This is a genomic window from Pseudomonas sp. CFBP13508 (assembly GCF_005233515.1).
Taxonomy (GTDB): domain Bacteria; phylum Pseudomonadota; class Gammaproteobacteria; order Pseudomonadales; family Pseudomonadaceae; genus Aquipseudomonas; species Aquipseudomonas mercuritolerans.
The window spans coordinates 52835-108922 of the sequence record NZ_QFZZ01000001.1 but is presented as its reverse complement, the minus strand read 5'-3'; the positions used below and the strand labels follow the sequence as shown (position 1 = coordinate 108922).

54 protein-coding genes and 1 pseudogene (1 of these 55 running past the window's edge) are annotated in these 56088 nt (G+C 59.8%); 24 read left to right on the top strand and 31 right to left on the bottom strand.

What is annotated here, in order from left to right:
* From dctM to PspCFBP13508_RS00560, 4 genes are all read left to right on the top strand, one after another.
* Window positions 1-1269: the 3' portion of a C4-dicarboxylate TRAP transporter large permease protein DctM gene (gene dctM / locus PspCFBP13508_RS00575; RefSeq protein ID WP_041480541.1), read on the top strand. 15 nt of this gene lie to the left of the window's left edge; only the last 1269 of its 1284 coding nucleotides appear in the window; its start codon lies beyond the left edge, outside the window; its stop codon occupies window positions 1267-1269.
* An 83-nt stretch (window positions 1270-1352) separates the two neighbouring features.
* Window positions 1353-2303, top strand: a complete 951-nt coding sequence (locus PspCFBP13508_RS00570) for a TAXI family TRAP transporter solute-binding subunit (RefSeq protein ID WP_110645770.1) — start codon at window positions 1353-1355, stop codon at window positions 2301-2303.
* Window positions 2304-2374: 71 nt separating this feature from the next.
* Window positions 2375-4402: a TRAP transporter permease gene (locus PspCFBP13508_RS00565; protein ID WP_137213321.1), complete on the top strand. Its 2028-nt coding sequence runs from the start codon at window positions 2375-2377 to the stop codon at window positions 4400-4402.
* Window positions 4399-4824, top strand: a complete 426-nt coding sequence (locus PspCFBP13508_RS00560) for a DUF1850 domain-containing protein (protein ID WP_137213319.1) — start codon at window positions 4399-4401, stop codon at window positions 4822-4824. Before PspCFBP13508_RS00565 ends, PspCFBP13508_RS00560 begins: the two co-directional genes overlap by 4 nt.
* On the opposite strand, the gene PspCFBP13508_RS00555 is transcribed toward PspCFBP13508_RS00560, so the two are convergent.
* The 4 genes from PspCFBP13508_RS00555 to PspCFBP13508_RS00540 all read right to left on the bottom strand — a co-directional run bounded on the left by PspCFBP13508_RS00555 (window position 4825) and on the right by PspCFBP13508_RS00540 (window position 8771).
* A complete protein-coding gene (locus PspCFBP13508_RS00555; protein WP_275550084.1) occupies window positions 4825-5625 on the bottom strand; it encodes an NAD(P)-binding domain-containing protein in 801 nt (266 codons plus the stop codon). It abuts the gene before it with no gap.
* Window positions 5622-6053, bottom strand: a complete 432-nt coding sequence (locus tag PspCFBP13508_RS00550; RefSeq protein WP_016774314.1) for a MarR family transcriptional regulator — start codon at window positions 6051-6053, stop codon at window positions 5622-5624. Before PspCFBP13508_RS00550 ends, PspCFBP13508_RS00555 begins: the two co-directional genes overlap by 4 nt.
* Window positions 6054-6193: 140 nt before the next feature.
* A complete protein-coding gene (gene dctA / locus PspCFBP13508_RS00545) occupies window positions 6194-7501 on the bottom strand; it encodes a C4-dicarboxylate transporter DctA (protein WP_016774313.1) in 1308 nt (435 codons plus the stop codon).
* A 100-nt stretch (window positions 7502-7601) separates the two neighbouring features.
* Entirely contained in the window at window positions 7602-8771 is a 1170-nt protein-coding gene (locus PspCFBP13508_RS00540; RefSeq protein ID WP_024012582.1) for a mandelate racemase/muconate lactonizing enzyme family protein, read from the bottom strand.
* 98 nt (window positions 8772-8869) lie between these two features.
* Between PspCFBP13508_RS00540 and PspCFBP13508_RS00535 the strand changes: the two genes are divergently transcribed.
* Window positions 8870-9745 carry a LysR family transcriptional regulator gene (locus PspCFBP13508_RS00535; protein ID WP_024012581.1) on the top strand — a complete coding sequence of 292 codons (876 nt, stop codon included), beginning with the start codon at window positions 8870-8872 and terminating at the stop codon, window positions 9743-9745.
* A 62-nt stretch (window positions 9746-9807) separates the two neighbouring features.
* Here the strand turns inward: PspCFBP13508_RS00535 and PspCFBP13508_RS00530 are convergent, their stop codons facing one another.
* Window positions 9808-10698, bottom strand: coding sequence for an MBL fold metallo-hydrolase (locus tag PspCFBP13508_RS00530; protein WP_137213318.1), 891 nt, complete (start codon window positions 10696-10698; stop codon window positions 9808-9810).
* Between the two features lie 126 nt (window positions 10699-10824).
* Between PspCFBP13508_RS00530 and PspCFBP13508_RS00525 the strand changes: the two genes are divergently transcribed.
* A complete protein-coding gene (locus PspCFBP13508_RS00525; protein WP_137213316.1) occupies window positions 10825-11808 on the top strand; it encodes a helix-turn-helix domain-containing protein in 984 nt (327 codons plus the stop codon).
* A gap of 441 nt (window positions 11809-12249) precedes the next feature.
* On the opposite strand, the gene PspCFBP13508_RS00520 is transcribed toward PspCFBP13508_RS00525, so the two are convergent.
* The gene (locus PspCFBP13508_RS00520) at window positions 12250-13218 is read right to left on the bottom strand and encodes an oxidoreductase (RefSeq protein ID WP_137213314.1); all 969 of its coding nucleotides are present in this window, start codon (window positions 13216-13218) and stop codon (window positions 12250-12252) included.
* A gap of 87 nt (window positions 13219-13305) precedes the next feature.
* On the opposite strand from PspCFBP13508_RS00520, the gene PspCFBP13508_RS00515 reads away from it, so the two are divergent.
* Both PspCFBP13508_RS00515 and PspCFBP13508_RS00510 read left to right on the top strand, forming a co-directional pair.
* Complete coding sequence (locus tag PspCFBP13508_RS00515; protein ID WP_241669476.1) at window positions 13306-14226, top strand: AraC family transcriptional regulator; 921 nt, start codon at window positions 13306-13308, stop codon at window positions 14224-14226.
* A 51-nt stretch (window positions 14227-14277) separates the two neighbouring features.
* Window positions 14278-14730 carry a thiol-disulfide oxidoreductase DCC family protein gene (locus PspCFBP13508_RS00510; protein WP_137213312.1) on the top strand — a complete coding sequence of 151 codons (453 nt, stop codon included), beginning with the start codon at window positions 14278-14280 and terminating at the stop codon, window positions 14728-14730.
* Here the strand turns inward: PspCFBP13508_RS00510 and PspCFBP13508_RS00505 are convergent.
* Window positions 14713-15210: a DUF2269 domain-containing protein gene (locus tag PspCFBP13508_RS00505; RefSeq protein ID WP_137213310.1), complete on the bottom strand. Its 498-nt coding sequence runs from the start codon at window positions 15208-15210 to the stop codon at window positions 14713-14715. The two genes, PspCFBP13508_RS00510 and PspCFBP13508_RS00505, sit on opposite strands and share 18 nt — an antisense overlap.
* A gap of 1 nt (window position 15211) precedes the next feature.
* Entirely contained in the window at window positions 15212-16339 is a 1128-nt protein-coding gene (locus PspCFBP13508_RS00500) for a saccharopine dehydrogenase NADP-binding domain-containing protein (protein WP_137213308.1), read from the bottom strand.
* Window positions 16340-16510: 171 nt separating this feature from the next.
* On the opposite strand from PspCFBP13508_RS00500, the gene PspCFBP13508_RS00495 reads away from it, so the two are divergent.
* Together PspCFBP13508_RS00495 and PspCFBP13508_RS00490 are read left to right on the top strand one after the other, a co-directional pair.
* Window positions 16511-16726 carry a PLD nuclease N-terminal domain-containing protein gene (locus PspCFBP13508_RS00495; RefSeq protein ID WP_016774306.1) on the top strand — a complete coding sequence of 72 codons (216 nt, stop codon included), beginning with the start codon at window positions 16511-16513 and terminating at the stop codon, window positions 16724-16726.
* A 255-nt stretch (window positions 16727-16981) separates the two neighbouring features.
* On the top strand, window positions 16982-17458 hold the full coding sequence (locus tag PspCFBP13508_RS00490) for a hemerythrin domain-containing protein (protein ID WP_024012575.1): 477 nt from the start codon (window positions 16982-16984) through the stop codon (window positions 17456-17458).
* 363 nt (window positions 17459-17821) lie between these two features.
* Here PspCFBP13508_RS00490 and PspCFBP13508_RS00485 read toward each other — a convergent pair whose 3' ends face one another.
* The 3 genes from PspCFBP13508_RS00485 to PspCFBP13508_RS00475 all read right to left on the bottom strand — a co-directional run bounded on the left by PspCFBP13508_RS00485 (window position 17822) and on the right by PspCFBP13508_RS00475 (window position 20373).
* Entirely contained in the window at window positions 17822-18748 is a 927-nt protein-coding gene (locus tag PspCFBP13508_RS00485) for a LysR family transcriptional regulator (RefSeq protein ID WP_137213306.1), read from the bottom strand.
* Window positions 18745-19719, bottom strand: a complete 975-nt coding sequence (locus PspCFBP13508_RS00480) for a quinone oxidoreductase (protein ID WP_130911233.1) — start codon at window positions 19717-19719, stop codon at window positions 18745-18747. Before PspCFBP13508_RS00480 ends, PspCFBP13508_RS00485 begins: the two co-directional genes overlap by 4 nt.
* Window positions 19720-19872: 153 nt before the next feature.
* Window positions 19873-20373, bottom strand: coding sequence for an anti-virulence regulator CigR family protein (locus tag PspCFBP13508_RS00475; protein ID WP_137213304.1), 501 nt, complete (start codon window positions 20371-20373; stop codon window positions 19873-19875).
* Between the two features lie 128 nt (window positions 20374-20501).
* Between PspCFBP13508_RS00475 and PspCFBP13508_RS00470 the strand changes: the two genes are divergently transcribed.
* Window positions 20502-20660: a DUF2986 domain-containing protein gene (locus PspCFBP13508_RS00470; RefSeq protein ID WP_110645778.1), complete on the top strand. Its 159-nt coding sequence runs from the start codon at window positions 20502-20504 to the stop codon at window positions 20658-20660.
* Between the two features lies 1 nt (window position 20661).
* On the opposite strand, the gene PspCFBP13508_RS00465 is transcribed toward PspCFBP13508_RS00470, so the two are convergent.
* Entirely contained in the window at window positions 20662-21780 is a 1119-nt protein-coding gene (locus PspCFBP13508_RS00465; RefSeq protein ID WP_241669495.1) for an MFS transporter, read from the bottom strand.
* A 223-nt stretch (window positions 21781-22003) separates the two neighbouring features.
* On the opposite strand from PspCFBP13508_RS00465, the gene PspCFBP13508_RS00460 reads away from it, so the two are divergent.
* Together PspCFBP13508_RS00460 and PspCFBP13508_RS00445 are read left to right on the top strand one after the other, a co-directional pair.
* Window positions 22004-22897 carry a LysR family transcriptional regulator gene (locus PspCFBP13508_RS00460; protein WP_137213300.1) on the top strand — a complete coding sequence of 298 codons (894 nt, stop codon included), beginning with the start codon at window positions 22004-22006 and terminating at the stop codon, window positions 22895-22897.
* Between the two features lie 775 nt (window positions 22898-23672).
* Window positions 23673-24779 (top strand): M20/M25/M40 family metallo-hydrolase, encoded by a 1107-nt coding sequence (locus PspCFBP13508_RS00445; RefSeq protein ID WP_137213298.1) that lies wholly within the window; start codon window positions 23673-23675, stop codon window positions 24777-24779.
* Between the two features lie 55 nt (window positions 24780-24834).
* Here the strand turns inward: PspCFBP13508_RS00445 and PspCFBP13508_RS00440 are convergent, their stop codons facing one another.
* Genes PspCFBP13508_RS00440 through PspCFBP13508_RS00430 form a run of 3 tightly spaced genes read right to left on the bottom strand, consistent with a single transcriptional unit; the run spans window position 24835 to window position 26722 of the window.
* Window positions 24835-25647, bottom strand: a complete 813-nt coding sequence (locus PspCFBP13508_RS00440; RefSeq protein WP_130910852.1) for a DUF3618 domain-containing protein — start codon at window positions 25645-25647, stop codon at window positions 24835-24837.
* The gene (locus PspCFBP13508_RS00435) at window positions 25644-26072 is read right to left on the bottom strand and encodes a phage holin family protein (RefSeq protein WP_024012566.1); all 429 of its coding nucleotides are present in this window, start codon (window positions 26070-26072) and stop codon (window positions 25644-25646) included. The genes PspCFBP13508_RS00440 and PspCFBP13508_RS00435 overlap by 4 nt, the downstream gene beginning before the upstream one ends.
* Window positions 26072-26722 (bottom strand): hypothetical protein, encoded by a 651-nt coding sequence (locus PspCFBP13508_RS00430; protein ID WP_137213297.1) that lies wholly within the window; start codon window positions 26720-26722, stop codon window positions 26072-26074. The genes PspCFBP13508_RS00435 and PspCFBP13508_RS00430 overlap by 1 nt, the downstream gene beginning before the upstream one ends.
* 299 nt (window positions 26723-27021) lie before the next feature.
* Here PspCFBP13508_RS00430 and PspCFBP13508_RS00425 point away from each other — a divergent pair, with 299 nt between their 5' ends.
* A complete protein-coding gene (locus tag PspCFBP13508_RS00425; RefSeq protein ID WP_056784851.1) occupies window positions 27022-28878 on the top strand; it encodes an ABC transporter ATP-binding protein in 1857 nt (618 codons plus the stop codon).
* A 39-nt stretch (window positions 28879-28917) separates the two neighbouring features.
* Here the strand turns inward: PspCFBP13508_RS00425 and PspCFBP13508_RS00420 are convergent, their stop codons facing one another.
* From PspCFBP13508_RS00420 to PspCFBP13508_RS00380, 9 genes are all read right to left on the bottom strand, one after another.
* Window positions 28918-30063, bottom strand: a complete 1146-nt coding sequence (locus PspCFBP13508_RS00420; RefSeq protein WP_137213296.1) for a sensor histidine kinase — start codon at window positions 30061-30063, stop codon at window positions 28918-28920.
* Between the two features lie 179 nt (window positions 30064-30242).
* A complete protein-coding gene (locus PspCFBP13508_RS00415) occupies window positions 30243-30584 on the bottom strand; it encodes an antibiotic biosynthesis monooxygenase (RefSeq protein ID WP_130910849.1) in 342 nt (113 codons plus the stop codon).
* A 28-nt stretch (window positions 30585-30612) separates the two neighbouring features.
* Window positions 30613-31587, bottom strand: a complete 975-nt coding sequence (locus PspCFBP13508_RS00410) for a zinc-dependent alcohol dehydrogenase family protein (RefSeq protein ID WP_130910848.1) — start codon at window positions 31585-31587, stop codon at window positions 30613-30615.
* 63 nt (window positions 31588-31650) lie between these two features.
* The gene (locus PspCFBP13508_RS00405) at window positions 31651-31953 is read right to left on the bottom strand and encodes a metalloregulator ArsR/SmtB family transcription factor (protein ID WP_024012559.1); all 303 of its coding nucleotides are present in this window, start codon (window positions 31951-31953) and stop codon (window positions 31651-31653) included.
* 57 nt (window positions 31954-32010) lie between these two features.
* A complete protein-coding gene (locus tag PspCFBP13508_RS00400; protein WP_137213294.1) occupies window positions 32011-33594 on the bottom strand; it encodes an EAL domain-containing protein in 1584 nt (527 codons plus the stop codon).
* A 156-nt stretch (window positions 33595-33750) separates the two neighbouring features.
* Window positions 33751-35391, bottom strand: coding sequence for a sensor domain-containing diguanylate cyclase (locus tag PspCFBP13508_RS00395; protein WP_137213292.1), 1641 nt, complete (start codon window positions 35389-35391; stop codon window positions 33751-33753).
* A 123-nt stretch (window positions 35392-35514) separates the two neighbouring features.
* On the bottom strand, window positions 35515-35907 hold the full coding sequence (locus tag PspCFBP13508_RS00390) for a nuclear transport factor 2 family protein (RefSeq protein ID WP_110599097.1): 393 nt from the start codon (window positions 35905-35907) through the stop codon (window positions 35515-35517).
* 49 nt (window positions 35908-35956) lie between these two features.
* The gene (locus PspCFBP13508_RS00385) at window positions 35957-36553 is read right to left on the bottom strand and encodes an NADPH-dependent F420 reductase (protein ID WP_206662985.1); all 597 of its coding nucleotides are present in this window, start codon (window positions 36551-36553) and stop codon (window positions 35957-35959) included.
* 7 nt (window positions 36554-36560) lie between these two features.
* A complete protein-coding gene (locus PspCFBP13508_RS00380; protein ID WP_137213290.1) occupies window positions 36561-37313 on the bottom strand; it encodes a 3-oxoacyl-ACP reductase family protein in 753 nt (250 codons plus the stop codon).
* Window positions 37314-37425: 112 nt separating this feature from the next.
* Here PspCFBP13508_RS00380 and PspCFBP13508_RS00375 point away from each other — a divergent pair, with 112 nt between their 5' ends.
* Together PspCFBP13508_RS00375 and PspCFBP13508_RS00370 are read left to right on the top strand one after the other, a co-directional pair.
* Window positions 37426-38352 (top strand): LysR family transcriptional regulator, encoded by a 927-nt coding sequence (locus PspCFBP13508_RS00375; protein ID WP_137213288.1) that lies wholly within the window; start codon window positions 37426-37428, stop codon window positions 38350-38352.
* Between the two features lie 167 nt (window positions 38353-38519).
* Window positions 38520-39479, top strand: coding sequence for a DMT family transporter (locus PspCFBP13508_RS00370; RefSeq protein WP_137213287.1), 960 nt, complete (start codon window positions 38520-38522; stop codon window positions 39477-39479).
* Window positions 39480-40033: 554 nt separating this feature from the next.
* Here the strand turns inward: PspCFBP13508_RS00370 and PspCFBP13508_RS00365 are convergent.
* The 4 genes from PspCFBP13508_RS00365 to PspCFBP13508_RS00350 all read right to left on the bottom strand — a co-directional run bounded on the left by PspCFBP13508_RS00365 (window position 40034) and on the right by PspCFBP13508_RS00350 (window position 42914).
* The gene (locus PspCFBP13508_RS00365) at window positions 40034-40393 is read right to left on the bottom strand and encodes a hypothetical protein (protein ID WP_130910838.1); all 360 of its coding nucleotides are present in this window, start codon (window positions 40391-40393) and stop codon (window positions 40034-40036) included.
* A 493-nt stretch (window positions 40394-40886) separates the two neighbouring features.
* Window positions 40887-41321: an NUDIX domain-containing protein gene (locus tag PspCFBP13508_RS00360; RefSeq protein WP_137213285.1), complete on the bottom strand. Its 435-nt coding sequence runs from the start codon at window positions 41319-41321 to the stop codon at window positions 40887-40889.
* A 41-nt stretch (window positions 41322-41362) separates the two neighbouring features.
* Window positions 41363-41923: a nucleotidyltransferase family protein gene (locus tag PspCFBP13508_RS00355; protein WP_137213283.1), complete on the bottom strand. Its 561-nt coding sequence runs from the start codon at window positions 41921-41923 to the stop codon at window positions 41363-41365.
* Between the two features lie 124 nt (window positions 41924-42047).
* Window positions 42048-42914, bottom strand: coding sequence for a LysR family transcriptional regulator (locus PspCFBP13508_RS00350; protein ID WP_130910835.1), 867 nt, complete (start codon window positions 42912-42914; stop codon window positions 42048-42050).
* 143 nt (window positions 42915-43057) lie between these two features.
* Here PspCFBP13508_RS00350 and PspCFBP13508_RS00345 point away from each other — a divergent pair, with 143 nt between their 5' ends.
* Both PspCFBP13508_RS00345 and PspCFBP13508_RS00340 read left to right on the top strand, forming a co-directional pair.
* The gene (locus PspCFBP13508_RS00345; RefSeq protein WP_130910834.1) at window positions 43058-44032 is read left to right on the top strand and encodes a hypothetical protein; all 975 of its coding nucleotides are present in this window, start codon (window positions 43058-43060) and stop codon (window positions 44030-44032) included.
* A gap of 143 nt (window positions 44033-44175) precedes the next feature.
* Window positions 44176-44943, top strand: coding sequence for a TSUP family transporter (locus PspCFBP13508_RS00340; RefSeq protein WP_130910833.1), 768 nt, complete (start codon window positions 44176-44178; stop codon window positions 44941-44943).
* 12 nt (window positions 44944-44955) lie between these two features.
* Here PspCFBP13508_RS00340 and PspCFBP13508_RS00335 read toward each other — a convergent pair whose 3' ends face one another.
* A complete protein-coding gene (locus PspCFBP13508_RS00335) occupies window positions 44956-45900 on the bottom strand; it encodes a GlxA family transcriptional regulator (protein WP_122699069.1) in 945 nt (314 codons plus the stop codon).
* A 116-nt stretch (window positions 45901-46016) separates the two neighbouring features.
* Here PspCFBP13508_RS00335 and PspCFBP13508_RS00330 point away from each other — a divergent pair, with 116 nt between their 5' ends.
* Window positions 46017-46781 (top strand): SDR family NAD(P)-dependent oxidoreductase, encoded by a 765-nt coding sequence (locus tag PspCFBP13508_RS00330; RefSeq protein ID WP_137213281.1) that lies wholly within the window; start codon window positions 46017-46019, stop codon window positions 46779-46781.
* Window positions 46782-46838: 57 nt separating this feature from the next.
* Here PspCFBP13508_RS00330 and PspCFBP13508_RS00325 read toward each other — a convergent pair whose 3' ends face one another.
* Complete coding sequence (locus PspCFBP13508_RS00325) at window positions 46839-52301, bottom strand: ATP-binding sensor histidine kinase (RefSeq protein ID WP_137213280.1); 5463 nt, start codon at window positions 52299-52301, stop codon at window positions 46839-46841.
* A 55-nt stretch (window positions 52302-52356) separates the two neighbouring features.
* On the bottom strand, window positions 52357-53028 hold the full coding sequence (locus tag PspCFBP13508_RS00320) for a response regulator transcription factor (protein WP_016774275.1): 672 nt from the start codon (window positions 53026-53028) through the stop codon (window positions 52357-52359).
* A 203-nt stretch (window positions 53029-53231) separates the two neighbouring features.
* On the opposite strand from PspCFBP13508_RS00320, the gene PspCFBP13508_RS00315 reads away from it, so the two are divergent.
* From PspCFBP13508_RS00315 to PspCFBP13508_RS00295, 5 genes and pseudogenes are all read left to right on the top strand, one after another.
* Window positions 53232-54236, top strand: a complete 1005-nt coding sequence (locus PspCFBP13508_RS00315) for a DJ-1/PfpI family protein (protein WP_137213278.1) — start codon at window positions 53232-53234, stop codon at window positions 54234-54236.
* A 97-nt stretch (window positions 54237-54333) separates the two neighbouring features.
* Window positions 54334-54714 (top strand): response regulator, encoded by a 381-nt coding sequence (locus PspCFBP13508_RS00310; RefSeq protein WP_137213276.1) that lies wholly within the window; start codon window positions 54334-54336, stop codon window positions 54712-54714.
* Between the two features lie 346 nt (window positions 54715-55060).
* Window positions 55061-55270 carry a hypothetical protein gene (locus PspCFBP13508_RS00305; RefSeq protein WP_130910827.1) on the top strand — a complete coding sequence of 70 codons (210 nt, stop codon included), beginning with the start codon at window positions 55061-55063 and terminating at the stop codon, window positions 55268-55270.
* Between the two features lie 191 nt (window positions 55271-55461).
* Window positions 55462-55689: pseudogene (locus PspCFBP13508_RS00300) on the top strand (pyocin); the annotation flags it as partial.
* Between the two features lie 10 nt (window positions 55690-55699).
* Entirely contained in the window at window positions 55700-56053 is a 354-nt protein-coding gene (locus PspCFBP13508_RS00295; RefSeq protein WP_016774273.1) for a DUF6572 domain-containing protein, read from the top strand.
* The last annotated feature ends 35 nt before the right edge of the window (window positions 56054-56088 follow it).

Sequence of the window (56088 nt, the reverse complement as noted above, 5' to 3'; positions counted from 1 at the left end):
CTGTTCGTGGCCCTGTTCGCCTTGATGTTCATCGGCGTGCCGATCGCCATCTCACTGGGCCTGGCCGGCTCCCTGACGATCATTTTCTTCAGTCCCGACTCGGTGCGCTCGCTGGCGATCAAACTGTTCGAGACCTCGGAACACTACACGCTGCTGGCCATTCCGTTTTTCCTGCTGGCCGGGGCCTTCATGACCACCGGCGGCGTCGCCCGCCGGCTGATCGACTTCGCCAACGCCTGTGTCGGGCATATTCGCGGCGGCCTGGCCATCGCGGCGGTGCTGGCCTGCATGCTGTTCGCCGCCCTCTCCGGTTCAAGTCCCGCCACGGTCGCTGCGGTGGGCTCGATTGCGATTGCCGGGATGGTCCGTTCCGGCTACCCGCAAGCGTTCGGCGCAGGGATCATCTGCAACGCCGGTACGCTGGGCATCCTTATCCCGCCGTCGATCGTGATGGTGGTTTACGCCGCTGCTACAGAGACTTCCGTGGGCAAGCTGTTCATGGCCGGCGTGGTGCCTGGCCTGCTGCTGGGCACGGCATTGATGGTGGCGATCTACATCGTTGCGGTGAAGAAAAATCTCCCCGCCTTGCCGCGTGCGACGCTTCGCGAGTTTCTGAGTACGGCACGCCAGGCAATATGGGGCCTGTTGCTGATGGTGATCATCCTCGGCGGCATCTATTCGGGCATGTTCACCCCGACCGAAGCTGCCGCAGTGGCAGCCGTCTATTCGGCCTTTATCGCTCTGTTCGTCTACAAGGATCTGACCTTTCGCGAGACACCGAAGGTTCTGCTCGACTCGGCCAAGCTGAGCATCATGCTGATGTTCATCATTGCCAACGCCATGCTGTTCGCCCACGTGCTGACCACCGAACAGTTACCCCAACAAATCACTGCCTGGGTGATCGACGCCGGCCTGACGCCGGTGACGTTCCTGCTGGTGGTCAACATTGTCCTGTTGATTGCCGGCGCGTTCATGGAACCGTCGGCGATCATCCTGATCCTGGCGCCCATCCTTTTTCCTATCGCGATGAAACTGGGCATCGATCCGATTCACCTCGGCATCATCATGGTGGTCAACCTTGAGATCGGCCTGATCACGCCACCGGTGGGCCTGAACCTGTTCGTGACCTCGGCGGTGACCGGCATGTCCTTGCCCGCCACAGTCAAAGCCGCGATGCCCTGGTTGTCGATTCTGCTGTTGTTCCTGATCCTGATTACTTACGTGCCGTGGATCTCACTGGTGCTGCCGAACTGGCTGGGGATGAACTGACGTCGTGACGATCACGTCCAGCCGGGATCGACCCAAGTGCAATCACTCTGCTTAAAACCATAACAAGACGGAGAAGTGCCCCCATGCGAGTCAAAACACGCTTTGCCCTGCTGGCCGCCGCCACGCTGACCCTTAGCAGTGCTGCGCAGGCCGCGCCCGTGTTCATCAATATCCTCACCGGCGGAACCAGCGGGGTTTACTACCCGATCGGCGTCGGCCTGTCGCAAATCTACAGCGACGGTATTGCCGGTTCGAAGACATCGGTGCAGGCCACCAAAGCGTCGGTGGAAAACCTCAATTTGCTACAGGCCGGTCGCGGCGAGTTGGCCCTGGCTTTGGGCGACTCAGTGGCCGACGCCAAAAACGGCGTGGAAGACGCCGGCTTCAAAACACCACTGACCAAGTTGCGCGCCTTGGGCGGCGCCTATCCCAATTACATCCAAATCGTCGCCAGCAAAGAGTCGGGGATCAAAAGCCTCGCCGATCTCAAGGGCAAGACCATCTCGGTAGGCGCCCCAAAATCCGGCACCGAATTGAATGCGCGGGCGATATTCAAAGCGGCCGGCCTGACCTACGAGGACATGGGCAAGGTGCAATATCTGCCGTTTGCCGAATCGGTGGAATTGATCAAGAACCGGCAACTGGACGCCACCCTGCAATCGTCAGGACTGGGCATGGCCGCCATTCGTGACCTGTCGTCGGTGATGCCGCTGAACTACGTGGCTATCCCGAGCGAAGTGGTGGCAAAAATCGGCAATCCGGCCTATCAGAGCGCAATGATCCCGGCCAACACCTACGACGGACAGGCCGAAGCCGTGCCCACCGTGGCAATCACCAATATTCTGGTGACCCGCGCCGACCTGCCGGATGACGTCGTCTATGACATGACCCGCCTGCTGTTCGACAACCTGGGGCGCTTGGGTAACTCCCATTCGGCGGCCAAGGACATCAAGCTGGAAGCGGCTGCGAAAAACCTGCCGATCGCGCTGCACCCCGGCGCCGAGCGCTACTACAAGGAAAAAGGCGCTTTATAAGCGCTTGTGCGCAGTGGCGTGACGGCCACTGCAGCGTCGATTCCTTTGTGTGGTCATGAGGAAGGCAGCCAATGAGTGACGAGCATCACGGTATTTCCGCGAACCCACGGGACTGGCCGAAAACCCTGTTTTACGTAGCGTTGCTGTTCTCGATTTTCCAGATCGTCACCGCAGCCTTCTCTCCTCTCTCCAGCCAGGTGCTGCGTGCGGTGCACGTCGGTTTCCTGCTGTGGGTGGTGTTTCTCAGTTATCCGGCACACGGCACAGACCGTCCGTGGCAACCGCTGGCCTGGCTGCTGAGCCTGGCCGCCATCGCTACCGCGCTGTATCAATGGGTGTTCGAGGCCGATCTGATCCAGCGCTCCGGTGACCTCACCTCGGCCGACCTGATGATCGGCATCGTATTGATTGCCCTGGTCTTCGAAGCCGCGCGACGGGTCATGGGCATTGCGCTGCCGGTGATTTGCGGGCTGTTCCTGGCGTACGGTCTGTTCGGGCAATACCTGCCCGGCGAACTGGCCCATCGCGGCTACGGTTTCGACCAGATCATCAACCAGCTGTCGTTCGGCACCGAAGGGCTGTACGGCACGCCGACGTATGTGTCGGCGACCTACATTTTCCTGTTCATCCTGTTTGGCGCATTCCTTGAGCAGGCCGGCATGATCAAGCTGTTTACCGACTTCGCCATGGGCTTGTTCGGGCACAAGCTGGGAGGCCCGGCAAAAGTGGCCGTGGCCTCGTCGGCATTGATGGGGACGATCACCGGCTCCGGGATCGCCAACGTCGTGACGACCGGGCAATTCACCATTCCGCTGATGAAGCGCTTTGGCTATCGCGCCGCATTCGCCGGCGGCGTGGAAGCCACCTCCAGCATGGGCAGCCAGATCATGCCTCCGGTGATGGGCGCAGTCGCCTTCATCATGGCTGAAACCATCAATGTGCCCTTCGTCGAGATCGCCAAGGCGGCGCTGATTCCCGCCCTGCTGTATTTCGGTTCGGTGTTCTGGATGGTCCATCTGGAAGCCAAGCGCTCCAACCTCAAGGGCCTGCCCAAAGACCAATGCCCCAGCGCATGGGGCGCAGTGAAAACCAGTTGGTACTTGCTGATTCCTCTGCTCGTCCTGGTTTACCTGCTGTTTTCCGGGCGCACACCGCTGTTCTCGGGCATGGTCGGCCTGGCCTTGACTGCCATCGTGATCCTCGGCTCGGCGATCATTTTCCGGGTGCACAGCTTTGGCCTGCGTTGTGCGTTCTGGATTGCCCTGGGCGTGCTCTGCACAGGTTTTTTCCAGCTTGGCATCGCGGTGATTTTTGCGGTCATTGCCGTCCTGGTGCTGGTCTGCGCTTTCATCAAGGGCGGTCGCGAAACGCTGCTGATCTGCCTGCACGCGCTGGTCGAAGGCGCCCGCCACGCGGTACCGGTGGGCATCGCCTGCGCACTGGTCGGCGTCATTATCGGCATCGTTTCGCTCACCGGCGTCGCTTCGACGTTCGCTGGCTACATTCTCGCCATTGGCCGCGACAACCTGCTGCTGTCGCTAATCCTGACGATGATTACCTGCCTGGTGCTGGGGATGGGCATTCCGACCATTCCCAACTACATCATCACCAGCTCGATCGCCGCGCCTGCCCTGCTGGAGCTAGGCGTGCCACTGATCGTGTCGCACATGTTCGTGTTCTACTTCGGCATCCTCGCCGACCTGACCCCGCCGGTCGCCCTCGCCTGTTTTGCCGCCGCCCCGATCGCCAAGGAAAGCGGCTTCAAGATCAGCCTGTGGGCCGTGCGCATTGCGCTGGCCGGTTTCGTCATCCCGTTCATGGCGGTCTACAACCCGGCGCTGATGCTGCAGGGCGACAACTTGTGGGCGACTGCCTACATGCTGATCAAGACTCTCTTGGCGGTTGGTCTCTGGGGCATGGCGTCTACCGGTTTTCTGCAACAGAAAATGCTGCTTTGGGAACGTTTGCTGAGTCTTGGTGCGGGCGCTCTGCTGATCGTGGCACTGCCGGTGACCGATGAAATCGGCTTCGGATTAGCGCTGCTGGTGATCTCGCAACACGTCTGGCGCTCGCGGCGCGCCGCAGCGGCCAATGCATGATCGGCTTGTGCCTGGGTCTGGCCGGCAGCATTTGGGCACAGTTGCCGGTAGCGAGCTTCACCCTGGCATGGAACCACAGCATCGAAAAGATCCGTTGGGAGGAAGACTACCGCGTCACGGCCCAAGGCCTGGTTCTTGAGCAGGCCAGGGTTCGCGGCAACGGCGCGGGCATGGAGATACCCAATGATGCCCGGCTGGAGAACGGCAGTTGGCATTACCGACGCCACTTGCCGCCGCTGCAACCACTGCAATTGGGCCGAACCCCGCAGGCCGGCGATTACCAGTTATGCATGGATGGCGAGTGCGAATTGGTCAGCCGATGGGTTGGGCCGGCCACTGTCAGCGAGCCGTTTTTGCAGTTGTGGGGGTGTGAGATGACCACGCTATCGCCATCGTATGAACGCCAAGCCGCTCATTTCTAATCAAGCGGTCATTTCCCGATTGATCGCAACCATCTGCTCGCGGGTGAACTCAGTGCCGGGCGCCATGAATCGGGCCATCAAGGCATCGCGGTTCAGCGGCGCGCGGGCCTTGTCCGCAGCTTCGAGCGCTTGCTTCAGTTCCGGCAAGGTCAGTTCGGTGCAGTAAGCCGGGGTCCCGGGTTGTTGACGCCATGACTCCTGAAGGCTGCCCGCAGCGAGCGCGGTGAATCCGGTTTCTTCGACCAGATCCTGTGCGATCGCCTCGGCACGCACATCATCGCCGGCGACTGGCAAGGCGATGCGAGTTGCGGATTCGGCAGGTTGACCTTGATCGGCCAGCGTAGCGGCGAGTACGGCATTCCACGCTTTGATCAGCGGGCGGCCGATCTGCTCGCTGACCCAGACGCTTTCAGGTTTGCCCTCGTCCACTTCCTTGATCGCCCCGTCACGCTGCGGATAGTAATTGGAGGTATCGATGACCACGACTTGCTCGGGAACCTGGCTCAGCGTCTGCTTCAAATCAGGGTATCGGGCGAAGGGAATCGACAGGATGATCACATCGACATCGGACACAGCCTGCTCTTTGGTGACAGCCTTGGCACCGACTTCTTTAGCGAGTGCCTGAATGCTTTGCGGGTCTTTCGAGTTGGCCAGTTTGATCTTATGACCGCACGCAGCCAGCTTGCGCGCCAGTGTTGCGCCGATGTGGCCGGCGCCGATAATTCCGATGTTCATTTCAAAACCCTCTCTGTTACGTGTGTTATCGCCCGGTTGAGCGCGCTTTTGGACTGGTGGGCTCAGTCAGCCGCCGGATGGGCAAGCGCATCCAGCGTCAGACGAAGCGCCTCAATCCCCTGCTCATCAAGCTGGCAGGCCGTCTTGATCTTGCCGGTGATGGCTCTGATGTCGTCTTCCATGGCCCGGCTTTCGGGCGTCAGGTCGATCAGCACGCGGCGCTCGTCTGCCGGATCGCGCTTGCGCGTGACCAATCCGGCGCCTTCCAGACGTTTGAGTAGCGGCGTGATGGTTCCCGCGTCCATGGCCAGGTAAGTGCCGAGTTCGCCCACAGACAATGGCGCGCCATCCAGAAGCTGCAGGATCACCAGATACTGCGGAAAGGTTAAGCCCAGTGGTTCCAGATACGGCTTGTGCAAACGCACGACACGGTTGGCAGCGGCGTAGAGTGCAAACGACAGCTGCGTTCCCACGTGATTTCGGTTCGAGCTCATTTCATAGTTCGCTATTGTATAGTGCGCTATATATTTCATGAGTACGAAGGAGTGTCAACCCAGGCAGCCCGTGCGGTGTCGATCAGCACCTCTGTTGGCGATCCGGATCGCCAACAGAGGTGCTAATCGCCACGCTTGGTTTACTTGTGCGCCAGCAGCGCCTTGCGTGCAGCCTTGGCGTGTTTCATGGCGGCGATTTCCCGCTCGCACGCTTCGACATCGAAGGAGTTGTCCCACTTGGCAATGGCAATGGTGCCGATGCCGTTGCCGATCAGGTTGGTCACCGCTCGCGCCTCGTTGAGGAAGCGGTCGATGCCCAACAGCAACACCAGGCCCACCAGAGGTATGGAGTGAATGGTGGTGAGCGTGGCCGCCAAGGTCACGAATCCTGCCCCCGCCACACCGGCCGAGCCCTTGGAGGTCAGCAGGAACACGCCAAGCAGGATCATCTGATCCATGAAGGTCAGCGGCGTGTTGGTCGCCTGGGCGATGAAGATCGCCGCCATGGTCAGGTAAATGCAGGTGCCGTCTGCGTTGAACGTGTAGCCCGTCGGCAGGACCATGCCGACCACGGATTTCTTGCAGCCGAGCTTTTCCAGTTTGACCATCATTCGCGGCAGCACCGCTTCGGTCGAACAGGTGCCCAGGGTGATCAGGATTTCATCTTTGAAATAACGCAGAAACTGCATCAGCGGCATGCCCGACCATCGCGCCACCGCGCCCAATACGACGACGATGAAGATCAGCGTGGTGATGTACAGCGCGACCAGCAACTGCCCCAGCGACAGCAGAGTGCCGATGCCGTATTTACCGATAGTGAACGCCATGCCAGCCCCCGCGCCCAACGGCGCCAGACGCATGACCATCGCGACGATTTTGAACAGACCTTGCAGGAACAGATCGATGGTGTTGATCAGCGGTTTGCTGGTTTCGCCCATTTGCACCAGGGCGACGCCCATCAGCACCGACAACAGAATCACTTGCAGCATGACGCCATTGGAGAAAGCGCCGAGGAAGGTATGCGGAATGATATTGAGGAAGAACTCGACCAGACCGCCCTGCTCGCTCGCCGCCTGGCTGTATTTGTTGACAGCGCTGCCATCGAGGGTTCCGGCGTTGATATTCATGCCGGCGCCGGGCTTGACCACGTTGACTACGATCAGGCCGACCACCAGTGCGATGGTGGAAAGAATCTCGAAGTAGATCAGCGCTTTCACACCGATGCGGCCGACCTCCTTGATACTGCCCATCTTGGCGATACCGACCACTACCGTGCCGAAAATAATCGGCGCCAACAGCATCTTGATCAGCTTGATGAAACCGTCGGCAAACGGCTGCAGCTTGGCGCCGATGTCCGGCACGAAGTAACCGATGGCAGCGCCGATGACGATGCCGATCAGCACTTGCACATAGAGCTGGCTGTACCAGCGTGATTTTGAAGTTTCCACGGAAGCACCTCATTTTATTGTTGTGGTGGGCATGTGGCTGGCGTCGCGGATGACGCCTCAAGCTGCGGCCTCGGCAAACGAGGCCGCAGATGAAACAGAATCAGCCCTCGCCCAGTTCGCGCATGACGGCATACAGCGCAGATTTGGCCTCGAAGCCGACGCCCGGGATATCCGGCAGCCCGACGTAGCCGTTCTCCACGCGGATGCCATCGGCAAAGCCGCCGAATGGCTGGAACACGTCCGGGTACGATTCGTTGCCGCCCAGGTGCAGACCGGCGGCGATGTTCAGCGACATCTGGTGACCACCATGCGGTACCACGCGACGCGAAGACCAACCCAGCTCTTCCATCACTTTCAGGGTGCGCATGTACTCGACGAGCCCGTAGGACAACGCGCAGTCGAATTGCAGGTAGTCACGGTCCGGGCGCATGCCGCCGTGGCGCAACAGGTTGCGGGCGTCCTGGTGAGAGAACAGGTTTTCGCCGGTGGCCATCGGCAGTTCGTAGTGATTGGCCAGCTCGGCCTGGAGCGCATAATCCAGCGGGTCGCCGACTTCTTCGTACCAGAACAGGTTGTACTTCTTGATCGCTTCGGCGTAGGCGATACCGGTCTGCAGATCGAAGCGGCCGTTGGCGTCGACCGCCAGGCGCTGGCCGTCGCCCACCACTTCGAGCACCGCTTCGATGCGGCGGATATCTTCGTCCAGCGGCACCGCGCCAATCTTCATCTTGACCACGTCGTAGCCACGGTCCAGGTAGCTCTGCATTTCGGCCTTGAGCTTGCTCTGGTCCTTGCCCGGGTAGTAATAGCCACCCGCCGCATACACCCAGACTTTGTCATCGGCGACGCCGTTGCGATAACGGTCGGCAAGCAGGCGATACAGCGGCTTGCCTTCGATCTTCGCTACCGCGTCCCACACCGCCATATCAATGGTGCCGACCGCTACTGAACGCTCGCCATGCCCGCCCGGTTTTTCGTTGGTCATCAGGGTTTTCCAGATGGCGAACGGATCGAGGTTATTGTTCTCGTGATCGATCAGGGTTTCCGGGTCGGCTTCAGTGATCCGCGCCAGAAAACGATCGCGCATCAACGCGCCCTGGCCGTAGCGACCGTTGGAGTTGAAGCCGTAACCGATGACCGGTTTGCCGTCGCGAATCACGTCGGTAATGACCGCGACGACCGAGCAGGTCATCTTCGAAAAATCGATGTAGGCATTGGCGATCGGGGAAGCAATGGAGACGGTTTTTTCACGGATATCGACGATACGCATGACGGGTTCCTCTTGTTGTGGTGACCCAACCTTATGCTTTGCGACGACACCCGCCCAATGCTATTAATGCCGCGCCCTATGCACAGGAGGCATTGCCCTTGGAACTGGTTTGGCTTGAGGATTTTTCAGCACTGGCCGAGTACGGCAGCTTTGTCCGGGCCGCCGAAGCGCGCCATGTGACGCAGCCGGCGTTCAGTCGCCGAGTGCGCTCGCTGGAGAACTGGATGGGTGTGGAATTGTTCGTGCGCACCCCGCAAGGTGCGACGTTGACCGAGGCCGGCAGGCAGATTTTGCCCAGCGCCCAGGAAGCGGCCAGACGCCTTTACCGCATGCGCTCCGAGGCCCAGGAAGTGGCTGGCATGGCGGCGAAAACCTTGCAGTTTGCTGCCACTCATTCGCTGTCATTCACCTTCTTCCCACGCTGGTTGCGCAGCGCCGAAAGTGGCGCGCCGATCGATGCGGTTCGCCTGCATTCCGACAGCATGGCCGTGTGCGAACAGATGCTGATTCATGGCCAGGTGCAGTTCCTGCTATGCCATCGCCACCCCGACGTTCCGCCATTACTGGCGCCTGATCAGTTCATTGGCAAGAAGGTCGGCGAGGACGTACTTGTGCCGCTGGCGAGTGCTTCAGCCCAGTTCGGCACGTCGCCTGAAACCCTGCCCTATCTGGCCTACACCCACGAATCCGGCCTGGGCCGGATCGTCGCCCACAGGTTGCATGGCAAGGCTGATTATCTGCACCTGAAACCGCTGTTCAGCAGCCACTTGGCCGCAGTGCTGATGTCGATGGCGCTGGAAAGCAAAGGCGTCGCCTGGCTGCCGAAAAGCCTGACGGAACAGGAAATGGCTGACGGGCGTCTGGTCAGGGCACTGGATGAAAGTTGGGATATTCCACTGGAAATCCACCTGACTCGCCCGACGGCACCGATCAGCCCTTCGGCCGAGGAATTCTGGGCGAAGCTGGGGGAGTGATATGCCAGTCAGCCTCTTGAGCCTGGGCGCGTCGGCGACACGCCCAGGCAGGCCTGAATCAATCAGAACTGCAACGCAGCACCGTCAGCCGGGATATCCACGCGGCTGTCGATGCCGTGCTTTTGCACATAGCTGCGCAGCTCGTCACGGGTCAGCGACATGTGGTTGATCGCGTCCATGTGCACGGCGACGATTTTTGCGTCTTTCGCTACCTGCGTCGCTCGCAGTACATCTTCCTCGCCCATGATGATCGAGCCTTCGTAACCGCTCATTTTCGCTTTGCCGGCGTTAAGCACAATCACCTCAGGCTGGAATTTCTCGATGGCCTGATCGACTTCCGGGCGCCAGATGGTATCGCCGGCGAGATAGAGTGTTTTGTAGCCGGGCGCCTGGAACACCACGCCCATGGCTTCGCCCAGCGGTTTGGCGAGGGCCGGCACGGCATACATTTCGTCAGTGCCGTGCTGGCCGCCGGTTTTGCTGATCTTCACGCCGCCGAACTCAGCCTCGTTCGTCAGCACGCGCACGTTCTTGAAGCCTTGCGAGCGGATCAGTTGCGCATCTTCTTCATGCTGGGCGAACAGAGGGATGTCTTTGGGCAGCGCTTTCTGTGCCGCGTCATCCCAGTGGTCCAGGTGCGTATGCGTGACGATAACGGCATCGACGCCCGCAATCACCTGCTCCGGGGACTCAGTCAGGTCGACCAGCGGGTTACGCAGGTTGCTGCGGTAGGTATTTTCGAACCCTGGGTACGCGCCCTTTTTCGCCAGCATCGGATCGATCAGAAAGGTCGTGTCGCCGTAGGTGATCTTCACCGTGGCATTACGCACTTGCTGCAGATTCAGCTTGTGTGCAGCTTCAGGGTTTGCCCGCGTTTCTGTCTCTGCGAAGGCCGGTGCGGTAGCAGCGGCGCAAGCAATGCTCAGGGCAAACGGTAGAGTCTTGAGTGTCATCGGAATCATCCTGTTATTTATGAATGGGTCCATTTTTGCTGAAGCCTGGCGCAGCCAACAGTGGCCTGAAAGACATATATCGATATAATCGGGCCAACCCGATAGTGTGCAACCGAGATTTGTTTTATGTCCCCCATTCGCGTTGCTGTTCTGGCGTTCGACGGCGTCAGCCTGTTCCACCTGTCGGTGCCGGGCATCGTCCTGGCGACGGCGAATCCAGCGTCGATTGAGCCTCGTTACCAGATCAATTACTGCGCGGAAGTACCCGGCATGGTCGCCAGTGACCAAGGCATCGGCCTGGCGGTCGCTCATGGCCTGGAATTGATGGCGGCGTCCGACGTCATCATCATTCCGGCATGGGGTGATCAATCGATCACTGCTTCGGCAGCGCTTGTACAGGCGCTGCAGAATGCCCACGCCGAAGGCAAATTGATCGTCGGTTTATGCCTGGGCGCGTTTGTGCTGGGCGATGCCGGGTTGCTTGATGGCAAGGAAGCCACGACGCACTGGGCGGCGCGCGACGAGTTTGCCCAACGCTTTCCCAAGGTTCGCTTTCGCCCCGAGGTGTTGTATGTCACCGACGACAATCTGATGACCTCAGCGGGCACCGTAGCGGCCATCGACTGTTGTCTGCATCTGGTGCGCCAGCGGTTCGGGGCTGACGTGGCCAATCACACGGCGAAAATGCTGGTCACGCCACCGCACCGGCAAGGCGGCCAGGCGCAATACGTCGAGCACCCGGTGCCACAGCTCTCAAGCGAAACGCATCTGGCTGAAGTTCTGGATTGGGCGCGCATGCATCTGGGTGAAAATCTGTCGCTGGACCTGTTGGCGGAGAAAGCCCGAATGAGTCGCCGCACTTTTACCCGGCGCTTCAAAGAAACCACCGGAACGACGGTATTCAAATGGCTTAACGCCGAGCGTGTGATCAAAGCGCAGGCGTTACTGGAGACCACGGATTTACCGGTTGAGTGCATCGCCGGAGAGGCCGGGTTTGGTACGCCGCTGTCGTTGCGGCAGCAGTTTGCAGCGCACTTGGGAACTTCGCCGTCGGACTATCGGAAGATGTTTTGTCTTGGGGTGAAGCGCGAAGGCGGTGCACGGGCGTGACGAGCAATTTTTGGGGTCGACTTGATTCCGGCGGCGCGGCAGCCCCTCATCGGAACGCCGCCCGCCCAGCCCTCTCCCGAGGGAGAGGGAGCCGATTCGGGTGCTGTTCTAGAACTGAGTTCGACTCGGTATTTCAGGTCGACGTTTCTCTGCTAAACCACTCGGTCGGTCCCCTCTCCCTCCGAGGAGAAGGTGAGAGCCGATTTGGGTGCTGTTCAAAACCTGAGTTCGACCCGGTATTTCAGGTCGACGTTTCTCTGCTAAACCACTCGGTCGGTCCCCTCTCCCTCCGAGGAGAAGGTGAGAGCCGATTTGGGTGCTGTTCAAGAACTGAGTTCGGCTCGGTATTTCAGGTCGGCGAATTTCTACTAAACACCTCGGTCAGTCCCCTCTCCCTCCGGGAGAGGGTTAGGGTGAGGGGCTTTTGGCCTTTGACTCGATTCATGCCACCGTGAGCCCTGTCCATAGCTCCGAAACCGCCCAGAGTCGCTCAGCCAGCTCAGCATCCGCCGCCCATTTCGCAACACCCTTGCGGCCTGCTTCCGGTTCATTGATCAGCGCAACGTTACAGTCTTCGCAATACACACCCCCCAGATCCGCCAGCACCGCACTGGTCGCGCACCACAACCCCGTCGCCGCGCCCTGCTCCAGCGTTTTCAGCCCGTTGTGGGCATCCAGCCGTGGCTGGCCCTGTTCGTCCAGCGCATCGAATGCAGCGAGTTCCGCCGCGCTCAAGTGCCGCGCCAGATCCGTGAGAATCTGCCCCGGATGCAACGAGAACGCGCGAACGCCATGGCGCCGTCCACGCTGATCGAGTGCGATGGCAAACAAGGCATTCGCCGTTTTCGATTGGCCATACGCAACCCATTTGTCATACGGCCGCTGTAAAAAATCGATGTCGTCAAAATCCACCCCGGCAATCTGATGCCCGCGCGAGGACACCGACAGCACCCGCGCCTGTCCCGCCCTGACCAGCGCAGGCCAGAGCCCGCAGGTCAGGCGGTAATGTCCAAGATGATTGGTCGCGAACTGGCTTTCATGTCCATCGGCATCGCGCAGCAACGGCGCGGCCATGATTCCGGCGCAGTTGATCAGCAAGGACACTGGCTGCCCCGCGCTGACCACGCTTTGGCTGAACGCCGCCACCGATTCAGCCTGCATGAGGTCCATGGGCAGCACGCGGACGCCGTCAACACCGGCCAATGCCACCTCTGCCCGCTCCGTATCTCTGGCCGGCACAATGACCTGCGCCCCTGCCGCAGCGAGGCTTTTCGCCGTCAGCAGACCCAACCCGGAATAGCCGCCGGTGACCACAGCGAGTTGCCCGCGCAGATCGATGCCCGCCATGACTTCAGCCGCTGTGCTGGCGGCGTTGAACGGTGATTGCACAGGTTGTTGGAGCGTAGCCATGGGCGTAATCCTGAGTGAGCTATCGAAGGCCTTTATTCTTGGCTAAGCTCTCGGGACGAACCAGTCTGATAAATCCAGGTTTCTGTCGTGATCATCCAAAATCCTGCTGGCGATCCACTCTCTGCCGTGTTGGCGCTCTCCGAGTTGCAAGCTGCCTGCTCGGTTCGCTTGCAGGCGGGCGGTGTCTGGGCGCTACGCTTTCAACCCATCGAACTGAAATTCAACGTTGTGCGACGAGGCGAATGCTGGCTGCGCATGCAAGGCATGCCGGCGCGCCTGTTGCAGGCCGGTGACTGTTTTGTGGTATCGCGCACGCCGTTCATTCTGGCCAGCGGCCCCGACATCGAGGCGGTGAATGCAGCGGATGTTTTCGCCCATGACGAAGCCTCGGCGACCTTTGGCGTCGGCGAGGAAGTCGAGTTGCTGGGCGGCAGCGTGTCGCTGTCGGGACCTGGCGCAACTGAACTGCTCGACGTGCTGCCGACCTCACTGATCATTCGTGCCGAAACCGCAGGCGCTTCGTCGTTCGGCTGGCTGCTGGATGAACTGGGGCGCGAGTGGCCGTCGCATCAGCCTGGCTCGCAGGCGATGTGCAACGACCTGCTGCGGCTGATCTTCATCCATGCGCTGCGCCATCACATCACCAGCGCGGATGCCGAACAACTGGCCTGGCTGGGCGGACTGCGGGAACCGGCGATTGCCGGCGTGTTGCGCGCCGTTCACGCTGCTCCGGAAAAGGCCTGGCGACTGACGCAAATGGCCGAGATTGCCTGCATGTCGCGTTCGGGTTTCGCTGCGTTATTCAAAACTTGCATGGGTGTAGCGCCGGTCGAGTACGCCACGCGCTGGCGGATGCGCGTGGCCGCGTTCCGCTTGCGCAATGGTCGGGACACTGTGGCCACTGTCGCCGCGTCACTGGGCTATCTGTCCGACGCGGCGTTTGGCGCTGCATTCCGCCGCGTGCACGGAATATCGCCGGGGCAATACCGGCGCGATCCATTCTTATAGACCGATGATCGAGGTTATGATCGCGACAACCGCCGCCAAGGACATCCGCCGATGCCTGCCATGAAAACCCGCCCCACCTCCGCGCCATTGCTCAAGCCCGGCGAAACCGTGGTGCTGTTCGACGGCGTGTGCAAACTGTGCAATGGCTGGGCTCGTTTTCTGATTCGCCATGACCGTCAGCGCCATGTGCGTCTGGCGACCGTGCAATCGCCCGAGGGCCAGGCCTTGCTGGCGTGGGCAGGTTTGCCGCTGGACGAGTTCGACACCATGGCGGTGATTCGCGACCGCAATTATTGGGAGCGATCAGATGCATTCCTTGAAGTGGTCGGGCAACTGCCAATGCGCTGGCAGCCGCTGAAACTGCTGCGCATCTTCCCGCGTCGTCTGCGCGACTGGGCTTACGACCGAATCGCGCTGAACCGCTATCGGCTGTTCGGCAAGTACGACACTTGCCTGCTCCCGACAGCGGATCATGAAAGCCGTTTTCTAAAGGCCCACGGCTGACCCGATCAGTTGCAGCGGCGTCATCTTCGTCACCATCATCAGCACGATGACAGACATTCCGGCAAACCCGGCGACGCCCATCCAGAACCACCAGCGGTAAGTGCTCGCGTAGCGATCATCCAGAGGCAGGCTACCTTCGCCCGCGCTCAGCGCCATGCTCTGCAAACGCTTCTGCAATACCAGCACCGGCAGCCACAACGCGCCGACACAGAAGAAAATGATCAACGAAGTCAGCAGCCATTCGGTGCTCATCGCAAGCCCCGAGAGACGCATCAGCAGATAGCCGGTAATGACCTGCACAAACCCGGCCGGCGTGGTGATCCACGTATCAAAGCGCACCACCATTCGTGCGACATGGGCGATCACTTGCGGGTTGCCGCTGCGGCTGGCGGCGATCAGGTAGAGGTAGGAGCCCATGCCGAAACCAAAGAGGAAAATCGCCGCAATGACGTGCAGGTACTTCAGGCAGAGATAGAGCATCTCAACGCTGCCCTTCGGCGAACTGAACCGACAGGCTCAGGTTGGCGGGATCGTTGATCGCCGCCAGGTATTCCTCAACGCTGATTTCGCCCACGCACGGCCGCGCCCCAGATTGCGGCGTGTAACCCCGGGCTATTTTGCTGGCGAGAGCGACGGCGGCGCAGCTGGGGATTTCCGGGCCTTTGTCATTCAGCGCTGTGAGTTGCGCGGTCATGCTCAGCGGCTGGCCGTCGACTCCGATGCCTTGAACATCGATGTACATCGCGCTTTTGCCATCACCGAAGCGTTCGAACCACGTGCCCAAGCGATGCAGACGTGCCGCCCAGCGTACGTGATCGCGCACCAGACCGAAGCGCAAGGCTTGCGCCAGCAAAGCATTGGCGACACCGCCGAGCTTCAGGCCGGCGCCAGCCTTGAAGCGCAGCGTCTGTGCGCCATAGCGACGCGCGAAAATATCCATGTCCGGCACATCGACATTGGCCAGCACCCGCTTGCCCAGTTGCGGCATGCTGCGCAGGGTCAGGTCGAGCCAGCCCAATACTTCGTGAACCTGGCCATTCTGTAACTGCCTGATCGGCTTGCCGGCATAAGCGAGCACGCCTTCGACCGTGGACAGCCCCGGCATTTTTGCCGAGGAAGAAATGCCATGCTCGATCGAGTCGATTCGCGCAAAGCGTGAGCGCTGCTGATCGATGATCGCCGAAGACAAGGTCGGCACCGAACTGCAACCGCTGAGCACGGCCACACCAGCCTCCCTGGCGCGGGCGTCGAGCACATCAATGCCGTTGACGAAGGTGCGGCAGTCAGCCAGATCGCAGTAATTGACCCCGGCGCTGATGCAGCTTTCAGCAACTGCGTAGGATTGCCCCTGAAACGGCCCGCCAGTGTGCACCACTAACTGGATATTCAGCTCGCGCAGCGCTGCTTGAAAATCCGCGCCTGTCGCATCACCGCACCACCCTTCGCAAGCTCGGCCCGACTGCGTTTGCAGCTCGTCAACCTTGCGCTGCAACTTGTGCGCATCGCGGCCCGACAGCAGCAGTTCAATCCCTGGCATCTGCGCCAGATGCCGACAAACGATACTGCCGAAATTGCCGTAACCACCGACGACCATCACCCTGAATGCCATTGCCCTGTCCCTGTTCCAGCCCAAACGTGTGGCGCAGAGGATATAGGGCGCAGCGGCGACCAGACATCTATTTTGCAACCGGGTATCACTGCGTCCGCTTGTCCCGGGCAAAAAGAATGAACCCAACGCCCCTCTCGTCGCCTAACGCACAGACCATCAGGAGTTAAGCCTATGCAAATCGAAACCGTGTGGATCGTATTGGCGGTCATTCTCGTGCTGATCGAGCTTTGGGCCATCAATCGGGTGCGTAAAAGCGAGGGGAAATCGAGCAATAAAGGCGTGTGGATCGTGCTGATCGTGTTCGTGCCGCTGTTCGGCCTGATCGCCTGGGCGTTGGCGGGGCCCAAGCATATCGGTCGCGGCTCACCTTCCCAGGCCAGCCGTTAAGCAACGACGCCGGCCCGTCTCAAGCATCACCCTCAGCCCGGCTTTTGCCGGGCTTGTTATATGCAATGCCCGTTGCGCGGATTTCTTGCAGGCTGCACGAAAGCATTGTGCCTGCTTCGATGCCAGCCCTTGATTTAGAAGGGTTGCGCTCGATCAGCGAGTTGGCACGACTCCTGCGATAGCCTCTTCCTGAATACACAGCAGCGCGAAAAAAAGAACGCTGTGTTCAATCCGTGAAAAGCAGAGGCCTCAAAAATGAATGCCATCGACCTTCTCAAAGCCGACCATGAAAAAGTCAAAGCCATCCTCAGCCAACTGAGTGAGTCCACCGACCGCGCACTGAAAAAACGCGTCGAGTTGCTGGGCAAACTGGAAATGGAAATCACCATCCATACCCGCCTGGAAGAAGAGATTCTCTATCCTGCGTTCAAGGAAGCCGGCAGCAAGGAAGAAGACATCATGTACTACGAGGCCAAGGAAGAGCACCGCACCGTGGACTCACTGGTACTGCCTGATCTGAAAGAAACCGATCCAGGCACCCCGGAATTTGCCGGTCGGGTCAAAGTGGTCAAGGAGCTGCTGGAGCACCACATCGAAGAGGAAGAACAGGAAATGTTCCCCAAAGCGCAGAAGCTGCTGGGCAAAGCCAAGCTCGAGGAGCTGGGTGCGCAAATGGAAGCCATGAAGGCAAGCCACAAAAAGGAAATGGCAGCCAACAAGATCGCTGCGTAAAGCGCTGAAGACACCGAAGCCCGGCAGCAATGCCGGGCTTTTTTGTGCGCTCAAACTTGCCCTCGCTCTCACATTGGATATTTGGGCGTTCGGGAGCTTCTGAGCAAGCCACGAAACCTGTGGGAGCGAGCCTGCTCGCGAAGGCNCGGCAGCAATGCCGGGCTTTTTTGTGCGCTCAAACTTGCCCTCGCTCCCACATTGGATATACGTATGTTCGGCAATTCCTGAGCAAGCCACGAAACCTGTGGGAGCGAGCCTGCTCGCGAAGGCGTCAGGTCAGCCAGACCCTCTATGACTGACACTGCGCTTTCGCGAGCAGGCTCGCTCCCACAGGGTCAGAGTCAGTCTTGATGCAGACTGGACTCAGAGGGCCCAAGGTGGCCCGGTCTCGAATTTCGCTTCGATCCACTCCTTGAACGCCACCACCGCCGCCGCCGGAAACCGCGAAGACGGTCTGATCAGATAGACGCCGCCCGCCGAATCCAGCTGCCAGTCGGGCAGCACGTGAATCAATCTCCCCGCCGCCAGGTCGCGGCTCATCAGCCAGTCGCCGGCACCGAGTATGCCGGCGTCGGCACGGGCGGCGGCGAGCAGGGATTCGCTGTCGCTGGCGGTCAGGTTGCCGTGTGGCGTAATGGTCTGCACTTCGTTGCCGCGATGCAGGCGCCACAGCGGGAACGACGCCAGCCCGCTGAAGCGCAGGCAATTGTGTTGCAGCAGGTCCTGCGGGGTTTGCGGCATGCCGTGCGCCTCTATGTAGGCCGGCGACGCGCAGAGAATCCGTCGATGGTCACTGAGCTTTTTTGCAATCAGCCGGTTGTCATCAAGCTCGCCGATGCGAATGGCCGCGTCGAAGCCCTGCTCGATGATGTCGACCAGGCCTTCGCTGTAATCGGCCACCAGCGAGACGTGCGGATGGGCCTTGAGAAATTCCGGCAACAGCGGCCCCAGCCACAAACGCCCCATCGCCGCCGGCAAGGCCAGGCGCAAGGTGCCGCGCACTTCGCTGGCGCCCTGCACCGCTTGTTGCTGCGCCTCGTTCATCAACTCGACGGCCGCGCGCAGGCGCTGTTCGAGTTGCAGACCAGCCTCGGTGATACGCACGTGTCGCGTCGAGCGCTCCACCAGCCGCACGCCGAGTCGCTTCTCCATCGCCGCGAGGCGCTTGGAAACGATGGTCGGATGACGCTGCAACAAACGCCCCGCCGCGACAAACGAGCCTTGCGCAGCGACGGCCAGGAAAGCAGCGATTTCATCGCTGTGCGGGTTGCTCAGAACATCCAGATTCATGGTTTTAAAATGATCGCCCCTGATGATCGGCCCGATTCAAGATCGGCGTGCGCTTGTGCCGCGTCAGCCAATGAATAACGCGCGCGGATTTGCGGCGTGATGATACCGGCGGCAACAGCGGCCAGCACATCTTGTGCGCGCTCCTGGTATTCGGCTGTCGTGGCGGTGTGCGCGGCCAGCGATGGACGGGTCAGAAACAGCGAGCCCTTGGCGTTCAGCGTGGCCATTTCCACCGCCGCCGGCGCGCCGGCCTGCGCGCCGAACGAGACCATCAATCCGCGTGGGCGCAAGCTGTCCAGCGAGGCCTGAAAAGACACCCGACCAATCGGGTCATACACCACATCGACCTTGCGCCCCTCAGTGATACGCACCACATCGGCGGCAAGAGTCTCGGCATCGAACACCAGCACTTCGTCACAACCGGACGCGCGAGCCTTGTCGACACTGGCCTGCTTCGACACCACACCGATGACTGTTGCGCCAAGGTGTTTGGCCCACGGCACCATGATTTCCCCCAGACCACCCGCGACACCGTAAAGCAGCATCGTCGTGCCCGGCCCGACCGGGTAAGTCGCCTTCAGCAGATACTGTGCGGTGATGCCTTTGAACAACACCGCCGCCGCGTCTTCGAACGACAACTCTTCGGGAATCTTCACCAGACGCTCTGCCGGAAACAGCCGCGCCGAGGCGTAACCGCCCAAGGGACCTGTGGCATAAGCGACTCGATCACCGACGCGGACATTGCTCACACCGGCACCGACCGCCGCCACCCGACCCGCGCCTTCCAGACCCAGCCCCGATGGCAACGCCACGGGCACTGCACCTTTGCGCTGGCTGACATCGAGGTAATTGACGCCCACCGCCTCTTGCTCCAGCCAGACCTCGCCGGACCCGGGGGCCTGTTCGCTGACAGTGCGCAATTGCAGGACATCCGGTGCGCCCGTTTCGGTGAAGCGGATTGCGTTGGCCATGATCATCTCCATTCATTCGTTAAGCGTTGAGCTCAGTCTGAAAGCACATCACTCAACGAACAACCCAGCCTCAATGCAGTTCATTGATGCACCTGATGCAGTTATGCACGCATAAAAAAGGAGCGGCACGTGCTGCCGCTCCTCTTTCAACAATCAATCGAACGCGCCGTTGAGCACCTCGTAGATCAGCCCGGTGGCCAGCGCAACAAGGATCAGGTCGGTACCCACCTGTTGCCATTCGTAGCCGTCATAGTGAGGCAAATGCCCGAGCATGCGCCCGTCCAGCTTCTTGGCGATACCCGGGGGCAAAGGCTTGCCCCGCGCCAGATTCTTTTGAATGCCCGGCGGCAGCGGCGGCCCCGGATTCCAGTATTGCCCGCGATAACCATCGATGATGCCGAGAATATTGCTGCGATCAACACTCGGACCACCGCCGCGATTGCCAGAGGATTGCTGGCCCTTGTTGCCATTGCCCTGGCCGCCCCCGCCCTGTTTGCCGTGATCCTGCAGGTTCTGCGGTTTGCCCTTGCCGTTGCCCTGGCCGCCCTGGCCACCCTGCCCCTTGCCATTGCCGGGGTCGGCCAGTGCGGTCGTGCTGCCGATTACCAGCGCGAGGCAAGACAACGCGGTAATCAATCTGCGAGCTTTTCTCATGTGCGATTCCTTCGGTTGGGGGATGCTCTAGAGTATGGGCGAATGTGCTCAGCTTAGTGGATTTCTTCTTGCTGACCACTCGGCCTTGCGTCAGGATTCCCACCCTCTCCACCCCCGATCGAAAAATCATGAATCGCCAAAAGAAGCTGCAGCAGTTGTTCAAGGAAAAAGCCAAGAAGGCCAACGCCAAACTGGCGCCGAAAAAGCCCAAATACATCTGCAAGGCCGACCGCCTTAAGCTGGAAGCCGAAGCGGCGCAGGCGGCGGCCGAAAACACCGAAAGCTGATTCAGGCCGACTGCCGCGACGTCAGCCATGTCATCAGCGCCGCTAGCACGAGCAATGCCGCGCTGGCGAAAAACGTCAGCCGATAGCCGCTGCCGTCGAACAGCAGACCACCGACGGTAGACCCCGAGGCAATCGACAACTGCACCACCGCCACCATCAGCCCACCGCCCGCCTCGGCATCGTCGGGCAGCGTGCGCGCCAACCAAGACCACCAGCCCACCGGCGCCGCCGTGGCGATCAATCCCCACAAGCCCAGCAACAGGAACGTCGCCACTACTGAACTGCCCATTCCTATGAGCGCCACGGCGATCATCGCCATCAACAGCGGGATGGCGATCACTACGCGATACAGCCCCTTCTTCAACACCGAACCGATGACCACGGTGCCGATAAACCCGGCCACACCGATGACCAGCAAAATCATCGACAGCATCGAAACGTCGACCCGGGTCACGGTCTCCAGAAACGGTCGCAGGTAGGTGAATAGAACAAACTGGCCCATGAAGAACAGGCCTGCGCCGAGCATGCCCAACGCCACCCGGCGGCTTTTGAACAACGCAAAAACATTGGCTGCGCTGGCTTTGCGCGGCGCGGCCGGCAGCGCGGGCAAGCTGATCCATTGCCAGAGCAGTGCAATCAGCGCTACCGGTATCAGGCAGAAAAACGCCCCGCGCCAGCCAATCACGCTGCCCAGATAACTGCCCAACGGCGCCGCCACGACGGTCGCCAATGCGTTGCCGCCGTTAAAAACTGCCAGCGCCTTGGGCACGCTGGCGGAGGGTACCAGACGCATGGCCAACGCCGCCGACATCGACCAGAAGCCACCGATTACCACGCCGATCAATGCGCGACCGATCATGTATACCGTGTAGTTGGGCGCCAGGCCGACCACCAGCCCGGACGCGCACATCAGCGCCGTCAACAGCAGCAACAGGCGCTTGCGATCCATCGAGCCGGCGAGCCTGGTGATCGTCAGGCTGGTCAGCACCGCGAACGCGCCGGAGATGGCGATGCCGTAGCCGGCCAGGCCTTCACTGATGTGCAAGTCCGTAGCCATTGGCGTGAGAAGACTGACCGGCATGAACTCGGAGGCGATCAGCGCGAAGACGCATAGGGTCATCGCGAACACACCGCTCCAGTACGCCGGTTGCTCGCCTGGTGCGGATGCTTTGACAGACTGCGCTGTCGGGTTGTCGATTGCTTGGGCCGTCATGCAAAACCTGCTTTGGAGAAGAACTAATCGAGGCATTCTTGCCCCGCTACTCAGGCTGCAAAGCTTGACGGATCGCGCTTAACTTGATTAGTAGCGGTAATCTTCATGTGCTTTTGAGAAAAATTCAGCAATGAGCAACGCCAAAATCAACGACCTGCAGGCCTTTCTGGCGGTGGCGCAGGAGCAAAGCTTCACCAAGGCTGCCGCCCGGCTCGGCGTCACTCCGTCTGCGTTGAGCCATACGGTTCGCGCGCTGGAGCAGCGTCTGGGTATTCGCTTGCTCGCTCGTACGACGCGCAATGTCTCGCCGACCGAGGCTGGCGAACGCTTGATGCACTCGATTGCGCCGCTGTTCGAGCAGATCAGCGCCGAGCTCGAGGCCCTTGGCGAATTGCGCGACAAGCCCAGCGGCACGATCCGCATTTCCTGCACGGACGATCAGATCGAGTTGTGCATTCGGCCGATGCTTGCAAAGTTCTTGCAGGACTACCCGGACATCACCCTAGAGTTCTACGTCGATTACGGATTTACCAATGTGGTCAAGGAACGCTTCGACGCCGGCATTCGTCTCGGTGAATCGATCAGCAAAGACATGATCGCCGTGCGCATCGGCCCGGACTGGCGCCTGGCCGTGGTCGCCTCGCCCGAGTACTTCGCTCGTCACCCGGCACCCGCCACGCCGCATCAGTTGACGGAGCACACCTGCATCAACATCCGCCACCAACCGGCCGGCGCGATTTACGCCTGGGAGTTTGCGCACAAGGGTCAGGATTTCAGCGTCAAGGTCGACGGGCAACTGGTGTTCAACAGCATCATGCATGTGCTCAACGCCGCTGTGGATGGCATCGGCGTAGCGTACGTGCCCGAGCAATTGGTCGCGCCGTATCTGGCGGACGGTCGACTGGTGGAAGTGCTGAGCAAGTGGTGCCCGACGTTTCAGGGCTATCACCTCTATTACCCCAACAGGCGCCAGAGCTCGGCAGCGTTTGCAGCGTTTGTCGAAGCGCTGAAATACAACCGCTGACACCACAAATCATCTGAGCAAAACGCCGATCCCTGTGGGAGCGAGCCTGCTCGCGAAGGCGCCAGATCAGATACATCCACGTTGAATGACACACCGCTTTCGCGAGCAGGCTCGCTCCCACAGTGATCCGGGGCAGATCTACAATCTTCGTTGCACCCCAAATCCCCTGTGGGAGCGGGCTTGCCCGCGAAGGCGTCGGCACATTCAACATCATCATCGCCTGACCCAGCGCTATCGCGAGCAAGCTCGCTCCCACAATGATCCGGGGCAAGGCCACAATCTTCAGCCCAACCCAAATCCCTGTGGGAGCGGGCTTGCCCGCGAAGGCGTCGGCACATTCAACATCATCATCGCCTGACCCAGCGCTATCGCGAGCAGGCTCGCTCCCACAGTGATCCGGGGCAAGGCCACAATCTTCAGCCCAACCCAAATCCCTGTGGGAGCGGGCTTGCCCGCGAAGGCGTCGGCACATTCAACATCATCATTGCCTGACCCAGCGCTATCGCGAGCAAGCTCGCTCCCACAATGGTCCGGGGCAAGGCCACAATCTTCAGCGCAACCCAAATCCCTGTGGGAGCGAGCCTGCTCGCGAAGGCGCCAGACCAGATACATCCACGTTGAATGACACACCGCTTTCGCGAGCAGGCTCGCTCCCACAGGTCCAGCGGCATCGCGAATAGCCTGGCACCACGCAATCTGAATTTTCCCGCCAATCTGCCCCCTAAAACCCTGAGCGGTCGATACACGTCCGCCGATGCAAGGAGGGTCAGTACGCATGTCGGATAACCAAACGCCTTTGCCGCGCAACACACAGCAATCCACCCAAACACTATTGAGCCGCTTGCTCATGGCGCGCGGGCCTGGCGGTCAGGAAGATGAGGTCCGGGCGATCTGCCTGGAAGAACTGCGGCGCCATTGCGACGAGGTCTGGACCGATCGGGCCGGCAATGTCATCGGCCTGCTCAAGGGCCGCAAACCAGATCCGGATGGCCAGCACGCCGTGCGCATTATGGGCCACATGGATGAGATCGCCATGCTGGTCAAACGCGTCGAGCCGGACGGTACGTTGCGGGTGGTTGCCCTCGGCGGTGCGAACCCGGTGAATTTCGGTGTGTGTCCGGTGGATATTCTCGGCGACGCGCAAACCCTGCCCGGCGTGCTCTCATTCGGCTCGATGCACGCCACCACAGGCTCGCCGCAGGGCCAGGATGTGATGAACGGCGCGGTGGAGTGGAAAGACGTGCACATCATCACCCGCCACGACCCGCAAACCTTGCAAGACATGGGCGTGCGTCCCGGCACCCGCGTCGTGCTCAGCCAGCACTGGCGCACGCCGTTCCGGGTGGGTGACGCCACCGCTGCGCATTTTCTCGATGACCGCGCGCCTGTCGTCGCCATGCTCCAGGCCGCCGAGCAACTCAAGCGCAGCCCGACCGAATTGGCGCACGACACCTACTTTGTCTTCACCACCCTCGAGGAAGAAAGCAACGCCGGCGCAATGTACGCCGCTGCGCACCTGCCCGGCGACACCACAATCGCGGTGGAAGTAGGCCCGGTGATGAGCGAGTACGCAACGCGATTGAGCGTCGACCCGATCATCGATACCGGCGACCAGAAAGGCTATTACTCGCGCGGGGTGGTCATGGCTCTGGCCGACGCCGCCAAGCGTTGCGGCTTCGAACCACAGTTCGCCCTGCTGGTGGATTTCGCTTCTGACGCCAGCGCGGTGATGAGTTCAGGCATCAGCGCCCAGGCCGGATGCATCGCAATCCCGACCGAGAATACCCATGGTTTCGAACTGGTGGTCGACGGCGCGATTGAAGCGTGCGCACAGACTTTGGTGAAATATCTGCAAGGCCCGCAGAACGAGGTATCGACTTGAGCCGCTGCCCAATAAAAAAGGGAGGCCCATTGCAGGCCTCCCTTGTTTTTCACCGTCAAGAAGTTCCCAACCCCTGTGACAAATCCGAAGACGACGGCCGCGCCGGATCCGGCTTGGTTTCAACCTCGGTTTGTTCAGTGGTCCGGGTCACCGTATCACGCACGGCTTCATACCCTTCCTGAGCTTTCTGCTTGGCCTTGTCGACCATGCCCGCGCTGGTACGGCCCATGTAGCGCTGTTCAGTGGAAGTAGTCGGCAACGCCGCGCCGAGCAATGCACCGAGCGCAACCCCAGCGGCAGCGACCATTAGCGGTTGCTCCTTGAGAATGTGACTGAATTGCTGGCCAAGCACTTGCGAATTACGCGACAGTCGATCACTGGCGTCATGCATCGCATGGGTCAGATTTTCCTTCGCCGCACCGACGTTTTCCCCGAGGTGGCTGGCCTTGCCTTTCAGCGACTGGTAGCCGTCCTTCAGCGAGTCAGTGGTCGAATGCAAATGCGCGCGCGCACTGTCGATGCCATCGGCCAAACCATCGGCCCACTCGCCGGCCTTGTCTTGATCCGGCCCGCTGCGATAGGCCGGTTGCGGCACGGGCGGGCGATTCTGGCTCATCATCAACCAGAGCAGGCCCACCGAAGTCAGCACCGCTGGCACCGGGTTATTGCGCACGCTGGTGCCGAGATTGGTGAAGAACGTCGAGCCGTTGCTCTGCATCATTCCCCAAGCCTGATCGATCATCTGCCCGGGAGTGAACTTGCTTTCCAATTGATCGACGATGTTGCCGATGCTCGCACGTTGCGCATCGATTTCGCGCTCGATCTGCTCCGGGCTTTTTTCCGCTTCGATATCCAGTTCGCTTTTCATGAGACTTTCCTCCGCAGCGCTTCCTGATCCTTGTTCAAGGCGTCGAGAGTGCGATCAGGTTTGAAGTGAGATGGCTCGAATTGTTTCTTCCCGGATTGCAGCATGGCGAAGCCAATGATCATCACCACCACGCCAACTATCAGCGCGGCCAGCCACGGCGCCATGAACATGCTCAGGCCGTACACCGCTGACATCAGCAGAATGATGAAGCCGGCGAGAAACACGATAGCACCACCGGCAACCGCGCCGATGCCAGCCTTCAGCGTGCTGAGGCTGTTCTGCAGTTCGGCTTTTGCCAATGCCAGTTCCTTTGTGAACAACGCTGGCACCTCGCGCGACAGTTGTCGCAACAGGCCGACCACCGAAGCGTCATCCGTTTGGCCGAGGGGCCTTGCCCCGCTCAGATCAGATTCATCTCTGTTCATCACAGTTCTCCTTTGGCGTCGGGTGCGTGCGGTACGGAAGCCGCGGCAAAATCAGAAGGGTGATCGCTGTCACTGGGCGAGGTCGGGGTGATGCCGGTGGCCAGTCCCGGGTTGGCGTGGGTCGATGGCGGCACTGAGGTTTCATAGGGTCGCTGCGCACCGTAATCGGCTGGCGGTGGCGTCGATGTCGTGCCCGCCGCCGGATCATGTTCGGCGCTGACCGTCGCTGCTGCGGCCGTGCCGGCTTTGAGAAACCGCGACAGTCCGAAACCGATAGCAATGCTGCCGGCGATGAACAGCCCCGGATTGCTGCGCGCCAGATCCGCCGCATCGTGCAGCAACTGCTCGGCACTCTTGCCGCGCAGGTTGCCCGCCAGCCCGGTCATGGAATCCGCCATGTCCGTCAGGTAGTCGGACATGCCCAGCGTGTCCTTGTCCTGCAACTCCGAGACGAAGCTCTTTGCGCCTTGGGCCAGTGCTTCTATCTGTTCCGCCGCGGTGTCGCGGTACTGTCCGAATTGCGCGTCGGCCTGTTGCCGCGCGCCGCCAATTGCTTCGTTGACGTCGTCCTTCAAATGTTCAAAACCCTGTCCAGGCTTGCTGTTCGGATCACCTGATTCAAAGCCTGCCCTGCTGTCTTGAGTATTCATGTGGCCCCTCGCGTTCTGACTTGAAAACGGAAAAACGGGACTACACGGCAACATTGCCTCGAGCCCCCACATAGAAGATGACGGAGCAGCTTGCGCGAGAGTTCAAACAGGTTGATGAGCGTGCGACATCAGGTCTGGATCAGCGACGAAAGGTTGCGCTTGGCACGATTGCGTTGAGCTTCTGCGCCTGACTGCGGTCAAGACAAGGCACAAGCATTTATCTGCAACACGACGCTGAAACCCGCAACAACGCCGATAGATGGCAGAATCCCCACACCCTGATCACTTCGGAGACCGCAATGCTTCGCCTGTTTGAAGAAAGGCTCGACCCCTTCCCGCCCGATGAGGCGCCGCCACCGCCAGTCGGCCTGATGCGATTTCTGTGGGCCTGCACCCGGGGGGCACGCGGTTACATCCTGGCCTTCGCCCTGCTCAGCGCCAGCGTGTCGATCTACGAGGCATGGTTGTTTTCGTTCCTCGGGCAAGTGGTGGATCTGCTCTCGACCTGGCAATCCGGCGGCGCCGCCGGTGATGAGGAAAGCCGCGTGTTGTGGGGCATCGGCATCGTGCTGGTGGTCAGCATCGGCCTGGTGGCGCTGCGCACGATGGTCCAGCACCAGATCCTCGCAATCAACTTGCCGCTGCGCCTGCGCTGGGACTTTCACCGGTTGATGCTGCGGCAAAGTCTGTCGTTCTTCTCCGACGAGTTCTCCGGCCGGGTGACGACCAAGGTCATGCAGACTGCGCTGTCGGTGCGCGAGGTGCTGTTCACCCTGATCGAGATCCTCCCCGGCATCGGCGTGTACTTCATTGCGATCATCGCGCTGGCCGGTGGCTTTGCGCTGAAGCTGATGCTGCCGTTTCTGGCGTGGATTGTTCTGTTCGGGCTGGCGATGGTGTATTTCGTGCCGCGTCTGGGCAAGGTCGGCCAGGAACAGGCCGATGCGCGCTCGTCGATGACCGGGCGGATTGCCGACGCCTACACCAACATCACCACGGTCAAACTGTTCTCGCACTCCAAGCGTGAAGCGCACTTTGCCCGTGCAGCGATGGAAGATTTCAAGCTCACCGGATTCCGCCAGATGCGGCTGGTGAGCCAGTTCGAAATCGTCAATCAGGCGCTGGTGGTCGCGCTGATTCTCGGTGCCGGCGGTTATGCGTTGTGGCTGTGGCATCAGGGCGAAGTCGGCACCGGCGCCGTCGCGGCGATCACCGCCATGGCGCTGCGCATCAATGGCATGTCGCACTGGATCATGTGGCAGATGACCTCGCTGTTCGAAAACATCGGTACCGTCCAGGACGGGATGGCCACCCTGACTAGCGGCCCGAAAGTCCAGGATGCGCCGGATGCCAAAGTGCTGGAGCCGGCCGGCGGCGAAGTGGTTTTCGACAATGTCAGCTTCAACTACAACGGCGAACGCCAAGTGCTCGACGGCTTGACCCTGCACATTCGCCCCGGCGAAAAAATCGGCCTGGTCGGCCGCTCCGGTGCGGGCAAGTCGACGCTGATCAACCTGCTGCTGCGCTTCTACGACGTTGATCGCGGCGAGATCCGCATCGATGGGCAGAACATCGCCGAGGTCACCCAGGACAGCCTGCGCAGCGTGATCGGCATGGTTACCCAAGACACGTCGCTGTTGCACCGTTCGATCCGTGACAACATCGCCTACGGTCGCCCGGACGCCACCGACGAAGACATCCATCGCGCGGCAGTGAACGCCCAGGCCGATGGTTTTATCAGTCAGTTGAGCGACAAGCAGGGCCACAGCGGTTACGACACGCTGGTCGGCGAACGCGGTATCAAGCTCTCCGGCGGGCAGCGCCAACGCATCGCCATCGCCCGGGTGATGCTGAAGAACGCACCGATCCTGTTGCTCGACGAAGCCACCAGCGCACTGGATTCCGAGGTTGAAGTCGCGATCCAGGAAAGCCTCGATGAAATGATGCAGGGCAAAACCGTGATCGCCATCGCCCACCGCTTGTCGACCATTGCGGCCATGGACCGGCTGATCGTCATGGACGAAGGCCGCATCATCGAACAAGGCACCCACGCGCAATTGCTGGAGAAGAACGGCACCTATGCGCGGCTGTGGCAGCACCAGAGTGGCGGGTTTCTCGGTGAGGATCGCGGTTTGGTTGAGGTGATGGAGGAGTGATCAGGCTGGAGGGCCGGGGCCGGCCCTCCAGCGATTGGCCTATATGGTGACGGGGCTTTCGGCATCAATCGGAAGCTTTACGCGAAACACGGTTCCGCCCTTCAGGTCAGAGCTGACTTCGATCGAGCCGGCATGCGAGGCGACGATTTCCGAGGCGATAAACAGGCCCAGCCCCAGCCCAGCGACAGGCCCGTGATCAACCACGGAGCGCTGCGAGAACCGCCCCATCGGATTGAAGATGAACGGCAACACGTCTTCCGGAATCGGCTCGCCGCCGTTGTGCACCATGAACAGCGCGCAATCCGCCCGAGCTTCCAGTTCAACCGTAACCGGAAACTGATTGTCGCCATGGGTCACCGCATTGCTGATGATGTTGGAAAAGACCTGTTCCATCCTGGCGCCATCGAACGCTCCCATCACCGCCTCCTTCGCATCGAACCGCACGTTGGCCTGCGGATGAAAGGCGCGGATTTCCTCGATCACCCGCTCGCACACAGGGCTGAGATCGATCAGGGATTTTTTCACCGGAATCCCCGGCCCCATCTGGCAGCGCGTCAGATCCAACAGGTCGCCCACGATCTGGCTGGCGCGCTGCACGCTGGCGTAGATCTGCCTGGCCACTTTGCTGGTGCGCGGGTCAGTGGCTTCGGTACGACGCAACATATCCGCACCGAGCAGAATCGCCCCCAGCGGCGTGCGCAAGTCATGGCCGAGAATCCCCAAAAATACATTGCGCGACGCCTCGACGGCGCGCGAGTAGCTGGCAATCGACTCGGCCAGCGCCTGGTCGATGGCTTCGTGAAAGCGTGTCATGTCATCGACATTCACCGATTTGCCATCCTTGACCTGACGCAGCCACTGGCTCAGCACACTGGTGCGCAGCGCGCGGTATTCCGACACCATCTGATCGATGGTGAAACCGGCCATCAGCCGCGTCACCGCGTGGGTTTCCGCAGCTGTTTCTTCATCGTCGCGCGGCGCCTGGCCTTGGGCTTTGGCGATTTGTTCGCTCATGGTCTGCTTGGTCCGCAGATCGATGACGATGGCGCGCAACATCTGCTCGGCGTGATCGCGCAGCGCGACGTTATCGAGCTCCACCCCCGGCGTCTCGATGGTGCGGGCGAAATCCTCCCAGGCCTGCAGGATCGGCTCTAGGTTTTCGAGAATGAAATCTGGCAGGCGCATGGCTGTAGTCCGCAGGGGAAATCCATCAACGCCAGCAACTGAGCCGGCGCAGATTTCGGAAAGGGCAATTCAGGAGTACAGAAGGTACGGCTGACCTCGTGCAGCCTACCATCATTGCAGTGGTTCAACGCGGGAGGAAAATCGGCAGCAGCCGCTTGTGACGAAAGCCATCAGTACACTCAGCTCCCTGTGCTTGAGCTGCTGCCCGCAACGCTCAAGTCGCCACCCGGAAAAGCACCACCCTCAATGTGATACACGCTCGGCTCTGCGGAAAAATAATCCTCCAGCCCCAGCATGAAGCGCTGATGGTCGTCACTCTCTTCAAACCCCGGCGAGTGATCCTCAAGCGATTGCCAGCGCACGATCAAATTGAATTGCTCGGGGGTTTCGATACCTTGCGCCAGCAAGTGGCCGCCATATCCCTTGGCGCGGGTGAGCAACGGTTCGACTTCGGCAAATGCCCGTCGGAAGGCTTCAGTCTGATGCGGGTGAACGGGCAGCACAGCGATTTCATAAACCATGATGTATCTCCAAAATCAGTGGGCGGATTCAGACGATGAGTGAAGGCTCGACGGCGATGGCGATTTTTCCCAGCAGACCGTTGTTGGCGCTCTCCAGTCGAGCGTGGGCGAGCGGGATGTCGGCGAGGGAATAGACCGCGCCAACGTGGGGCCGCAACTGGCCGCGCTCGACCAACGCGCTCAATTCATCGAGCTTGCCGCGATTCTGCCGGGTGAAGACGAAGTGGTAGCTGGCGTTCTTGCCCCAGGCCTGGACGAGGTTTTGTGGCTGCGCGATATCGACGATCGAGACGACGCGGCCAAGCTGGGCGAGCGCGTCGGCACTGCGAGACAGGGTATCGCCGCCGATGGTGTCGAACACCACATCAACGCCATGCCCGGCGGTTTCGCGCATGATCGCTTCGACGTAATCCTCTTGGGTGTAATCGATCACCACGTCGGCACCCAGGCTGCGGACGAAATCGGCGTTGGCCTCGCGCACGGTGGTGAACACTCTGGCGCCCATGGCTTTGGCCACCTGAATCGCCACATGGCCGACCCCGCCGGCGCCGCCGTGGATCAGAATGCTTTCGCCAACGCGGAGCACGGCGCGCACGGTCAGCGCTTCCCAAACCGTACCGCCGACCAGACTCAGACTGGCCGCCTCAAGGTGGCTCAGCGAGCCAGGCTTTCTGGCGATGATGCTTTCGGCTGCGACGTGGTACTCGGCATAACTGCCCTGCCCGTCGAATATCTGCGGGGTGTACCAGACTTCGTCGCCCGGTGCGAAAGCGCTCACGCCCGGCCCGACGGCTTCAACCACGCCCGACACGTCGTGACCGGTAATGGCTGGCAGCGGCACAAGATCGGGATAGTCACCGCGCCGAACCTGATAATCCAGCGGATTGATGGAAGTAGCGTGCACTCGGACCAGCACTTGGCCCGCTTGCGGAACCGGTTTTGGAACGTCGCTGAGTTCGAACGAATCAGGACCGCCGAAGGATTTCAAAATCATCGCTTTCATGGCAAAACCTCGTATCGATAAAGAGGGATATCGAGAATTCTCGATATTCTAGAGTAAAAAAATTTACAGCTCTTTCCCTATGATCTCTGCAAGCGCGCTGATAGCAGCCTCATTGCGTTTGTAGTAGGTCCATTGACCGATGCGTCGCACTTCCACCAGCCCCACCCGCTGCAACGTGGCCAGGTAACTCGACACCGTCGACTGCGACAAGCCGATACCTTCCTGGATGCTGCTGACGCAGACACCCTCGACGAGAACGTCACCCTCATCCTGCGGGGGGAAGTTCTTGACGGGATCCTTCAGGCCTTCAAGGATCTTGAGGCGCGTCGGGTTCGAGAGGGCTTTAAAGATTTCGATCAGTTCCATGCGCCGAGGATATCGAGATTTTTCGATATGTCAATGTGGTTTTTTGACTCGTTTCTTTCAGGAAACAATCGGGTCCCGAAGAATGCGCGCGTCGATGCAAGGCCGACCGTCCAGATAGAGCTGTTGGAACTGTGCGCACTCCATGGCTTTCGCAAACAGCCATCCCTGTGCATAGCGCACCTGGTTGGCGCCCAGGAAGTTTAGCTGTGCCGGGGTCTCGACGCCCTCAGCAACAAGTGTCAGCCGTAGCGCGTGGCCCATCTGAATGACGTGAGTGACCAGTAAGGTCTTCTCCTCTGCTTCGCTGATCTGCTCAACGAAGGATCGGTCGATCTTGAGCACGTCCAGCGGTAATTGCTGCAGGTATTGCAGACTCGAATAGCCGGTGCCGAAGTCATCCAGCGCGACAACAAACCCGGCGCTCCGCGCGCGCTCCAGCGTTTCTTTCGCTGACGTTAGATCGACGAGGCTTCGCTCTGTCACCTCAAGCCATATCTGCGCGGGTTGCACGTCGAGGCGACGGCTTTCATTCAACAAAGCAGGGATCAGTCGCCCGGAGCTGACGTCGGCTGCGGCCAGATTTAACGCTACGTGCAGTGAACGATCACTGGCGAGCATGGCGCCAAGGTCTGCGAATACGCGGTGAACCACTTGGTCAGTGATCGCTTCGATCAAGCCACTGGATTCGGCCAGCGGGATGAACACGTCCGGGTAGACCAGCGTGCCGTTGGGTTTGCGCCAGCGGATCAAGGCTTCGGCGCCGATGCAGCGCCGGGTCTCAATTTCGATGATCGGCTGATAATGAACCACGAACTCCTGTCGCTGCACCGCGCGCTCCAGTGCCGCCAGCGGGGACAGCTTGCGACGCCACCAGCGCAGGCTCGCAATGACCAGGCCTACGCTGATGACAAGACCGATCGGCAGCAGATAAAGCACGTGCTGCCAGAGGCTGCGCAGCAGTTCCTGTCGCGGGATTGCGGCAATTACGGTGAAGTTGCCCTGGGCCACCAGTGTGTAGAGAAAGCCGTCCTTGAGGCCATGCGTAGGCCGCTCATGCACCAAGGCAAGGAAACTCGCCATGTTCGGGTCCGCCGGGCCGAGCAAGCGGCCCTGACGTGTGCCGACGGCCAGCCTGACGCCTTCATCCAGTACGACTTCGCGAAACTGCTCCGGGTCGACCAGCACGTTGAACGCAGCAAACTGCAACGCCAGCATCGGTTTGATCAGCTCGTTGTCATCCTGCGCATCGATGGACACCTTCACCCCGTCGTCGGTGACGAAATCCTCCGCCCATTGCTTCGACCGCGGCGGCGTGGCGCCCCATGACGTGCAGGCAAATACATCTTCTTCGTAGCCGACCGTCTCGACCGAAAACGTATTGATGGCAATCATGCGCATCTGCTCGATGCCCTGTGGCGAGCAGGGTTCGAGGTCAGTGACAGCAATGCTTTTCAGTGCCTGGGAGGCCTGCGCAAATGTCTGACTGGCGCGATCGTTGGCAATCGCGGCGAGCGTTTGCAGGCGGTCATGAGCCGCGTAGATCGACAGCATCCAGCCAGCCGCTAGGGTCATGCCCAACGGGACGATCACCGCAAGGGCCGTCAGCAATATTCCCCGCCGCATGATCTTGGAACGCTTCATTTCACCGCCCGAATGATTTGGCCCGTGACGCGTCTTCGCGAGTGCTGGACGCGCCGTTTGCGCGGCACCTACCGCTGCTTTTAGCGTGGAATCGAGGCAGAATCAACAACTCTGCCGATTAGTTGAAAGCCCCGTGACATGCATCAATTTGTAGCCTCATTCGGAATCGCTCGAGGCCATCGACAAGTACGATTCCACTCGATTGCGTCCACCCTGTTTGGCGCGGTAGAGGCATTTATCGGCTTTCTTGAGGACAATTTCTGCAGTAGTCGGCAAGTGTTCACACGTTGCCACGCCGATCGAAGCGGTAATGCGCCCCACGGTCGGAATATCACTGGTCGCAATGGCCTGACGTATCCGCTCAGCGATGGCACTGGCTGACTCGACACCGGTTTGCGGCAAAATCAGCAAGAACTCCTCTCCCCCGGCTCGGCACGCCAGGTCGCCGACGCGGGAATAAGTTTGCAGCGTATGCGCGACCTGTTTGATAGCCAGATCGCCCTTGTCGTGGCCAAAGGTGTCGTTAACCCTTTTGAAATGGTCGATGTCCAGCGATAACACCGAATATGTCTGCCCGGTGCGCTCAAGGCGGCGCAACTCCTGATCCATGGCTCTGCGATTGGCCAGTCCGGTCATGGGGTCGGTCAGCACCTGCTGGTTAAGGTGGCCCAGCTTCGCTTGCAACAACTGCACGCCGGCAAGCATCGCCTGGCGAATGGAAAACGCCTCGTGATACCAGGCCTTGACGTGGCGAAGTTGCTCGCTGGCCTGGGGCGCTGACAACTGCCGGGCAATACGCGACAGCTGATTAAGCGGTCGACAGATCAGCAAGGTGCCGAACCAGATCAGTACGAAGCCGATCAGGGCGGCAGGCAGCATTCCCAGCAGCACATCGCGCATCAAGGTGTTCAGCGGCGCCAGGCTGACCTCGCGCGGCTGCTGCGCGACCACCGCCCAGCCAGCGCCCGGCACCTGAGCGTACCCGGCGAGCATGGGTACGCCTTTGTAATTACGCACGCTCATCGAGCCGCTCTCGCCACGCAACGCCGCATCGACGGTTTTGCTCCAGCCCAGGGTGTCGCCAATGCGCGCCGCCTCAGGGTGAAAAAGCAGTTGGCGATCCTGATCCGCTACAAAGGCAAAGGTGCCTTCGTGGTGAAAATGGCGGCTGATCAGGGTGTGCAGCGCGTTGTCTTCGCGCAGATAAACCGAGCCGCCGATGATGCCCACGTAACGCTCAGCAGAGTCGTAAACGGGTTCGGAGATAAATACGACGAGATTGCCGGCGGCGGATGTATATGCGGAGCTGATGAAGGGCCGCTTCGCCTCGATGGCTTTGAGAATGGCATCCGAACGCAGCGTTGAACCGTTGATTTGCAGAGTATCCGGGTACGCCTCCAGCACCTTGGCAGTGCTATCGATGATGGCAATCGAGTTGAAATCGGCATCCTGTTTTTGCAGGCGCAGCGCTTCGGCGCGCATGACGCTGGGGTCACCCCAGGCCTTGCCCAGTTCACTGGCGCTGTACCGCACATGGTTCTGTGCTGAATGAATGAATTCAGCGAGACTCGAAGCGACCTTAGCTGCATAGGCGCTGTTCGATTGCAGCGCATGATCAACCAAGGCATCGCGCTGCACGCGGTAGGCCGTGACAAGGCTGTTGCCCAACGTCGCCAGAACAGACAGCAGTACCAGGGAGAGAATCAGCCAACGCAAATTCAGCGCAGTTACGGGCTGCGTGGCACCCAGCGTCTCGTCGCTGGCCGATTCATTTGGGGGGTCCGTTCTGTCGATCATCGTCTGCCCTGACAGGTCTCTTTGGGAGTTCGCAGCGAAAGCGCCTCAGCGAGTATATGCGCTTGTGCGTGACACGCCTGAGGGACTTCCAATACGAGAGCGTCTGCCAGCTGCGTTTGAACTTCAAGCCGGGTCCAGCAATACCCACAACCGCACGATTTTCCCTTCGCTGATTTCCGCCACGTCGACACCGCTGACAACAGTTGACCCAGCGCTCGGGCCCGCATGCCAGCGCAGGTAACCCAGGCCATGATGCCCAACCGCCGGCCCCTCGGGAACAAAAGCGAAGTCCGCCCCGAACTGATCCAGCAACGCACCGGCCACCTCTGAAATCGCCGCCCGCCCGGTGACGATGCCAGTCGGTTCGTACATCGTCGGTGTGCCTGCAAAAAGCTCATGCACCGCCGCAATGCGCTTCTGTGCATCGCGCTCGTTGAACACGCGCTGCAGGTTGGCCCGCAGCAAGGCGTCGTAGTTTTCCACCTCATTGATATTTCGCGAATCTGAGCCAGACATTTTTGAATCCTCGATTGGTATGTGAAGCCCGGTTGCCCGGGCTCAGCGGTCAACCATGTTTGACCAGGTTCAAGGCTGGCAGCGGTCCGCCCGGGAACTGCGCAAGCATTCCCTGCTGCACACCGCCCAGGTCGATGCCGTAAAAACCCAATTGATCAATCAGCTCTGCAACTTTGGTTTTGCTCGCGGCATCTTCACCGGAATAAAACAGCACCCGCTTGCCGCCCTCGGCGGAGGGATCGCTCAGCAGAGCCGCGAGCAAATGGTTGAAGGCCTTGACCACGTGCGCACCGGGCAGCATCTGCGCCACCACTTGCGAAGACGGCTGGCCGCCCAGATCGAACGGTTTGAACAGTGGCGCCTCGATCGGGTTGTTGGCGTCGATCACGATACGTCCATCCCAAGGCCCGAGATCGCGTACCGCGTCGGGGATCTTCGACCAGTTCACCGCCAGAAAAACAATGTCCGCCTGACTGGCTTGCTGAGCGGTCACCGCTTGTGCGAGTGGACCCAATTCGTCGACCAAACCGGCAAGGCTCTGCGGCCCACGGCTGTTGGCCAGACTGACCGGCAGGCCTGCGTTGACGAGCAACCGAGCGATGGCGGTGCCGATGGAACCAGTACCAATGATGCTGATAGTCATGATGCTCTCCTTACGCTGTGAAGCCGCCGTCGACGATTAATTCTGCGCCGGTGACAAACCCGGCGTCCGCACTGGCCAGGTACGCCACCGCGCTGGCAACATCCTTGCCCTCGCCGTACCGCCCCATGGCGATGTTCGGGCGTAGGAAGTCCGCAATGGGCCCGTCGGCCGGGTTCATGTCGCTGTCGGTCGGGCCAGGATGGACGGTGTTCACAGTGATGCCGCGCGGCCCAAGATCGCGCACCAGTCCACGACTGAAACCGGTCAGCGCACCTTTGCTCAGGGTGTAGACGGAGGCGGTAGCGAACGCAGCGTATTGCACCATCGAGCTGCCGATGTGAATGATGCGACCGCCCTGCCCCATGTGTTTGAGCGCTTGCTGAGTGGCGACGAAGACGCCGGTCACGTTCACCGCAAGGATGCGTTGAAAGTCCTCAAAGGCGATGTCCTCCGGGGCGCCAAGCAGGCTGATACCAGCGTTGTTGACCAGAATGTCGATCTTGCCAAAACGCTGTGCAACCTCGGCAATCGCTGCACGTACAGCCTCGGGATTGCCCGCATCGGCCGCCAGCGCCACAGCCTGGCCGCCCGCAGCGACGATTTCCTGCACGACCGCTGCGGCGCGATCTGGCGATGCGTTGTAGGTGATATCGACGTTGGCGCCATCTGCCGCGAGCCGCTTGGCGATTGCTGCGCCGATGCTGCGTGAGCCACCGGTAACGATGGCGATTTTGCCGGTCAGTGGAAGCGTGGAAGTGTTCATGGTCAAGCCTCTGGGTGGTTGGAGTTGATGAGGCTATGAGACGCCTTTTGATCTTCCACCAGTAGTGGAAGCCCACTAGAATCACTTTCAATTATTCGTTGAAGGTGCGCAGATGGAAACCTTAGGCAATTTGCTCTCATTCGTGCGCAGCGCCGAGGCGGGAAGCTTCTCTGCCGCCGCGCGGCGCCTGGGCCTGACTCCCGCGGCGGTCAGTCGCAATGTCGCGCAACTGGAGGCCAACCTCGGCGTACGCTTGTTTCAGCGCAGCACGCGCAAACTCACGCTGACCGAAGCGGGAGAACGCTTTCTGGCCAACGTCGGTTCGGGACTGGAAAGTGTTCAAGCGGCGATTGCCGATGTGGCCGGCAATGCCGGAGAGCCTTCAGGGCTTTTGCGTCTGAGCGCAGCACCCGGTTTCGCCAGGGATTTTCTGTTGCCGCTGATGCCCGAGTTTCTCAAGCAATACCCCGCCGTGACCCCTGAATGGCACGTCGACAATCGCCAGGTCGATCTCATCGCGGACGGGTTTGATGCGGCCATCGGTGGCGGCATTGAGCTGGCGCACGGTGTGGTCGCCAGAGCCATTGCCCCGGCGCATCTGATCCTGGTGGCATCGAGGGAATATCTCTCGGCACACCAGCGCATCCGGCATATTGAAGAACTGTCGACGCTGGATCACCTGGCCATGCGCTCGGTACAGACCGGCAAGGTGCGCAGCTGGATGCTGCAAGGGCCCGACGGGCAACGAGCACCGCTGGAGTTAGCGCCGCGCCTGTTGGTCAACGACCCGCAAGCGCTGTGTAAGTGCGCGCGCTTGGGATTAGGGGTTGCGCTGTTGGCGGTTCCGGATGTGCTGCCTTATCTGCAGGACGGCACGCTGGAGAGGGTGTTGCCGGGTTGGCATGTCGATGCGGGACAGATCTATTTGTACTTTTCCAGCCAGAAACTGTTGCCGGCCAAAACCCGGGCTTTTGTTGATTTCCTGGTCGGTCAGGCTCGGGAGGATGGTTGGGCCGCTCTCCTCGACGCTCGGGCTTAAAAGCAAGTCATACGACCTCTGAAACTCAACCAGCATCACGCCTAAGCGGTTTTTCAAGCCTTTCAAGCTTGCCGCGCCTGCTCGATTACGGTACAAATCGGGCAGTTGTACGACAACATAATAAAAACCTGAGCCACCCTCAGTGGCTATCATTTTTGAGATCTGCCATGTCCCGTCCTGAGTTTGCGCCAACCGTCCCCCCGCCCTTCCCTCGTTATCTCGCCGTGATCATTCTGTTGTGCATGGGCTGTGCGTTCGCCGGCAACCACGTCGCGGCACGGGTCGCTTTTGATGATGGCGCGGGCGTGTTGCTGGCGATTCTGATGCGCTCGGGCGGGACCTTGCTGGTGCTGGCCATTCTCGTCCTGTGGCAGCGGCAAAGCCTGCGCCTGCCGACGGGCGCGTGGCGTTGGCAACTGTTGTTGGGCCTTTTGATTACTGCGCAGAGCCTGTGTCTGTACTCCGCTGTCGCGCGGGTCCCGGTCGCTTTGGCGCTGCTGGTGGCCAACGTGTTTCCGATCCTGCTCGCCTTGCTGACCTGGGCGCTGGGCGGCCCACGACCAAGCGCGCGCACCGCGATGTTGATGGGCTTGATTCTCGTGGGATTGGTGTTCGTACTGGACGTCCCCGGACGTCTGTCAGACAGCGCCAGCGTCGGCCCGGAATGGCTACTGGGCGTCGCACTCGCCTTCTGCGCCGCCAGCGTCTTCGCCTGCGCGCTGTGGATCACCGACCACAAACTGTCGCAAGTGCGCGGCTCGGTGCGCAGCCTGCTGACCATCTTCATCGTGTTCAGCAGCGTCAACCTGGCCGGCCTGACCGGCGCCCTCCCCGGCGGACTCAACCTCCCCGCCACCTCAACCGGCTGGCTGGCCCTTGCCACGCTTGTGGTGCTTTATGGGACCGGCTTCATTGTGTTGTTCATCTCCGTGCCCCGACTGGACATGCCACGCAACGCCCCGGTGATGAATATCGAACCACTGGCGACGTTGTTGATGGGCTGGATTGTACTGGATCAAATGCTCAGCAAAGGACAGATCATCGGTGGCGTGATTGTGGTGAGCGGGATTGTTTTGCTGACGTATCGCAAAGCGCCGGTGAAGGTTGGGGTGAAGGCTGAGGTTTGAGGGGGTTTGGTGGCGGGACTCTTGGTTGGCGAGTCCTGTTTATCGCCCCCGGCTCGATACCGGATCAGCAGAATTGCAGGCTCTCGAGGTCTACCTGGGCATAGCTTCCTATTTCACCCTTGTAGAGATAAATCGCAGTTACCTCCAGCTCCGTTCGTAAGAATTCCGCCAGCGTTCTGAGTCTGGTGCTTTTGGTCATGGCAGGGCGTACATAGATTGCCAGCGTACGAAAATTCGCTTGGGCAGATCTGCGCCAATAACCGGTTTCCCCGTACCTCCCAACCTACCCAACCGCGCGCGGATTCTTTGTCGTCATTTGGTTCAGCGCCGCTGGCGCTCCCTCCCCCGGCTCGCAGAAACGTTCGACCTTGTTCGTAGCGGTAGTTTTTCGGCGGGTTTGGAACGTAACCACTCAATCCTTGATTCCTTGTTCTGATCCTTGAAGAACGGCCCGAAGGGTGACAGTCGAGGCCGGGTGGTGCAAGCCGTGGCCGTGTGCCAGCCGTGGTGCGCCCGGGTGTTGCGACGAGGTCTTGCGCTCGTCGCATTGCGGGTTATTTGGCTATTTCGACTTTGTCCAAAGCCTGATTGACCGCGATTTCGCCGAGCATGACGACCTGGGCGATGCCTAGAAGGGTTCTGCGGCGCGGGTTGTCGAGCAGCGCGGCGAAGTCGTAGAGCATGGTGGTGGCCGAGCCGAGGGATTCGCTGGCGTTGGCCAGCAGGGATTCGGTGTCGTATTTCGGGTTGGCGAGGAACATCTGTTCCGGCGTGTTGGTGCTGGCCAGGATGTCTGCCGGGCCGAGGTAGTGATCGAGGGCGCGTTCGGCGGCTTCGTGTAGTTTTTTCGATGCACCGGATTCGTAGGGTGATGCGGGGTCGCTGGTTGGGGGATTGGGTGTGACTTTGAACATGGTGAAACTCCTAGTTAGGAAAAGGAGCCTTCACATTCGCTACCAAACGAAGGTGGCGGCCATACGCGGGTTGGTAGACCGGTAACTAGGAACCGGCACACCCGAAGGTGTCCTGCGCATGGCCACCATTGAGCAGAGACCTGAAGCAGGCCTGCGAACGGTGCGCAATGCGACTAGTTATGGCGGGCTACCAAACCCGATCACTGTTTTTCAGCGACCGACAGACGATAGAACCCGCGACCTAGACGCACAAGCCGGCGGATTCTGGCGTAGTCGTAGGGAATGGCGCAAGGCGTTGTAGCCGTTTGCTTAATGCTTGAGTTACTGTTTAAACGGGCTAAGGGTTTTCTGTTTATGTGGCGGTGAATGGGCTGGCGTCATCGCGAGCAGGCTCACTCCTACAAGGGGATCAGGCGATGGGCAGTCACAGCATTCTGCTCCTGCACATTCAACTGTCGCTTCTTAAGCAGCCGGTCAGTCTCCATTTTGTTCCTCAGTCGTGTGCCGCTAGTTGTTCTTGGTACCTAAACGTCTCCATCAAAAACCCCAGCGCTCGACGAAAGACAGGATGGCAATCGCCATACGGTAACTCATCGAGCGAGGCCCAAAAAAATTCGAAGACATGCCCATGATCATCCAATGTCTGGTGAGACCATCGCTCTGACAGTGGCTCACGCACCTCGCAACGTTGGAACGACCAGACTTGCCCGTGGTGGCCAGACTCCCAGCTGCCTAAATCTTCACTGATTGTCGCATTGTGGATACCGGACTCTTCCGCCAGTTCTCGCAAAGCGGCCTCGGCGGGTGTTTCTCCGCGCTCAATGGTTCCTTTTACTAACTGCACGCCAGCCTGTGGATGTCGAAACAACAGGATTCGCGGGCGCTGTGCGAAACAAAGCACAACAGGACAGGCCTTGTCAGGATGCATAAAGATTTCCTTATCGGTTTAAACGATCAATCGGGGCGGCATCAACCCTGCGTTACGAGCGTCAACTTCGGCCAGATCTCGAGCCATCTCTTCGACTGCAGGCGCTCCAGAAACACCACGTATTTATCACTTTCAAATCGGGCGGTTGGCCGCACTTTCAGCGCAAACAAATCCTCCAGCCCCAACGGCGCCGAAACCTCTATCGCACCGTGCCGATCAAGCCTGACACCTACTGCCGTAGCAGTTTCCGGCCAGAACGTCATTGAATCCGCAGCCGCCCCATAAGGCGCATCGGCGTTCCGCTGGTGCATGCGTGCCTGGTTTTTCACCGACCACTTCAAGTCACTGCACAGTGCTGCAAGCTCGACCTCCACGGCCAGGTCTGTTTGCGCACTGGCACATGCTGTGTCAAACCATACGACATCAATGTCCTCGGGCAACGGCGAAGGTTGGCGCTGATGCAGATGATCCCAAACCAGGCTGCGCACAAAACCTGCGGCAACCCAGCAGTCCGGCAAGTTGAGATCCCTGACTATTCGCAAGATGTGCATGCGGACGGGATCTTCAGCAATCAGATCCCGCAGTTGCGCTTCCTGATTCATTTATTTCAATCCAATGACCATGGTTGCGAGAGCCTATCAGTGGTCTCTGTAAGCGCTCGGTTCCTTGTGCTGAATGACGAGTGCAGGCGAACTTTTCAGGATAGGGCCAACTGCCGCCCACTTCTCAAACCTTGAACTCTTCCTTGAGCAAATCGGCAAACTTGTCTTTTGCGCGATGAGATTCAACGTGCCTGTTCCAGATAAAATAATTCTGCACAGGCTTTAAGTCATTGAAGAAGAATCCTTGAATACCGCCGAGCTGGCGGAACTGTTCAAACATGCCTCTCGGCACCAACGATATCCCGGCGCCTGAACTTACGCAGCCAAGGATGGTGCCATAACTGGCTATGCTTGTTATCGGGTTGAAAACTTTGTACCGCTCCAGCCAGGTTAACAAAGCCTTTCTGTAGGGACATCCTTCAGGCCACATGAATAAATCCACACCGCGCAGGTCCTCTGGCTGGTTTATCACCCCCGCGGACGGCGAGGCAATCACTACTAGATCCTCTTCATAGATCTCCAGACTCTCGATGTCCGGATGTTCTGGCCTGACGGCAATCATTGCCCCGTCCAACGTGTAGTTGACCACTTCTGCGGATAATTGTGACCAATCGCCAGTGCTGAATTGCATTTGTACAGCCGGATAAAGTTGATGAAACCTGGATAGCACTTTGGGTAACCGGCCGGTAGCGGATGATTCTATGGCACCAATCCTGAGTTCTCCCGAAGGAGCTGACGACGGATCAAGCGCTCGTTGCGATTCTTCGCACAAAGACAGGATTTTGTTGGTATAGCCGAGAAAAAGCCGACCTGAAGGGCTGATGATCAATCCTCTGCCTTTCCTTATAAACAGGTCAACTCCAAGCTCACGTTCCAGAAGCTTGATGCGGTTGGTGATGTTGGACGGCACGCAGTGCAATCGCTCCGAGGCACGGACGATACTGCCCAGATCGGCTACTGCCTTGAACATGACCAGTTGCGAAAACTCCATGTAAACGCTCATTAAAAATGAATGATTGGGTCAGTATAAGTCACTTGTCGCAGGCCAACAAATCGGGCTAATTTCGCCGCTGCAAGGCAAGAAAGTGCGTTAAAACCAAACATTTCATAGGTCTTTAGGGAGAAGGACACATCATGAGCTCAGCATCGCCACAGAGTCGTTTGGAACCGCTTGAACATAAATCCATGCAAGAATTTGGCGAGACATTTATCCAGGCCCTGCCCAAGCACATACGCAACTTGAAAATTCCCGGACGTACCTTAGAAGAGAACCAACGGCGTCAACCGTTGCTGGCCTGCGTCGGCAACGTTGCTGAGATACAGGACGCCATGCTTGAGGTACTCAATCATTCCATCACGCAAGACGCGCAACTGGCGGCTGAAAGCGCATTCAGGGCGTTCCTCGAAAAGCCAGTAATGGACTCGTCGGTATTGAGCTTTTTCAATGGGTGGAATGAAACCCATAAAACCACCAGCCTTGTCTCGGCAAAAATCATCATGCGCCTGTCGGCGGATGCGATATCGGTATCTGCCGACAGACGTGAGGGTTACCACAATGTCATGGCGCATATGCATGAAGTGGCGAAAGATGATTTCGGTCTTGGACATCAGGGCCATGACGGAATGTACAACTACATGACTGCAGCTTTTGGTGCATCAGCCTGGGTTGAAGAACAATTCAAAATTGCTGAGTGCAATGACTTCGCGGACTTCCTATACATCACCGGGGTCGCCAAGCATAAAACGGCACTAAACTCGCAGGAACACAAATCTTCAATTATGGATGCGATGATGGTTTCAATCTCATCTGAACTCTGGAACGGTCGTGAATACAATTTCATCGCTCAATATATTGAAGCAAAGCTCCTCGCGGCGAATCCGTTCTTGAGGACAAACACGCAAAACCTGCGTAACGCCAAAGGCTACGTAATGGGCCACTCAGGAGAAGTTGAGAACAAACACGGATTGCATGCCTTGGCGGCCGCGCAAGCTTACGGTCGCACGGTAGGTCTGGAGTTCAAGCCTGCGCGCCTGAAGGGCATCATGCTCAATTACAATGAAAGAGTCGGCAATGCATTCTCCGCCATGCATCGGATTATGACCTGTTGATCTCTATGGATTAACGAAGCATGCCGATGAACTCTCATAATGTGAGCTTGGAGAATGATCGGCATGTTTTGACGATATTTAAACCAAACCACGAGCGACTCATGAACCTTCCGGCTAAATGACGTTCCGCAGGGATCTATCGCATGGATGTTGAACACGCTGTTCTTGCATTGGGTTTCTTCGCGTTTTGTGGTGGCCTGATAGACGCTGCGGTCGGTGGCGGAGGCCTGGTACAGGTGCCGGCACTTCTACATGCTCTACCCCAGTACAGCCTTGCCACCATTTTCGGCACCAACAAACTGGCCGTTCTGGCAGGCAATATTTCATCAATATCGGGTTACCTGAAGCGCATAAAAATCCGCTGGAAGCTAATGCTTCCGACCATGCTCGCCGCTTTTTTATTTTCTTTTCTCGGAGCTCTCTCAGTATCCCTTGTCCCTAAAAGATTGATGGAGATCGTCGTCTTTTTCATATTGATAGTCATGGCTATCTACACGTTTATGGAAAAAAAACTTGGTTTGGCAGGCAAAGACCGCCACTTCGGAACGAAAGACATTTGCCTTGGAGTTTTCTTCGGCAGCCTGATCGGTTTCTACGATGGTGTCTTCGGACCGGGCAGTGGCAGCCTGCTGCTGTTTATCTTCGTCAAGGTCTTTGGCTTTGATTTCCTCAATGCATCAGCCTCTGCAAAACTGGTCAATCTGGGGACGTTCAGCGCTGCGCTCATATTTTTTATCCCCTCCGGTAATGTCTTGTGGGCGATTGGCGGCATAGTTGCTTTATGCAATATGGCCGGTGCACTGACCGGTGTCTTTCTGGCATTACGTTATGGAAGCAGTTTCATCAGAGTTTTCTTCCTGATTCTGCTCGTATTCCTGATCGGCAGAATGGGGATCAACATTTTTTCGTAGACCCTGGTCACGTCATACCATCCGCCGCGAATCCCGCCGTACCGCCTGCGGCGGCACGCCAAAGCCGCGCATGAACACCTCGCGCATGTGCCGGCGGTCACGAAACCCGGTTTCCCTGGCGACTACATCCAGACTGTGACTGCTCTGCTCGATCAGCAAACGCGCCGCTTCCAGGCGCAGGCTCTCTATCGCCTTGGCTGGAGACTGGCCGGTTTCGGCGGTGAACACGCGGGTGAATTGCCGCGGACTCAGGTGCACCACTTCGGCCAGTTCTTCGACGCTCAGCGGGCGATTGAGGTGCTTGCGCGCGTAATCCAGCGCACTCTGAATGCGGTCGGATTTGGGCGACAGCGAGAGCAGTTCAGAATGCTGCGACTGGCCTCCGGACCTACGCTGATGCATCACCAGTCGATGGGCGACCGAGCGGGCGATTTCGCTGCCCAGATCCTTCTCGACCATACCCAGCGCCATGTCGACACCAGCGGTCATGCCCGCCGATGTCCACACCGGACCGTCGATGATGAAGATGCGGTCGTCCTCGACATTCACCGACGGATGCATCCTGCGCAGCGCCGGGGCGAACGCCCAGTGCGTGGTCACGCGGCGGTTATCCAGCACACCAGCCTGCGCCAATACGAACGAGCCGGTGCAGATGCCGGCCACGCGGCGTGCGCCGTCGGCGAGCCCGCGCACGCTTTGCAGCACGTCAGCATCGGGCGGCGTCAGCGGAGTCAGCGTGCCAGCCACCAGCCAACTGTCGGCCAGCCCCGCCTGCGTCAGTGGCAACGTATCGACGTGCAAGCCCAGCGAGGAGCTGACGATGCCGCCGGCCTGGGAAAAATTCTGCACCTTGTACACGGCTTTGCCCGTGACGATGTTGGCGAACTCGAACACCGACTGGGTCGCCAGCGCCATGACCTGGAAACCTTCCGTGAGCAGATAGCCGACTCGATGCATGGTCGCGCTCCGGTTGTTGAATGTCCTGAAACACTACCACATACGTCATTCAGGTCGGAGCAGGTTTTCTCCATCATGGCCCACATACCAATCAATCCACTTGCGGGACGCAGCTCATGAAACTTGAAGCCAACACTATCTTCATCACCGGCGGCACTTCCGGCATCGGCCGCGCACTGGCCGAGGCCCTGCATCAGCGCGGCAACAAGGTCATCATCGCTGGTCGTCGCCAGACCCTGCTGGCAGAGATTGCCCAAGCGAATCCGGGCATCGACACCGTGCAGCTGGACATCAACGATGCGCAGCAGATCAAGGACGTCGCCGCCGAAGTCATCCGCCGCCATCCGTCGTTGAACGTAATCATCAACAACGCCGGAATCATGCCCTTCGACAACGCGGGTTCCGGCGACTACGACGATGAGCAGGCAGTAGGTCTGTTGCAGACCAACCTGCTCGGCCCGGTGCGCGTCAGCGCGGCGTTCGTCGAACACCTCAAGCGCCAGTCCGAGGCCTACATCATCAACAACAGCTCGGTGCTGGCCTACCTGCCGCTGGCGACCACGGCGCTGTATTCGGCGACCAAAGCGGCGATCCATTCCTACTCGCTGTCGCAACGTTTCATGCTGCGCGACACCAGCGTCAAGGTCCTGGAAATCGCGCCACCTTGGGTCGATACCGATCTGATTCACAAGAGCGGCGACGAGCGCGCCATGCCGCTGGGCGAGTTTATCGAGGAAACCCTGATCAAGCTGGAAACCGCCACTACCGAAGTGCTGGTTGACCGAGTCTTGCCGCTGCGAGCCAACCAGGGCGCGAACGAGCACGGGTTGATCGAGCAGTTCAACCTGTCGCTGCTGGAAAATCCAATTCCGGTGGCCTGAACTCACCGACAGAAACACCCGGGCTCAATGCCCGGGCAGCCTGGCTGTTGATCATGTTCATTCACAACGCGGCAAGCCAAACACCACCCGCGCCCCGCTCGGCTCATTGCGCTCGGCCCACAATTTGCCGCCGTGTCCTTCAATGATCGTGCGGCAAATCGACAGGCCCATGCCCAGCCCGGTGGATTTGGTCGTGTAGAACGCCGTGAACACTTGCTCCGCCCGCTCGCAGGCAAAGCCCGGCCCCGAATCGCTGACACTGATGTGCACGTTATAACCCAGCGCCTCACTGCGAATCAGCAGACGTCGCTGCCCCTCTGCCATGATCGTCATGGCTTCGAGGCTGTTGATGATCAGGTTGAGCAACACCTGTTGCAGTTCGACCCGGTCCGCCACTACGAAAGGCAAATCTGCCGCCAGCTCAACGCTGACTTCGGCGCCGTGCTTGAGCGCTTCGCCACGGCTGAAACCGACCATTTCTTCAATCAGCAGATTGAGGCTGACAGGCTGACGCTGCGGTGGCGTTTTGTGTATCAGCGCGCGGATGCGCCCGAGTACGTCGGCGGCGCGGTTGCCGTCGAGAATGATATGCCGCAGGCCCTGCTCGACTTCGTTGATATTTGGTGGCTTTGCACCGAGCCAGCGCAACGCGGCATTGGCATGGGTCACCGTGGCGGCGATCGGCTGATTGACTTCGTGGGCAATCGATGCGGCCAACTGACCCATGGTTGCCACACGATTGGCGTGGGCCAGTTCCGTTTGCACCTGACGATAACGACGCTCGCCTTCGCGCACTTGCTCTTCAGCCAGCTTGCGTTCGCTGATATCCAGCACAAAGGCCAGGCCCTGTCGCCGACTCGCTTCGAAGGCGGCCAGACCGACAATCACCGGCAGCCGACTGCCGTCCTTGCGGATGTACTCCTTTTCGAATGGCTGGGCCCGGCCGGTGTGGATCGCCGTTGCCAGTGCAATATCGCTGTTAGCGCGCATCGCCGGCGGGGTCATGTCACGCCAATGGACATTGCCCGAAAGCAACTCATCACGGGTGTAACCGACCATGCGCAGGAACGCGTCGTTGGCCTCGATGATTTCCCCTTCCACGCCCCAGACGATGATGCCGATGATGTTGGCGTCGACCAGCCGACGGATCTTCGCTTCTCGCTCGGCGAGGTCGCGGTACAGGCGCGCGTTGTCCAGCGAGATCGCTGCCTGCGACGCCACCAGGCGCAACACGGCGAGACGCGTCGGGCTGAACACCCCGGCGGACAGGTTGTTTTCCAGATACAGCGCCCCGGCGACCCGCGCCTGATTCATCAATGCCAGGCAAAGGATCGAGCGCGCGCCTCGTTGCTGAACGTATGGATCAGCGGCGAACAGCGGATCGGCAACCGCGTCGTCCAGGCACAGGTTTTCGCCGGTGCGCAGCGTCTGGTAGAGCACCGACTCTGCCAGCGCCACCGTGTGCAGCGGCGCGTTGCACAACTGCGTGGCACCGTCGCCGATACGGGTTCGCGCAGCGACATAGGGAACGTCGGCGTTCAACAAAATAAGCAGGCCATGCTCGGCCCCGGCCTGTTCGATCGCGGTGCGCATCACCGTTTCGATCAAACGGTCCAGGACGATCTCGCCGGAGACTGCTTGAGAGACCTTGAGCACCGTTGCCAGGTCGAGATGTTCAACTGGCGTAATGAGCGTGGTGACCGGATTCGGTTGCGCCTCTTCGGCACGCAGAAAACGATGACGTCGCTCCAGCTCCCGCACCTTGCCAGCAGCCCCCCAACGCAGATAGGCATAACGTGCGTCGCGCAGGTAGACGCGGGATATCCTGGCCAGACCGCGAGCGCTGTAGAACCGTGCGGCCAGTTCGTTGGCCAGCGCTTCGATATGGAGCAAACCATTGTCCTGAGCCAATTGAATGGCTTGCTCGTACTGCAATTCGGCTTCGAGCAACTGCCCGGTGACGCGCGCCATTTCCGCGCCGACCAGCGCCACCTGACTGGCGAAGGTCTCTGCACACAAGCGCGCCCACGTCTGCAACTGTTCATGATGTTGACCCAGACGCTGCAAAGCTCCGGCGTCAGTTTCGCCGTGGGCCGCCAAGGTCAACGCCGCGTAGAAATGGTATTCGGCCTCCTCGAAAAACGCCGAAACCACCCACAAAAGTCCCTGCGCCTTGGCCGCGCACTCAGCGGCCGCCGCGTAATCCCCGGCCAGATAGCGCGCCTGCAACTTGCGTACCCAGTACTTGCCGCGCGCCAGCGCCAGATCCGCCGAACCGGCCAGATGTGCCTCGACAGCTGTTTCATCGAACCCCTCATCGTCGAAACAGCCGAACGTCGGCGTCTGCCCGCGCAGCATGCGGATCAGCGTCAACTGGCAGCGCATGAAATCCGCCACCAGACCGAAACCGACCTTTTGTGCATAGACCAGCCCTGATTCCGCTTGCGCCTGCACCTCGGCCAGCGGCTCGCCGATGAATAACAGATCGGAAATCAGGCTGTTTCCAGCGAACGCCGCATACGGCAGATCGCCGCTGCGATGGGCCGCGTTGAGCGCACGGCGCAACAGTTCGCGGCACTCGCGCACTGGCCGCATCCAGCGCACCACGAAGATCGAGAAGCACAACCAGGTGCTCGCCTCATAACGCGTGAGCCCGCGCCGATCAACCAGATCGCAGCCCAGACGGCCAAATCGATAACCAGCGGCATAGTCGCCAAAACGCGGCCCCGACACGCGCCCGAAGTTGGCATAGAGCAGGCAGGAGGCGTCGCAGTTGCCATATTGCAGGCTCAGGCTGATCGCTTTGCAAATGGTCAGGCTGGCGAGGTTCAGATCCGACTGCACCGCCGGCGCGAAGAGTTTGCCCAGCGCATCGAGGGTGGCCCGCGCGGCAGGATCCTCCATCAGCGGCAAGTCGATCATCTGCTCGATACTGCGCCCGCGCAGGTTGGTCCAGACCTGCTGGTATTCGTCGCGCACCTGGCTATCGTCCGGACGCGCTGGCCAATCGATGCCGACCTGACGCAGAAAGGCCAGACACACCGTCACCGCCCGGTCACTGCGATCAAGCAGCAAGTAGACATCCATCTGCAGGCACGCCACCGCCGCGCGCTCGACGGTGGTCAGGGCGCGCTCGGCCAATGTCGCCAGGCGCGAGTCGGCAAGCTGCAGTTGGCCGGTGAGAAATTCGCACTCGGCACGGTTCAGCTCCAGAGCGAAACCCAGTTCATGCCGACTGTCATAACCCTGCTCGCCCAACAGTTCTGCGCCGGCGCCCAGATAGGTCAGTGCTGAGGTATAAGCGGTCGAGGCCTTCGCTCGCTGGCCGGCGAGCAGGTTGAACTCGGCCAGCTGCTCGCGCTCGGCACGCAGGCTGATCAGATGCGCACCGCGATTGAGCTGGCCGACAATCTCGAAGATCGCCTCCTCGCGCCGCTCCCCCTGGGTTTGCAGTGCCAGCAGCCGGCCGATGCGCAGGTGCATTTGCGCCCGTTCGGTTTCAGTGATCAGCGAATACGCCGCCTCATGGATGCGATCATGCACAAACCTGTAGGCACCGTCCTGACGCTCGACCAACTCCAGCCGCACCGCCGGCCACAATGCGGAGTGAGCGTGAGGCACCGGCACATCAAGGACTGTGGCCAGCGTGTCGAGACGTGCGACGTTGCCCAGGCAGGCCAGTTGTTGCAGCGCCTGGCGGGTTTCCTGGGGCAGCCGCGCCAGTTTGCCGACCATCAAATCGACGACATTGTCGGTGTAGTCCTTGCCGTTGATCAGGTGCACATCCCAACGCCAGCGCTGGCGCGCAGGCTCGTATGTCAGCAGCTTCTCCTCGGCCAGGGCGTGCAGAAACTGGATGACGAAGAACGGATTGCCAGCGGTCTTGTCCAGTACCAGCCGCGCCAGCCCGACAATGCTCGCCGGCGGGCAGCGCAGTGATTCGCTGATCAGTTGTTCGATGTGCACGCCAGCCAGTGGAGCCAGACGAATTTCGTCAATGTGTACGCCGGCGTGACGCAGGGTCTTGAGTGTGCGGCTGAGTGGGTGATCGCCATCTACCTCGTTGTCGCGATAAGCACCGACCAGCAGCAGATGAGGAGTCTCTGCGCGACTGAGCAAATCTTCGAGCAGATCAAGGGTGGCCGCGTCGAGCCATTGCAGGTCGTCAAGAAACAGCGCCAACGGATGCTCGGCCTGAGCGAACACGCCGATAAAACGCTGCAAGACCTGAAGGAACCGCTGCTGCGCCTGTTGCGGCTCCAACTCAGGCACGGGCGGCGGCTCGCCGATGATCAGCTTGAGTTCGGGGATCAGATCGGTGATCAACCGCGCATTCGCTTCCAGTGCCCGCAACAGTGCTTCGCGCCAGCCCGCCAGTACGTCGGTGCGCTTGCCCAATAGCGTCCGCACCAGCCCCTGAAAGGCCTGAACCAGGGTCGAATAAGGCACGTCGCGCTGGTACTGGTCGAACTTGCCGGCGGCGAACAAGCCACGCGACGGCACCAGCACCTTGTGCAGTTCACTGACCACCGACGATTTGCCGATGCCGGAATAGCCGGATACCAGCACCAGTGTCGGCGCGCCTGTCTGCACCACGTTGGCGAAGGCATCGATCAACGTTTGCACTTCGTGTTCGCGGCCGTAGAGTTTTTCCGGAATCAGCAAGCGCTCGCAGGCGCCCTGCTCGTTCAGCGTAAACGTCTCGATCTGCCGCATACGGCGCCAGTCATCGAGGCAACGGCGCAAGTCATGCTCGACACCGGCTGCGCTCTGATAGCGTTCCTCGGCCGTTTTCGCCAGCAGTTTCATGACCAGTCGCGAGAACATCGGCGGCACCGTCGCCACCCGTTCACACACGGGCATTGGCAGCCGCGCGATATGGCAATGCACCCACTCCGTCGGGTCATTTGCACTGAACGGCAGCGAGCCGGTGAGCATCTGGTAAAGCGTCACGCCAAAGGCATACAGATCACTACGCGAATCGATCGAACGATTCATCCGCCCGGTTTGTTCCGGCGCCATGTAAGCCAGCGTCCCGGCGATAGATTCCGGTGGCGTGGGCGCTTGCCGCTCCCGTGGCAAACGCGTGGCCAGGCCGAAGCCGGTCAGCCGCGCCTGCCCATCATGGCAATGGACAAAGACATGCTGCGGTTTCAGGTCTTTGTGCACCAGGCCACGCTGATGCATATGGCCCAGTGCCTTGGCGATGTTCGTGGCCAATTCCAGGCAGGTTTCAATATCCAGCGGGGCGACCAGCAATCGCGACAACGGCTCGCCGCCCGGATCGTCGAACAGCAGACGAACTCGGGTGCCCGTACGCTCCAAAGCTGTCGGCTGCAACGCCCAGGCAGGATTGAGGTCGTTCCTGAGGCTGTATTCATGCGCAAGACGCTCCAGGGTGCTCGGCAATGGCTGGCCCAGCGCCGGACGCACCGCCAGTAAGCTGCCATCATTCGAACCGCGCTCACGGGACAGCACCCGCTCGCCGTCCTCCCACAAAATCTGTTTTCTGCTGGCCATCTGCGTCGACACTGCTCAGGTTTTTGCCGCACGGTGAGTTGCACTTCGCCAGCGCTCAGGGGTTGCGCTGGACAGGCTCGATGCCCAGCGCTTCTGCGATACGCACCAGATCGGCCACTGAACGTGCGGCCATTTTGCGCATGACCTGGCCACGGTGGACCTTGACCGTGACCTCGCTGAGGTTGAGCTGTCCGGCAATCTGTTTGTTCATCAGCCCGGCAATGACGAAGCCGAGCACTTCGCGCTCACGTGCGGTCAGGGTTTGGTAAGCCCGACACAAAACGGCGCCGGAGTGTTCGGCTGCTAGCCGCGCACGGTCGCGAGCCAACGCACTGGCCACGGCGTCGAGCATGTCCTGATCACGGAACGGCTTGGCCAGAAAATCCACCGCGCCGGCCTTCATCGCCTTGACGCTCATGGCGATGTCGCCGTGGCCGGTCATGAACACCACGGGGATGCGCAAGCCGTTTTTTTCCATCTGTTCCTGAAACGTCAGGCCACTTTCGCCGCGCAGGCGCACGTCGAGCACCAGGCAACCGGGTACCTCACGTTGCGCTTGCGCGAGAAAATCTCCGGCGCTGTCGAAGGTTTGCACCTGCAGGCCGATCGAGCGCAGCAAGCTGTCGAGGGCCTGGCGCATCGAGGCATCGTCATCGACCACGTACACCACTGGCTCGCCGAGCACGCCGGGACTTTGCGCAGGGCTGGAATGCGACCACAAGGTCATTGTGTCTCCTCGGCGAGATCGCAGCACGCATTGGGCTGGTCAATAAATCTAGTTCAGGATGGCCACCGCATCCAGCAACCGGCCGGCCGGACGTTCAGCGATCAGGCTAACAGTCAGCGCCATTGCCGGCCGGCCAGAAACCCCTGAAAATCGGCCAGGCCGAGGCAGTCCCGCCTTTAGCGATGCAAACAGGCAGGCCCGCGATGTCCAACCATTCCTCTTTTCCATCGGCCCCGCGCGACGTGGTGTTTATCGCCTACCCACGCCTGAGCCTGCTCGATCTCAGCGGTGCGCAGACCGTGTTCTGGGCCGCGAGCAAAGCCATGGCCGAGCGCGGGCAGCCCGGTTATCAACTGCACACCGCCAGCCTCAGCGGCGGCTTGATCCAGACCGTCGAAGGGCTGGCCATCGACACCCAAGCGCTAACCACGCTCGACACCGCCGCGCTGGACACGCTGGTCGTGCCCGGCGCCCCTGACATCTGCCAGACCCTTGAGAAGCACCGCGAACTGAGCGACTGGCTGCAGGACCATGCTCACCTCGCCCGCCGCGTGGTCTCGGTGTGCAGTGGTGCGTTTCTGCTGGCTCAGGCCGGATTGCTCGACGCCCGCCGCGCTGCCACTCACTGGGCGATGTGCGACGCTTTGCGCGATCGCTTTCCAGCGGTCGAGGTAGATGCCGACGCGATCTTCATTCAGCAAGGCAAGGTCTGGACCTCGGCCGGAGTCACCGCCGGGATCGATCTGGCGCTGGCGCTGGTCGAGGCCGATTACGGCCGTGAAGTGACGTTGCAAGTCGCGCGGGAATTGGTGGTGTACATCAAACGCCCCGGCGGCCAGGCGCAATACAGCACGCTGCTGCAATCGCAGGCGCAGGACGCTGCAATGTTCGATGATCTGCACCTTTGGCTCATGGAGCGCCTCGGCGATCCGAATCTGACGGTGGAGCGCCTCGCCGAGCAAGCCGCAATGAGCCTGCGCAACTTCACGCGGGTCTATAAAGCGCGCACCGGGCGCACACCGTCGAAAGCGCTCGAGCTGTTCCGGCTCGAAGCGGCCAAACGCCTGCTGGAAAACTCCCCGCACAAAATCGAACGAATCGCCCGCCTCTGCGGCTTCAACGATGAAGAACGCCTGCGCGCCTGCTTCCAGCGCCACCTGTCGATCTCCCCGCGCGAGTACCGCAGTCGCTTCAGCCGCGATGGTTGAACCGCTATACCTACGTATAGTTTTGCCCGCTGGCCATCAGCGTATGGTGCAAGAACGACAGGAGTCACCAAGCTCGGCCGCCCGGCCCGGGAGCGTTATGTACAAGACGCATGTCATTGCGGTAGTGGACGACGACGAGGCAATGCGCACATCGCTGAGCAGCCTGCTGCGAGCGTCGGGGTATCAGGTGTTCTGCTATGCGGCGCCAGCGGACTACCTTGACTCGGACGGGCCGGCGCAGACTGATTGTCTGATTTCCGATATGCAGATGCCGGGCATGAGTGGTTTGCAGATGCTGGATGCACTGCGGGCGCAAGGCTGGAGGATGCCGGTGATTTTCGTGTCGGCGCATCACGGAGATTTGCCTTGCGACAAGTCCCGAGCGACTGATGTCGTTGCCTGCCTGCGTAAACCCTTTGCGGCGGACGAGTTAGTTGCCTGGGTTGAGGTTGCACTGCGTAGATCCGGAAATACTTGATGAGGCCGTCAGCGGATTGAATTGCGTGTCGCCTGGATTTATCCCATTGACCCACCACAACCCTATGCAGGAGTGAGCCTGCTCGCGATTGCCCAAGCCGCAGCACCGTTTTCATCAAGCCCAACGCAAAGGTGTGTTCAATGATTCACCCCAAAAAACATGACATTGCAAAGGAATCAGTTGTTAGCGCGAACGTGCGGGATGATCGACAAATTGGATATGCTTTTCTTGAATAACGCTTCGAATGAAAACGACTTAAAAACTAGTAGTTATTACAGTTCCAGAGTTACCGGTTCTTCACCATACTCAAAAACAGCCACGCTGCAATTCGAACGGAGTCGACCTCATGCCTAATCCAGATCTTTTGCCGAGCCTACTTTTTAAAATCAACGAAAACCAGTTAGCGCTAGAAGCGGCGATACTGGAGCTTTCAAAATGGGTAGAGCAACGCGGTAGTGCAGAAGTAGCTAATAACGTTAGGGATGTATTGGACACGTGTGATAGGAATGAAGGGTTTATCAAAATAACTCTGGCCTTACTGATGGCACCCGACTGATGGTTCCAATACGAATATCAATGGCATCGGTAAGGCTCGGTGACGTTCAGCATCAAGGCCCTTACCGAGTTGCCAATTTCCAAGCACGCTCCCCATGGCTGCATCCGAAATGCAAGTTCAGGACCTCCATCCTCACGGTCGAAATTAAGCAACAAACCCTCCACCAATTCGAAGACGCCATCGGGGATCTAACCCGCACGCGCATTGATATGATGGGCCGCGATGCGGACGGCAACATCTCCTGCGTCGAATGCAAATCTTCGGAAACAGCGCCACTGACGCGCAATCAGAAATTGGGCTTTCCAGAAATAGAAAAGACCGGCGCAACCGCCGTCGGCAAAGGTAAACCCGGCTTCACCGGAGGCACCCGAATCCCACCCACCAGAGTCGACATCATTCGACCTGACCCGACCCTCTGAGGGAGCAGACATGTCCATCACCGAAACCAAAGTCGTCGACATCATCGCAGTACCCGAGTGGGAACCCGACAATGTCGTACTCGTCATCACTGATCACTTGGAATGGGGCGACAAAGCCCAACAGGGTGAACACCTGTTGTTGCTACAGGAGAAGATCAATACCTACATCGCCTTCATCGAGAGCGGCGAACTGCTGGAAAGCTATCCGCCAGCCAAGGGCAAGAATCCGAAAATTCGCATCAATGGTTTATATGAGCTACCTGAGCAAGGTGAAACCTTTGTCGACCGCGTGACCGAGGTACTCAAAGGCGTAGGCATCGGAATGGAATTTGTGCTTAAGGACGACTTTGCTGTTCGACACTAGGCGTGTGAGCTAGTAGAGCTAAAGCAAAGCAAAGG

Coding starts and splice junctions, on each gene's coding strand:
- PspCFBP13508_RS00570 (WP_110645770.1), top strand. CDS start 1,353: ATGCGAGTCAAAACACGCTTTGCCCTGCTGGCCGCCGCCACGCTGACC.
- PspCFBP13508_RS00565 (WP_137213321.1), top strand. CDS start 2,375: ATGAGTGACGAGCATCACGGTATTTCCGCGAACCCACGGGACTGGCCG.
- PspCFBP13508_RS00560 (WP_137213319.1), top strand. CDS start 4,399: ATGATCGGCTTGTGCCTGGGTCTGGCCGGCAGCATTTGGGCACAGTTG.
- PspCFBP13508_RS00550 (WP_016774314.1), bottom strand. CDS start 6,053: ATGAGCTCGAACCGAAATCACGTGGGAACGCAGCTGTCGTTTGCACTC.
- PspCFBP13508_RS00540 (WP_024012582.1), bottom strand. CDS start 8,771: ATGCGTATCGTCGATATCCGTGAAAAAACCGTCTCCATTGCTTCCCCG.
- PspCFBP13508_RS00530 (WP_137213318.1), bottom strand. CDS start 10,698: ATGACACTCAAGACTCTACCGTTTGCCCTGAGCATTGCTTGCGCCGCT.
- PspCFBP13508_RS00525 (WP_137213316.1), top strand. CDS start 10,825: ATGTCCCCCATTCGCGTTGCTGTTCTGGCGTTCGACGGCGTCAGCCTG.
- PspCFBP13508_RS00520 (WP_137213314.1), bottom strand. CDS start 13,218: ATGGCTACGCTCCAACAACCTGTGCAATCACCGTTCAACGCCGCCAGC.
- PspCFBP13508_RS00510 (WP_137213312.1), top strand. CDS start 14,278: ATGCCTGCCATGAAAACCCGCCCCACCTCCGCGCCATTGCTCAAGCCC.
- PspCFBP13508_RS00505 (WP_137213310.1), bottom strand. CDS start 15,210: ATGCTCTATCTCTGCCTGAAGTACCTGCACGTCATTGCGGCGATTTTC.
- PspCFBP13508_RS00500 (WP_137213308.1), bottom strand. CDS start 16,339: ATGGCATTCAGGGTGATGGTCGTCGGTGGTTACGGCAATTTCGGCAGT.
- PspCFBP13508_RS00495 (WP_016774306.1), top strand. CDS start 16,511: ATGCAAATCGAAACCGTGTGGATCGTATTGGCGGTCATTCTCGTGCTG.
- PspCFBP13508_RS00490 (WP_024012575.1), top strand. CDS start 16,982: ATGAATGCCATCGACCTTCTCAAAGCCGACCATGAAAAAGTCAAAGCC.
- PspCFBP13508_RS00485 (WP_137213306.1), bottom strand. CDS start 18,748: ATGAATCTGGATGTTCTGAGCAACCCGCACAGCGATGAAATCGCTGCT.
- PspCFBP13508_RS00480 (WP_130911233.1), bottom strand. CDS start 19,719: ATGGCCAACGCAATCCGCTTCACCGAAACGGGCGCACCGGATGTCCTG.
- PspCFBP13508_RS00475 (WP_137213304.1), bottom strand. CDS start 20,373: ATGAGAAAAGCTCGCAGATTGATTACCGCGTTGTCTTGCCTCGCGCTG.
- PspCFBP13508_RS00470 (WP_110645778.1), top strand. CDS start 20,502: ATGAATCGCCAAAAGAAGCTGCAGCAGTTGTTCAAGGAAAAAGCCAAG.
- PspCFBP13508_RS00465 (WP_241669495.1), bottom strand. CDS start 21,780: ATGACCCTATGCGTCTTCGCGCTGATCGCCTCCGAGTTCATGCCGGTC.
- PspCFBP13508_RS00460 (WP_137213300.1), top strand. CDS start 22,004: ATGAGCAACGCCAAAATCAACGACCTGCAGGCCTTTCTGGCGGTGGCG.
- PspCFBP13508_RS00445 (WP_137213298.1), top strand. CDS start 23,673: ATGTCGGATAACCAAACGCCTTTGCCGCGCAACACACAGCAATCCACC.
- PspCFBP13508_RS00440 (WP_130910852.1), bottom strand. CDS start 25,647: ATGAAAAGCGAACTGGATATCGAAGCGGAAAAAAGCCCGGAGCAGATC.
- PspCFBP13508_RS00435 (WP_024012566.1), bottom strand. CDS start 26,072: ATGAACAGAGATGAATCTGATCTGAGCGGGGCAAGGCCCCTCGGCCAA.
- PspCFBP13508_RS00430 (WP_137213297.1), bottom strand. CDS start 26,722: ATGAATACTCAAGACAGCAGGGCAGGCTTTGAATCAGGTGATCCGAAC.
- PspCFBP13508_RS00425 (WP_056784851.1), top strand. CDS start 27,022: ATGCTTCGCCTGTTTGAAGAAAGGCTCGACCCCTTCCCGCCCGATGAG.
- PspCFBP13508_RS00420 (WP_137213296.1), bottom strand. CDS start 30,063: ATGCGCCTGCCAGATTTCATTCTCGAAAACCTAGAGCCGATCCTGCAG.
- PspCFBP13508_RS00415 (WP_130910849.1), bottom strand. CDS start 30,584: ATGGTTTATGAAATCGCTGTGCTGCCCGTTCACCCGCATCAGACTGAA.
- PspCFBP13508_RS00410 (WP_130910848.1), bottom strand. CDS start 31,587: ATGAAAGCGATGATTTTGAAATCCTTCGGCGGTCCTGATTCGTTCGAA.
- PspCFBP13508_RS00405 (WP_024012559.1), bottom strand. CDS start 31,953: ATGGAACTGATCGAAATCTTTAAAGCCCTCTCGAACCCGACGCGCCTC.
- PspCFBP13508_RS00400 (WP_137213294.1), bottom strand. CDS start 33,594: ATGAAGCGTTCCAAGATCATGCGGCGGGGAATATTGCTGACGGCCCTT.
- PspCFBP13508_RS00395 (WP_137213292.1), bottom strand. CDS start 35,391: ATGATCGACAGAACGGACCCCCCAAATGAATCGGCCAGCGACGAGACG.
- PspCFBP13508_RS00390 (WP_110599097.1), bottom strand. CDS start 35,907: ATGTCTGGCTCAGATTCGCGAAATATCAATGAGGTGGAAAACTACGAC.
- PspCFBP13508_RS00380 (WP_137213290.1), bottom strand. CDS start 37,313: ATGAACACTTCCACGCTTCCACTGACCGGCAAAATCGCCATCGTTACC.
- PspCFBP13508_RS00375 (WP_137213288.1), top strand. CDS start 37,426: ATGGAAACCTTAGGCAATTTGCTCTCATTCGTGCGCAGCGCCGAGGCG.
- PspCFBP13508_RS00370 (WP_137213287.1), top strand. CDS start 38,520: ATGTCCCGTCCTGAGTTTGCGCCAACCGTCCCCCCGCCCTTCCCTCGT.
- PspCFBP13508_RS00365 (WP_130910838.1), bottom strand. CDS start 40,393: ATGTTCAAAGTCACACCCAATCCCCCAACCAGCGACCCCGCATCACCC.
- PspCFBP13508_RS00360 (WP_137213285.1), bottom strand. CDS start 41,321: ATGCATCCTGACAAGGCCTGTCCTGTTGTGCTTTGTTTCGCACAGCGC.
- PspCFBP13508_RS00355 (WP_137213283.1), bottom strand. CDS start 41,923: ATGAATCAGGAAGCGCAACTGCGGGATCTGATTGCTGAAGATCCCGTC.
- PspCFBP13508_RS00350 (WP_130910835.1), bottom strand. CDS start 42,914: ATGGAGTTTTCGCAACTGGTCATGTTCAAGGCAGTAGCCGATCTGGGC.
- PspCFBP13508_RS00345 (WP_130910834.1), top strand. CDS start 43,058: ATGAGCTCAGCATCGCCACAGAGTCGTTTGGAACCGCTTGAACATAAA.
- PspCFBP13508_RS00340 (WP_130910833.1), top strand. CDS start 44,176: ATGGATGTTGAACACGCTGTTCTTGCATTGGGTTTCTTCGCGTTTTGT.
- PspCFBP13508_RS00335 (WP_122699069.1), bottom strand. CDS start 45,900: ATGCATCGAGTCGGCTATCTGCTCACGGAAGGTTTCCAGGTCATGGCG.
- PspCFBP13508_RS00330 (WP_137213281.1), top strand. CDS start 46,017: ATGAAACTTGAAGCCAACACTATCTTCATCACCGGCGGCACTTCCGGC.
- PspCFBP13508_RS00325 (WP_137213280.1), bottom strand. CDS start 52,301: ATGGCCAGCAGAAAACAGATTTTGTGGGAGGACGGCGAGCGGGTGCTG.
- PspCFBP13508_RS00320 (WP_016774275.1), bottom strand. CDS start 53,028: ATGACCTTGTGGTCGCATTCCAGCCCTGCGCAAAGTCCCGGCGTGCTC.
- PspCFBP13508_RS00315 (WP_137213278.1), top strand. CDS start 53,232: ATGTCCAACCATTCCTCTTTTCCATCGGCCCCGCGCGACGTGGTGTTT.
- PspCFBP13508_RS00310 (WP_137213276.1), top strand. CDS start 54,334: ATGTACAAGACGCATGTCATTGCGGTAGTGGACGACGACGAGGCAATG.
- PspCFBP13508_RS00305 (WP_130910827.1), top strand. CDS start 55,061: ATGCCTAATCCAGATCTTTTGCCGAGCCTACTTTTTAAAATCAACGAA.
- PspCFBP13508_RS00295 (WP_016774273.1), top strand. CDS start 55,700: ATGTCCATCACCGAAACCAAAGTCGTCGACATCATCGCAGTACCCGAG.